The sequence below is a fragment of the Cupriavidus sp. 05N39 genome, from assembly GCF_056397325.1.
Genome location: NZ_JBFTNE010000060.1, coordinates 1 through 57234, shown reverse-complemented (window position 1 = coordinate 57234; position 57234 = coordinate 1). Strand labels below are relative to the sequence as shown.

The following is a 57234-nucleotide window of genomic DNA, read 5'->3' as shown; positions in this document are numbered from 1 at the left end:
GTCCAGGTCGATGCCGGGGTGGTTGCCCGCGATCAGGTCGGCGGCGATGCGGCCGGAGCCRCATGCCATGGCCCAGCCCGTGGAGCCGTGACCCAGGTTGAGAAAAAGGCCGGGCACGGCGGTGGCGCCAATCAGCGGCGGGCCGTCAGGCAGCATGGGGCGGGCGCCGGCCCATAGCGTGGCGTTGTCATAGTGGCCGGCGACGGGAAACCAGTCGCGCGCCACCTTGAGCAAGGTGTTGATGGCGGCGGGGCGCAGGTCGAGCTTGCGCGAGCCGAGTTCGGCGGTGCCGGCAATCCGCATGCGGTTGCCCATGCGCGTGACGGCCACCTTGTACGACTCGTCCATCAGCGCGGCCAGCGGCGCCTGCAGTTCGTCGCTGACCTGCACCGTGGCGGAGTAGCCTTTGACCGGGTAGAGCGGGATGCGCAGGCCAAGCGGGCGCAGCAAGGCGGCGCTGGCGACGCCGGCGCTCACCAGTACGCGATCGGCGGTGCGTGTTTCGCGCGTGGCGCCGGCAGCGCCGGCGCGCAGGTCCAGCGCGAGCTTGCCGCCCGGCAGCGGCCGCAGCGCACAGGCGTGGCTGTCCATGACGAAGCGCACGCCGGCGGCTTCCGCCAGCATGCGCAGCCGGCGCACGAACATCGGGCAGTTGCCGGATTCGTCCTCGGGCAGGTGCAGCCCGCCGGCCAGCGGCGTGTCGGTGGTGAGGCCGGGCTCGATGCCCCGGCAGCCAGCGGCATCGACCAGCCGGTGCGGCACCTTGTGCTCGCGCAGCAAGGCCAGCGCCGGTTCGGCCAGGCTCCGGTCGCGCTCGGTGCGGAACAGTTGCAGGTAGCCTTGCGACTGCTCGTAGTCGATCTCCAGCTGGCTGCGCAGCGTGTGCAGGCATTCCCGGCTGTAGAAGGCCAGGCGCTGCATGCGCAGCTTGTTGACACGGTAGCGCTCCAGCGTGCATTCGCCCAGCCAGCGCGCGATCCAGCGCCACATGGCCGGATCGGCGCTGGGCCGGAACAGCACGGGCGAGGTGCTGGCAAAGAGGTTGCGCAGCACCTTGCCCGGCATGCCGGGCGCGGCCCACGGGGTAACGTAGCCGGGCGCGATCACGCCGGCATTGCCGAAGCTGGATTCCTGCGCCGGCGCGGCGCGCCGTTCGACCACGGTCACTTCGAAGCCGGCTTCGCGCAGGTACCAGGCGGAGCAGACGCCGATCACGCCGGCGCCGATCACGATCACATGCATGGCACTCCGTTGAGGGCCGGACCGGCCCTCGCTGTCGATGGCTACTTCAACTCTTTTTGCATGACCACGTCGGGCAGCCAGGTGACGATTTCCGGCCACACGGTGACGATGGCGATCGCCACCACCATCATCATGAAGAATGGCAGCGACACCCGGGCTATGTAGTTGCTGTCCTTGCCTGTCATGCTCTGCAGCACGAACAGGTTGAACCCCACCGGCGGCGTCACTTCGGCGATTTCCACCAGCAGCACGATGAATATCCCGAACCATACCAGATCGAAACCCGCCGCCTGCACCATCGGCAGCACCGTGGCGGTGGTCAGCGCGATCATGGAAATGCCGTCGAGCGCGGTCCCCAGCAGGATATAGATCACCGTCAGCACGGCGATCAGCGCCCATGGCGACAGGTGCATCGCGGCCACCCATTCCGCCAGCGCGCGCGGGATGCCCGTGAAGCTCATGGTCACCGACAGGAAGGAGGTGGCGCCCAGGACGAACATGATCATCGCGGTCAGCCGGGTGGCCGACATCAGGCTCTCCCAGAAGGCCTTGCGCGTCAGCGATCCGCCCACCCACGCCAGCGCCAGCGAAGCCACCACGCCGTATGCCGCGGCTTCCGTGGCGGTGGAGTAGCCGGTGATCATGATCCAGGTGATAAAGGCGATGAGCACGATGCAGGGCATCAGCTGGCGGATCGAGGCGAGCCGCGAGCGCCAGTCGAAGCGTTCCGCCTGCGGCGTCTTGTCCGGGTTCGAGAGCGCCCACACCACGATATAGCCGGAGAACAGCAGCATCAGCAGCAGGCCGGGCAGGAAGCCGGCCAGGAACACGCGGATGATCGACACATCGGCCGAGACCGCATAGACCACCATGGTGATCGAAGGCGGAATCAGGATGCCGAGCGTGCCGGCGCACGACAGCGAGCCCAGCGTGACGCGCTCGTCGTAGCCGCGCCGTGTCAGTTCGGGCAGCGCGGATTTGGCGATGGTGGCGCAGGTGGCGGCCGACGAGCCCGACACGGAGCCGAAGATGCCGCACCCCAGGATGTTGACGTGCATCAGCCGCCCCGGCAGCCAGTTCAGCCAGGGCGACAGCCCGTTGAACATCTGCTCGGACAGCTTGGTGCGGAAGAGTATCTCGCCCATCCAGACAAAGAGCGGCAGCGATGCCAGCGTATAGGAAGCGCTGGACGACCACCAGGCATTGGCCAGATTGACCAGCGCATCGCGGTCGGCGAAGACCACCAGCCCCACCCAGGAGGTGACGGCGATGGCAACCGGAATCCACGCGCCGATGACCAGGAAGACGATCATCACCACCAGCAGGATCAGGGAAATCAGGACGGTGCTCATCAGACGGTCTCCCCGAAATCGCCGGCGGCCAGCTTGGCTTCCTGCGCCAGCTGGTAGCGCGGCTTTTGCCGGCGCGCCACGCGCTGCAGTTCGTCGAGCACTGCCAGCATGAAGCCGGCACAGCCCAGCACCGCGAAGCTCTGCGGAATCCACAGCGGCACCACGATCTGGCCCTGCGAGACATCGCCGATCTCCCAGCTCTGCCAGGCGAAGGAGAACAAGGCCCAGGTGGCATAGGCGGCGAACACCGCGCAGATGACCAGCGAGACCAGTTCGAGCCACCAGCGCATGCGCGGTTTGACGGCCTCCAGCAACATTTCCACGCGCACGATGCCGCCATGCTGGAAGGTCTGGCCAAGGACGAGGAAGGCGGAAGCGGCGCACAGCCACGCAACGATGTCGTCGCCGCCCTTGAAGATGATGGTGGTCTCGCGCGAGAACGACATCAGGATCATGATGATGCAGACCCCGAGAATGCATAGCGCGCCGAGCACGGCGAACAGGTCAAGCAGCCGGTCCAGCCAGCGCTTGTTGACGGAAGGAGCTTCCATGGCGAGAGGGGAGGGAGAATGCGGTGAAAAAAGGGCGCGGGATGCTGCGGCAGCAGTGGCCGTGGCGGCAGGCAGTGCCGCCGCGGCCGGATACGGATCGCTTGTTTCTCGCTACTTCGCTTACTTCTTGTAGGCGTCGAGAATGGCCTTGCCGTCGTCGCCGGCGCCCTTGGCCCATTCGTCCACCATCACCTGGCCAACTTTCTGCATGTCCTGCTTGAGCTGGGGCGAGGGCGGCTGCACCGTCATGCCGTTCTTGCCGAGCACGGCCAGGTACTCACGCGTTTTCTGCTCCGATACCTGCCAGCCGCGCTTCTCGGCCTCGGCAACGGTCTTGAGCAGGGCGTCCTGGGTCGGCTTGTCCAGCGCGGCGAAAGACTTCTTGCTGACCACCAGCATGTTCTTGGGCAGCCAGGCATCGACGGTGTAGAAGTACTTCACGCTCTCCCACACCTTGGTGTCGACGCCGGTGGCGCCCGAGGACATGAAGGAGTTCACAGTGCCCGTCGCCAGCGCCTGGGCGAGGTCGGCGGCCTGGATCGTCACCGGCTGCGCGCCCACGAGCTCGGCGATCTTGGAGGTGGCGGGGTTATAGGCGCGCCACTTCAGGCCCTTCATGTCGCCCGCGTTGTTGAGCGGCTTGTTGGCGTAGATGCCTTGCGGCGGCCAGGCCACCGCGTACAGCAGTTTCAGGCCTTGCTTGTCGAGCACCTTGTCGGTGACAGCGCGCGAGGCCTGCCACAGCTTGTAGGAGTCCTGGTAGCTGGTGGCCAGGAAGGGCACCGCATCCACGCCGAACACCGGGTTCTCGTTGGCCAGCAGCGACATCAGGATCTCGCCCATCTGGACCTGGCCGGTCTGCACGCCGCGCTTGATCTCGTTGGCCTTGAGCAGCGAACCGTTGGGGTGGATCACGATCTTCAGCTTGCCGCCGGTGGCCTTCTCCACGTCGCTGGCCATTTGCTGCAGGTTCTCGGTGTGCAGGTTGCTGACCGGGTAGCCGGTCGGCAGGTCCCATTTGGTCTCGGCTTGCGCGGCGGACATCATGACGGAGGAGGTGGCAAGCACCCCGCCCAGCAGCATGTACTTCAGTGTTGCCTTCCCTTGCATCGATCTCTCCTGGTTGATCGTTTTGGCTGATACGTCTTTGTCTGTCTTTGACTTTTGTTTCTTATCTTTGCTGCCCGTGCAACCTGGCTCATGGATTGCACGGCGGTGTGCGGCTTGGCCCGGCGCCTCAGGCGGCCGGCTTGACGATGGATTCCAATGCAATTGCCGTGCCCAGCAGTTGCGCGTCGCGCAGCGCACCGTGCGAGAGCATCAGGCCGACCGGCAATTCGTCGGGCTGGTGGCAGGGCAGCGAGATCGAACAGCCGTCAAGGAAGTTGAAGGCCGAGGTATTGCGCAGCAGCAGGGCATTGGTGCGGAAGAACAGGGCATCGTCCGCCACCAGCGGGGCGATCGGCGGCGCCACCATCGGCACGGTGGGGCAGGCCACGGCGTCGAAGCCGCCGATGCGCGCCGCAACCCGCGCGATCCAGTCGGCGCGGGCGCGCATAAGGTCGACATAGTCGGCTGCGCCCATGCTGGCGCCGCGGTCGATGCGCGAGGCTACGCGGGGGTCGTATTGCTCGCGCCGGGTGGCCAGCGCGTGGCGGTGGATGGCATAGGCCTCGGCGGCGGTGAAGCCGCCCGCGGCGTTGATGGCGGGCAGTTCGGTCAGTTCGGGCAGGTCGATGTGCTCGATCTGCACGCCGGCCGCGGACAACCGGCCCAGGGCACGGTCGAAGGCGCGCGCCACGACGGGGTCGAGGTCGTCCAGCAGGTACTGGCGCGGGATGGCCAGGCGAATGCCGGCCGCGGCCTTGATGGCCGGGATGACAGCCTCGTCGGCGATCACGCTGTCCACCAGGACGCAGTCATGCACCGTGCGCGCCATGGCGCAGGCGGTATCCAGGGTGTAAGACAGCGGGAAGGCGCCGTCCAGCGGCACGCGGCGGGCAGTGGGCTTGAAGCCGGCCAGGCCGCACAGGGCCGCAGGGATGCGGATGGAACCGCCGGTATCGCTGCCCAGCCCGGCCACTGCCAGGCCCAGCGCCACGGAGACGGCGGCGCCGGAGGACGACCCGCCGGGAATACGTGCCACCTGCGCATCCGCCGGGTTCACGGGCGTGCCGAAATGCGGGTTGATGCCCACGCCGGAGAAGGCGAACTCCGTCATGTTGGTGCGGCCCACCAGGGCCGCGCCGCTGTCGCGCAGCCGGCGCACCACCGTGGCATCGGCCGTGGCTGCCGCCGCGTCGCTGCGTACCGGTGAGCCGGCGTGCGTGGCTTCGCCGGCGATATTGAACAGGTCCTTGACCGAGACCGGCAGGCCCGCCAGGGGATGCAGGGGCTTGCCGGCCAGGCTGGCGGCGTCGGCCGCCCGCGCTACCTGCGCCGCGGCGTCGAAGGTGGTGCGCAGGAAGACGGCATTGGCCGCCGGCGCCTGCGCAAGCTGCTCCGCTTCAGCGATCACGTCGGCCCGCGAAGTCGCGCCATCGCGAAGTTTTGTCTGTAATGTATGGATATCCGTGGACATTGGGCTCGCGCTCAATCGCGCTCAGGAGGGTTCGGATCGAGTCTATCCAGTGCATTCGCACCGCGCAACCAGCCCGTTGCCGGGCGCGAGAAGGTCCCTGGGATAGTGCGTGAATCGCTTTCTCCGCCCTGTTTTCGTGCAGAATCCACGGTGACATCCCCGATGTTTTGCTTGGATTTATTTTGTGTTTATCCTCATAATTTGTTAATAAACTGTCAAGCCAAATATGGTGGCGGCGGCATCGGGGATATACCTAGTCATCCTTGTCATACCGTCCAGGCACCAACCCACGAAAGGAGTGAAGACATGGCGCGTAAGCCAGCATCCGAGCCAGCCCGGGCCGACGACGACGGCAGCGGGAACGAGGCGTCCGCGCGGTCCGCGGCCAGCGCGTTWGCGCGATCGTCCGGGCCGAATATCGTGTCGTCTTCGCACCTGGTGTCCGAGCGCAGCCCGGAACTGTCCGAGTTCGAGTTCGGCCTGAACACGGCCTACAACGCCTATAGCCGCTGGGTGGTGCGCTGCATGGGCGCCTCCGGCGTGCGCGACCTGACTTTCCTGGATGTGCTGGTGCTCCACCATGTCAACCACCGCGCGCGTCCCAAGCGGCTGGCCGATATCTGCTTTGTGCTCAATGTGGAGGACACCCACCTCGTCACCTACGCGCTCAAGAAGCTGCAGGGCCTGGCGCTGGTGGAGGGCGAGCGGGTCGGCAAGGAAGCCACCTACATCACCACGCCAGCCGGCACGGAAGCCTGCGCGCGCTACCGCGAGATCCGGGAGCAGTGCCTGACCAGCAATTTCTCCGCGGGCAGCGCGGAGAACGCCGAGATCGGCGAGCTGGCACGACTGCTGCGTGTGCTGACCGGCCTGTACGAGCAGGCCGCGCGCTCGGCCACGTCGCTGTAACCGCCCTTGCCGATGCAGCGGCGACTTCCGTAGCGGCCCGGGGCCGGGCTGCTACGGGAATCGCTTGCCTGACGTTCCAGGTTTTTCCCCGACATTGCCATCACACCGCTGCAAGGAATCTCCCATATGTCGCTGCCATTCTCCGCCGCCAATGTCTCGGATCGCCGCCGCTGGCAATTCTGGATCGACCGCGGCGGCACCTTTACCGATGTGGTCGGGCTCAGGCCGGACGGTACGGTGGTCACGCACAAGCTGCTGTCCGAGAATCCGGAGCAATACAGCGACGCCGCCGTGGCCGGCATCCGCCACCTGCTCGGGCTGGCGGCCGACGAGCCAGTCACGCCGGCGCAGGTGGAGGTGGTGAAGATGGGCACCACGGTGGCGACCAATGCCTTGCTGGAACGCAAGGGCGAGCCGGTGGCGCTGTTCATCACGCGCGGTTTCCGGGACGCGCTGCGCATCGCCTACCAGAACCGGCCCCGGCTGTTCGACCTGAATATCGTGCTGCCGGAGCTGCTCTACCGCGAAGTGGTGGAGGTGGGCGAACGCCTGGACGCGCGGGGCGAAACGGTGACGCCGCTCGACGAGGCATCGCTGCGCGCCGATATGCGGCGCGTGTTCGACAGCGGCATCCGCGCCATCGCCATCGTGTTCCTGCACGGCTACCGGCAAGCGGCGCACGAGCTGGCGGCGGCGCGGATCGCGCGGCAGACCGGCTTCACGCAGATTTCCGTGTCGCACCAGGTGTCGCCGCTGATGAAGCTGGTCTCGCGGGGCGATACCACGGTGGTGGATGCCTACCTGTCGCCGATCCTGCGCCGCTACGTGGAACAGGTGGAGCAGCAGATGCCGGGTGTGCGGCTGCAATTCATGCAGAGCAGCGGCGGCCTGACCGATGCGCACCGCTTCCAGGGCAAGGACGCCATCCTGTCCGGCCCGGCCGGCGGCATCGTCGGCATGGTGCGTTCGTCGCAGAGCGCCGGTTTCGGGCGCATCATCGGCTTCGACATGGGCGGCACGTCCACCGATGTCTCGCATTTCAACGGCAGCCATCCCAACGATTTCGAGCGCGTGTTCGAAACCAGCGTGGCGGGCGTGCGCATGCGCGCGCCCATGATGAGCATCCACACGGTGGCCGCGGGCGGGGGCTCCATCCTGCATTTCGACGGCAGCCGCTTCCGCGTCGGCCCGGATTCCGCCGGCGCCAATCCCGGGCCGGCGAGCTACCGGCGCGGCGGCCCGCTGGCGGTGACCGACTGCAACGTCATGCTCGGCAAGATCCAGCCGGGCCATTTCCCCGCGGTGTTCGGCCCGCGCGCCGATGCGGCGCTGGATCGCGATGTGGTGGTGGCGAAGTTCGATGCGCTGGCGCAAGCCGTGTCAGCCGCCACCGGCGATGCGCGCAGCGCCGAGCAGGTGGCCGAGGGCTTCATCGAGATCGCCGTGGGCAATATGGCCAATGCGATCAAGCAGATATCGGTGCAGCGCGGCCACGACGTGACGGGCTACACGCTGACCACCTTCGGCGGCGCGGGCGGCCAGCATGCGTGCCTGGTGGCGGACGCGCTTGGCATGCAGACCGTGTTCGTGCATCCGCTGGCCGGCGTGTTGTCGGCCTACGGCATGGGGCTGGCTGACCGCACCGCGATGCGCGAGCGGGCGGTGGAGGCGCGGCTCGACGCTGCGGCGCTGCCCGTGCTGCAGGCTGTGCTCGATACGCTGGCAGGCGAGGCGCGCCGGGAGTTGCTGGAGCAGGAGGTGGCCGAGGCGCAGATCGACGTGGTGCGCCGCGCGCACCTGCGCTATGAGGGCACGGATTCGGCGCTGGTGGTGCCATTCGGCAGTCAGGCTGCCATGCAGGCCGCGTTCGATGCGGCCTATCGGCAGCGCTATGCCTTCCTGATGCAAGGCAAGCCGCTGGTGGTGGAAGCCGTGTCGGTGGWAGCCATCGGCAGCAGCGAACCGCCCGAGGAAAAGCTGCCCGAGCCGCCGCCGCGCGCAGGCGGCCCGGTGCCGGCGGAGCAGGTGCGCATGTTCAGCGGCGGCAACTGGCACGATACCGGGCTGTTCCCGCGCGATGCGCTGCGACCCGGCGACGTGCTGCCGGGACCGGCCATCATCGCCGAGCGCAATGCCACCACGGTGGTGGAGCCCGGCTGGCAGGCCCAGCTGACCGCGCGCGACCACCTGGTGCTGACCCGCGCCGTGCCGCGTCCCCGGCGGCGCGCGATGGGCACCGACGCCGATCCGGTCATGCTGGAGRTCTTCAACAACCTSTTCATGTCGATCGCCGAGCAGATGGGCCAGCGCCTGCAGAACACGGCGTACTCGGTGAACATCAAGGAGCGGCTCGACTTCTCCTGCGCGATCTTCGATGCCGGCGGCAACCTGATCGCCAACGCCCCGCATATGCCGGTGCATCTTGGTTCGATGGGCGAGAGCATCAAGACCGTGATCGCGCGCAATGCCGGTCGCATGGCCGACGGCGATGTCTACGTGCTGAACGATCCGTACAACGGCGGCACGCACTTGCCCGACGTCACGGTGATCACGCCGGTCTTCGACGAGGCCGGCGCGGAGATTCTCTTCTACGTCGGCTCTCGCGGCCATCACGCCGATATCGGTGGCATCACGCCGGGCTCGATGCCGCCGGACTCCACGGTGGTCGAGGAGGAAGGCGTGATGATCGACAACTTCCCGCTGGTGAAGGCCGGCGTGCTTGACGATGCCGGCATGCGCGCGCTGCTGGCCGGCGCGCGCTACCCGGCCCGCAATATCGACCAGAACATGGCCGACCTGCGTGCCCAAGTGGCGGCCAACGCCAAGGGCGTGGAGGAATTGCGCAAGATGGTGGTGCAGTTCGGCCTGCCGGTGGTGCGTGCCTATATGGGGCACGTGCAGGACAACGCCGAGGAAGCCGTGCGCCGCGTCATCACCGCGCTCAAGGACGGCGCCTATCGCTATCCGCTGGACAACGGCGCCCAGATCCGGGTGCGCGTCACCGTGGACCAGGTCCGGCGCGAAGCGGTGGTGGACTTCACCGGCACGTCGGCGCAGTTGTCCAACAACTTCAATGCGCCGCGCGCGGTGTGCATGGCGGCCGTGCTCTATGTGTTCCGCACGCTGGTCAACGAGGATATCCCGCTCAATGCCGGCTGCCTCAAGCCGATCAGGGTGATCATTCCCGAGGGCTCGATGCTGAATCCGCGTTATCCGGCTTCGGTGGTATCGGGCAACGTGGAAACTTCCTCTTGCATCACCAACGCGCTTTACGGCGCGCTTGGCGTGGTGGCGGCCAGCCAGGGCACCATGAACAACTTCACCTTCGGCAACGATCGCTACCAGTATTACGAGACCATCTCGGGTGGCAGCGGCGCCGGGCAGGGCTTTAGCGGCTGCGACGTGGTGCAGACCAATATGACCAACTCGCGCCTGACCGATCCGGAGGTGCTGGAATGGCGGTTCCCGGTGCGGCTGGAAAGCTATGAGATCCGGCCGGGATCGGGTGGGGCCGGGCAGCGGCATGGCGGCAACGGTGGTATTCGCAAGGTCCGCTTCCTTGAGCCGATGACGGCGTCGATCCTGTCCAATAACCGCTTGCATGCGCCATTCGGCATGGCTGGCGGCGAGCCCGGCGCCATGGGGCGCAACTACGTTGTGCGCCATGATGGCAGCGAGGAGGCGCTGGGCCATGTCGGCCGCTGCGAGATGGAGGCGGGCGATATCTTCGTGGTGGAAACGCCGGGGGGCGGCGGCTTCGGGGCGGCGTAGGGACCGCGAACGTCCTCGATGTTTTCACGAGCCGAAGCGAGAGCGCTTCGGCTCGTTGCCATTCATGGCGCGCGAAGCAGAATTCAACGTCGAACAGATCCGTCTTTCGTCACTTGGTCTCAAGGCCGTCATCCGGATTTTCAGATCCACCATTTTCGGCAACTCCGGCACTCCTGGCGACGACGCTGAAATAACCGCGTTGCAGCAATTTCCTTGACTTATCCCCAGGTCATTCCTAGGTTTATCAAGACTCCGGGGTGCAAGGCCATAGCGCGATAAATGGCCGATTCTCTTGGGCAGGGAGGGGCGGCGGTGAATCCAGGCAGCAGAGCTATCGTTCTGGTTATTGCGTTGATTGGCTCGATCGCCGTGGGCGGGTGTTCGAAACCGGAACCGGGTCACGTCCTGGACGAGGCGCAGCAGGCGGGCCGCGGCGCGGAGTCGTTCCGGCACGCCGCGGAAGACTATTTTCACGATATGGATCGTGGTGTCGCCCTGACCAGGGAAGAGATCATGGGCCGCAATATGTGGCTCGTCTGGAGTGGCGGCAACGACAGGTTCTGGGACGGCATGACGAACTTCACGTTCGGCGCCTTCGACCTGCTCAAGTCCATCAGCTCGCATCCCGGCCAGGGCTATTCGCGCGACACCCGCTGGAGCTCCCTCGGCCTGGTCAACGAGCCTTGTTTCGAAAAGCCCCTCGCGCCCGATCCGCAACGCTTCGGGCTATGGCTCGACCAACGGGTGAAGGATTGCCCGGCCGATCCGTTCGAAAACGAACAGGCCTATCCAGGGGTCAGGACCGGCGCGCGCGGCACCACTTTCTCGAACGGCGCGAAGCTCCCGGTCGGCTCCTACTACGGCTATCCCACCGGCATCGTCGGGTTGCGCCTGTTTCCCAATCCGGCTTTTGACGAGAAGGCCGCAAAGGCGTGGGATCCGCAGCGCTATTACACCGATCCGGCCTACTACAACAGAGCCGACCTGGTGCGCCCCTATCGCGTGGGCATGGCCTGCGGCTTCTGCCACGCAGGCCCCAGCCCGGTCCATCCGCCCGCGGACCCGGCGCATCCGAAATGGGCCGACCTGAGCTCCACGGTGGGCGCGCAGTATATGTGGGTGGACCGGCTCTTCATCCACAATGCATCGACGCGCGAAGGCCAGCAGAATTTCATGTTCCAACTCGTGCATACGTTCCGGCCGGGCGCCATGGATACCTCGCTGGTCTCCACGGACAACATCAACAACCCCAGGACCATGAACGCGCTCTACGACCTGATGGCGCGCATGGGCGTGGCGAAGCGGATCGGGCAGGAGAAGCTGGCCGGCGGCGAGCTGAACAACCGGCAGATCAACGACTTCGTGAAAAGCGGCGCGCTGACGCAGTTCTACGCGCCGCCCGATACGGTATGGACGCCGCACGTCCTCAAGGATGGTGCCGACTCGGTCGGGGTGCTGGGCGCCCTGAACCGGGTGTACCTGAATATCGGGCTGTTCAGCGAGGAGTGGCTGCTGCACTTCAATCCTATCCTCGGCGGCAAGTCCATCACGCCCATCGAACTTTCCGTGGCGCAGAGGAACTCGAGCTATTGGAAGGCGACGGAAGCCGGCACCTTCAATACGGCGCTGTTCCTGCTGAAATCGACCCCGCCGGACCACCTGAGCGATGCGCCGGGCGGTGCGTCATTCCTGGCGGACGTGTCGTTGCCGGCCGGCGCCGCGCTGCTTGAACAGGGCAAGAACGTGTTTGCCGATACCTGCGCACGCTGTCATTCCAGCAAGGCGCCGCCGCCGCCGGCCAGCCTGAACCTGCAGAACTGCGCGGGGCCGAACTACCTCGCGTGCTTCATGCGGTACTGGAAATGGACGCAAACGGACGAATTCAAGGCGCAGATGCGCAAGGTCGTCAATGCGCCGGACTTCCTGGAGGGCAACTATCTTTCGTCCGATGCGCGCGTTCCCGTCACGCTGCTGCGCACGAATGCATGCAGTCCGCTGGCGACCAATGCGCTGCGGGGAAATATCTGGGACAACTTTTCGTCGGAGTCCTACAAGACGCTGCCATCGGTTGGCACCATCACGCTCAATGACCCGTTTACGGGTGAGCGCTGGCAGTACCGGATGCCAGCCGGCGGGCGTGGCTACACGCGTGTGCCCTCGCTGATCAGCGTGTGGTCGACCGCGCCGCTCTTCCTCAACAATGCGCTCGGGCCGTTTAGCGAGGATCCTTCGGTGGCAAGCCGGGTGAAGGTATTCGATGCTTCCATCGAGCAATTGCTCTGGCCGGAAAAACGCGCGCGCGACGAGGTCCTGGGGACCAAGGTGCCCGGCGTGATCGACCGCACCACGGAGCGCAGCCAGATCACTGTCCCGGCGGGCTTCGTGCCGGATGCGCTCAAGCCGCTGCAAGGCTTCATGCACCGCTTCGCGCCGTGGCTGGTGGGGGCCGGAGGCGATGTGACCATCGGTCCCGCGCCCAGGCAGATGCCGGTCAACCTGATCGCCAATATCCAGCCGCTGGCGGAAAGCAGCGAAACCGGTGCAAAGGCCGACCACGCGGCCAAGGTGGTGAGCCTTGCGGTCAAGCTGAAGTCCGACCTGGCTTCGGTACCGGAGGGCGCCACCGACGACGATCTGCGAAAGACCTACGCCAACCTCGTCAAGCCCATGCTGAGCCTGAGCAAATGCCCGGATTTCGTGGTGAATCGCGGCCACTACTTCGGCACGGCGGAGTTCAACAACCAGGCCGGCCTGAGCGCCGATGAGCAATCGTTCGGGCAGGAGCCGGTACTGAGCGACGAGGACAAGCGGGCCTTGATTGCCTTTCTCAAGACCTTCTGATGAAGACTGCGCGGCGGGGATATGTCTGCTCAAGGCGAGGAAGCTTGGGATTATGTGATCGTTGGCTCCGGCGCGGGCGGCGGCACGCTCGCCGCGCGGCTCGCTGAAGCAGGCATGCGCGTGTTCCTGATCGAGGCGGGTTGCGATGCGCGCGAGCATGGGGCGGCGTGCCTGCCGGAGGATTACGAAGTGCCGGCGTTTCACGCCTGCGCCTCCGAGAATCCCGCGATGAGCTGGAACTTCTTCGTGCGTCATTACGCGGACGATGCACAGCAACGGCGCGACCCCAAGTGCGGCAGCGAAGGCGTGCTCTATCCCCGGGCCGCGACCCTGGGCGGCTGCACCGCCCACAACGCGATGATCTTTCTCTACCCCCACGATGCCGACTGGGACGGCATTGCCGCGCTGACCGGCGACCGCTCGTGGAAGGCCAGCCACATGCGCCGCTATGCCAAGCGGCTGGAGCAATGCCGCCACCGTCCGCTGTGGGCGCTTGCCCGCCGCCTGGGTTTCGATCCCACTGCCCACGGCTGGGACGGCTGGCTCAGCACGGAGCGCGCGTTTCCCCTGCAGGCGCTCACCGATGACGCGCTGACGCGCCTGATTCTCGGCTCGATGGAGATGGCGGCGCGCAGCGTGCCGAGGCGGCTCCATGCCTTGCTGCGCTTCTTCCGGTGGCAGGGCRACCCGAACTCCAGGATCTGGGGAAGACGATGTTTCGATGGCGTGTGCTATACGCCGATGACGACCAGCGGSCATGCCCGCACCGGCACGCGCGAACGGGTGCTGGAAGTCGCCGGCCGTTTTCCCTCGCGGCTGCATATCGAACTGGACGCACTGGCGACCAGGGTGCTGATCGACGCGAACGGCACCGCGTTCGGGGTCGAATATCTCAAGGGGCGGCATCTCTACCAGGCGCACGTCTCGCCAAATCCGGCGCCCGGCGTGCGGCAGGAAGTGCGCGCTCGCCGCGAGGTGATCCTGGCGGGCGGCGCGTTCAATACGCCGCAATTGCTGATGCTCTCGGGGATTGGTCCCGCCGGGCACCTCCGCGAGCATGGCATACCCGTGCGGGTGGATCTGCCTGGGGTCGGCCGCAATCTCCAGGATCGCTATGAGGTGGGCGTCGTGAGCCGGATGGCGCGGCCCTGGCAGATACTGAACGGCGCCCGCTTCGAGAGGGACGACCCGGCCTATTGCAGCTGGCGCGACCTGCGCCACGGTGTCTACACTTCCAACGGCGTCGCGATCGCGGTGGCGAGGCGTTCGCGCAAAGGCCTTCCCGTGCCGGATATTTTCTGCATGGCGCTGGTCGAGCACTTTGCCGGCTATTTTCCGGGTTATTCCAAGGTGTTCGCCCAGAGCGACGATATCCTCACCTGGGCCATACTCAAGGCGCACACGCAGAATCGCGCGGGCACGGTCCTGCTGCGGTCCGCGAATCCGCTCGATACGCCCCTGATCAACTTCCACTATTTCGAGGAGGGCGATGCCGCCTCGGACGAGGATATGCGCGCGGTGATCGAAGCCATCCGCTACGTGCGCAAGCTGGCCGTACCGCTGGCCGAGCGCGGCGTGATCGCGCAGGAGCAGCTTCCCGGCGCCCACCTGCGCGATGATGCGGAACTGGCTGGCTATGTGCGCGACAACGCGTGGGGGCACCACGCATCGTGTACCTGCGCCATCGGCCCGCGCGAGGCGGGCGGTGTGCTCGACAGCGGTTTTTCCGTGCACGGAACGCGCCGGCTGCGTGTCGTCGACGCCTCCGTTTTTCCGAGGATTCCTGGCTTTTTCCCGGCTAGCGCAATTTGCATGGTTGCCGAGAAGGCGGCCGATGTCATCTTGAACGAGACGACAACGGGCGCATAGGCAGCCGATCGACAAGGGAGGTGGAAGATGGCCTACGACGTGAGCAAGCTGCTGGCGATGAGCCAGGAACAGCTGGACGAATTGTTCCGCAACAGCCCGGCCGGCGAGATTCCGGATGGCGAAGCCACGGGCACGGCGATCATCTCGCCCGGCACGGTGTTCAGCGAGAGCATCGCAAGGATGATCAATCTTTTCGCCTGGCAGGGCAAAGTCTTCGACGCCAGGCGCGGGGTGCTCAAGAACAAGATATCGCCTTTCGGGCTCGAGGCCATCCTGGCGAAGGTGTACAAGGGTGAAAGCTGGCTCGACCAGAAGGAGTGCATTGTCCTGGACTATGCCGAGACTTCGGTCGTGGCGCACTGGATACGGGACGAGATCCGCTGCATCGCGCCGGATGCCTATCTCGGCGTTGTGTACTGGGACAAGCATCGCCTGATCGACTTTTCCCTTGTGTTCTGACCATCATGAAGCGCAGGACCTTCCTGTTTGGCGGAGTCGGCGCCGCCGGTGCGCTGCTGGTGGGCTGGTCGTTGCTGCCGCCGCGCCAGCGCCTGACGACATCGGCCCCATTGCCGGCGGTCGGCACGCAGGTCGGGCTCAACGGCTGGGTCAAGATCGCCGCGGACAACAGCGTCACCATCATGATGTGCCGCACGGAGATGGGGCAGGGCGTGCACACCGGCCTGGCCATGGTACTGGCCGACGAACTGGACGCGGACTGGGCGCAGGTGAAGGTCGAGCATGCGCCCGTGGACAAGATCTACAACAACCTGGAAGTCGTTGTCGACGATCTCCCGTTCCGGGCGGACGACGATGGCGTGGTCAGGCAAGGGGCGGTCTGGTTCACCCGCAAGCTCATGCGCGAGATCGGCGAGATGGTGACAGGCGGCTCGTCGAGCGTCAACGACCTGTGGGAGCCGATGCGCGAGGCCGGCGCATCCGCCCGCGCGATGCTGATCGGCGCCGCCGCCGCGCGGTGGAACGTGCCTGTGGGCGAGTGCCGCGCGCAGGACGGCAAAGTGCTGCACGCCTCCGGCAAAACGGCCACCTTCGGCGAGCTGGCGGCGCAGGCCGCCAAACAGCCGATGCCGGCGAAGGTGGCGCTGAAGGCGCCATCCGAATTCAGGCTGATCGGCAAGAACATGCGGCGCATCGAGGCCGCGGCCAAGATCGATGGCACCGCGCGCTTTGGCATCGACGTGCTGCCCGAGGGACTGCTGTACGCCAGCGTGATGATGTGTCCGACGCTGGGTGGTACGGTGGCGAGCTTCGACGGCTCGGCCGCGGCCGCGTTGCCGGGCATCGTCAAGGTGTTCGCGGTCGATGGCTACAACGGCGGCACCGGCGGCGTGGCGGTGATCGCCGACAATGCGTACCGGGCCATGACCGCGCTGGATGCGGTCAAGATCGTGTGGAACCACGGCCCCGCCGCCGCGCTGTCCAGCGCGGACGTGAGCCGCCGTCTGGCGCAGGCGCTGGATGAATCCGACGGCCACGCCTATTACCGGCACGGCGACGTCGATGCCGCGTTGAAATCCGCCGCGAAAACCCTCAACGCGGAGTACAGCGTGCCCTACCTTGCGCATGGCGCGGTGGAGCCCATCAACTGCACGGTGCAGGTTCGCGACGGCGCGGCCAGGGTCTGGGTCTCGACGCAGTTGCCTGGCCTGGCGCGCAAAGCGGTCGCCAGGGTGCTCGCGCTCGATGCGGAACGGGTCGACGTGCAGCCGCAACTGGTCGGCGGCGCATTCGGGCGGCGGCTGGAGGTGGATTTCATCTCCCAGGCGGCGGCCATCGCGCGCGAGGGGGGCGGCAGGCCGGTCCAGACGATCTGGACGCGCATTCAGGACACCACGCACGACTTCTATCGGCCGGCTTGCGTCTCGCGCTTCAAGGCCGGGCTCGATGGCGCAGGCAACCTCATAGCCTGGCACAACACGTCGGCCAGCCAGGCGATCGTGCCGGGCGCGCTGTCGCGTCTGCTTGGCCTGCCTCGCCTCGGCATCGACAAGACCACGACGGAAGGGGCATTCGACCGGCCCTACGAATGGCCGAACGCGAGGGTCGGCCATGTGATTGTCGACCTGCCGGTGCCGGTGGGCTTCTGGCGCTCGGTCGGCCATTCGCACCAGGCCTTTTTTACCGAGAGCTTCATCGATGAGCTGGCGGCGGCGGCTGGCAAGGATCCCGTGGCGTTCCGCGCCGGCCTGTTGGCAAAGCACCCGCGCCACATGGCCGTGTTGCAGCGCGCCGCGGAACTGGCCGGCTGGGGGCGGGCGCCAGGGCAGGCTACCGACGGCGCCGCGCGCGCGCGCGGGGTGGCGCTGCACGAGGCCTACGGCAGCATCGTCGCGCAGGTGGCGGAGGTATCGCTGGCGCCGGACAAGCGGGTGCGTGTGCACCGGGTGGTCTGCGTGATCGATTGCGGTACGGCGGTGAACCCGAACCTGATCCGGCAGCAACTGGAAAGTGCGATCATTTTTGGCCTGTCGGCCGCGCTGTACGAAGAAATCACGATCGACCATGGCCAGGTGCACCAGCGGAATTTCAAGGAATTTCCTGTCATCCACATCAACGACTGCCCGGCGATCGAAACCGACATCATGCCGAGCCAGGAACATCCGCGGGGCGTGGGCGAAACCGGCACGCCGCCGATTGCGCCGGCGGTGGCGAATGCCCTGTTTGCGCTGACCGGGCAGCGCCTGCGCGCATTGCCCTTGAAGTTTGCATGAGCTGCGGGAGAGAACCATGTTATCCCTGAACATCAACGGCAAGGCGGTGACCGTGCGGTCCGATCCGGACACGCCGCTGTTGTGGGTGCTGCGCTGCGAACTGGGGTTGACCGGCACCAAGTATGGCTGCGGCGTGGGCATTTGCGGCGCCTGCACGGTACAGATGAACGACGACCGGGGCTTCGCCTGTCAGCGCAAGGTCTCGTCGCTGGAAAAGACCAGGATCGTCACCATCGAAGGCTTGCGCGGCGCGCAGGCGCAAGCCTTGAAGGCTGCCTGGATCGATCTCGATGTGGTGCAGTGCGGGTACTGCCAGAGCGCACAGCTCATGGCTGCCAGCGCACTGCTGAAAAAAATCCCGAAGCCCAGCGATGCCGACATCGATGCGTTCATGTCCGGCATTGTCTGCCGCTGCGGCACCTATCCGCGGATCAGGGCGGCCATCCATCGGGCAGCCGGGCAGCCGCGCGCCTGAGGCACTGCCGCCTTGCGAGGGTATTTCCGGATAACGTGAACACAAAGCGCGGCCAAGACTTCAGCAAGCACCGTGGCTTGTACGCCGCCGCCGTGCTGGAGCCGCGCCGCATGCCGCCCGCGGCCCGCGAGACCTCGCCCTCCTGGCCGCTGGCGCGCTCCCATATGGCGTCCTGATCAACGCGGTGCTGACCGACCCCGGGCCCTTGAAGCTGGACGCGCCTGCGCTGCAGGTGGAGTTGCTGGCGGCGCTGTCGGCCTATCTCAATGTAAAGGCCGAGGGGGAATGACGAACCGGCTGATGGAGAAGTTGCCCGGCGCGCTGGTGCTGCGCTGGCAGTAACCCGCATTAACCAACACGGAGACCCCATGACGGACAATCCAGGCTGTGCCCACGCGGCCACGGCTGACTTTCATCGCCTGCTGGCGCGCGAACTGCCGGAGCACGACGAACAGGACTGGGAGGACGCGCAGCGCGGCTTTCTCGGCACCATCCCCGATGCCAGGGTCGCGCGCGCCAACGGCCACGGCGTGTGGAACCTGGAGGCGTACGGTTTCCTCGATGCCGGGCAGGCGCCGGATACCGTCAACCCGAGCCTGTGGCGGCAGGCGCGGCTGAACCGTATCCACGGGCTGTTCCAGGTCACGCCGCGTATCTTCCAGGTGCGGGGATTCGATATCGCCAACATCACCTTTATCGAAGGCGACACCGGCGTGATCGCGCTGGACGCGCTGACCTGCCCGGAGACTGCCGCCGCGGCGCTTGCGCTGTACCGGCAGCATCGCGGCAATCGCACGCTGCACACCGTGATCTACAGCCACAGCCATGCCGACCACTTCGGCGGGGTGGCGGGACTGGTGGACGAAGCCGACGTGCGCGCCGGACGGGTGCAGGTGATAGCGCCATCCGGCTTCATGCACCACGCCATTGCCGAGAACGTGATCGGCGGCGTGGCAATGGCGCGCCGCGCGCAGTTCCAGTTTGGCCATACGCTGGCCAAGGGGCCGGCGGCGCAGGTGGATGCGGGGCTGGGCAAGACCTTGCCGTTGGGACGCTCCACGCTGATCGCGCCGACGCTGTCGATCGAGGCGGAACACGAAGTCCACGTGATCGCGAAGGCCCGCCCCAGGCCAATCCGCAGGGGCCGCCGGCCAACGCCCTGATGCACGCCATGAGCAACGAACTGTTGTTCGACGCGCTGGCGGTGCGCATCCATGGCCAGCGTGCCGAAGGCATGGCGTGCCAGCTCGGCTGGCATTTCACCGAGAGCGGCGAGCAGTGGGTGAGCACCTTGTCCAACTGCGCGCTGAGCAGCCTGCAGGTGGAGGCGGCGTCCTCGGCGGACGTGGTCATCGAAACCACCCGCGACACGCTCGACGGGCTGTTGACGCGGCGCTGGACCGTTGCCGAGGCCATGGCCGAAGGCCGCCTCTCGCTGAGCGGCGCCGTATCGCTGCTGCCGCGCTTCATGGGCCTGCTGGACCAGTTCAGCGGCAGCTTCCCGGTGGTGGATGCGGCGCCGTGGCCCGACCGCTGAGCCGGCCACGCCCGTAAAGCAGCGCCGGCGGTGACACCGGCGCTTCGCCGGCGCAGGGGTGCCGGCTGCGGCAGACGGATTGAAGTGCCGCTTGCGGCATGCTGTGCCGGGCGGGGCGCCTTCCGCGTGATGGCTGCGAGGCTCGTCCGCGGCACCCGTGCCTTTGTCCATCAAGCTGCCCGTGCTGCATCGCGGGAAACCCCCTTCGACAAGGTATAATGCCGGTTTCCCGCCAGCACGGCGCCCCAACCAGCGGCGCCGGCCGGTAGCAGCCCCTACCTCCTGCCCTCCCGACCGCTCAGACCATGGCGCATTTCTCGTGCTTCCCCGGTGCATTGGCGCTTTCCGCCTTCCGCCAGCAACGCCTGCTCACCGCCCTCAAGCAGATCGACGCCGACATCGAGTCGGTGCACGGCCAGTTCCTGCATTTCGTCGACACCGACGTGCCGCTGTCCCAGGACGACAGCGCCCGCATCGGCGCGCTGCTGACCTACGGTGCGCCTTTCGAGGCACAGACCGAAGGCGACCGTTTCGTGGTGATCCCGCGTTTCGGCACGATTTCGCCGTGGGCCAGCAAGGCCACCGATATTGCGCATAACTGCGGCTTCGAGCACGTCCACCGCATCGAGCGTGGCATCGAGATCACCGTGGTGTGCAAGAAGGGCCTGCTGCGCGGGCGCAAGTCGCTGGACGCCGGCACCCGTGCCGCCGTGGCCGCCCACCTGTTCGATCGCATGACCGAATCCGTGGTGGCCTCGCGCGAGGACGCCGCCGGCCTGTTCCAGGAACTGCCCGCCAAGCCGCTGCGCTTCATCGATATCTCCGGTGGCCGCGCCGCGCTGGCGCAGGCCAATACCGAGATGGGCCTGGCGCTGTCGGAAGACGAGATCGATTACCTGGTGGACGCCTACGCCAGGCTGGAGCGCAACCCGACCGACGTCGAGCTGATGATGTTCGCGCAGGCCAACAGCGAGCACTGCCGCCACAAGATCTTCAACGCCACCTGGACCATCGACGGCGTGCAGYAGGATAAATCCCTGTTCGCCATGATCCGCAATACCCACCAGCTCAACCCGCAAGGGTCGATCGTGGCGTACTCGGACAACTCCGCGGTGATGGAAGGCGACGTGGCCGAGCGCTGGTTCCCGCGCGGCACCGGGCACAAGTACGGCCGCCATGAGGCGCTGACCCACACGCTGATGAAGGTGGAGACGCACAACCACCCGACCGCCATCTCGCCGTTCCCCGGCGCCTCCACCGGTGCCGGCGGCGAGATCCGTGACGAGGGCGCCACCGGACGTGGCGGCAAGCCCAAGGCGGGCCTGACCGGTTTCACGGTTTCCAACCTGATGCTGCCCGATGCCGTCGAAGGCTGGGAAAACGCGCGCGACGCGGCCCAGCCGGTGGCGCACCGCAACCCCGCCGACAAGCCCGGCGTGACCGGCAAGCCGGATCGCATCGCCTCGCCGCTGCAGATCATGACCGACGGCCCGCTTGGCGGCGCCGCGTTCAACAACGAGTTCGGCCGCGCCATCCTGGGTGRCTACTTCCGCGTCTACGAGCAAAACGTCGGCGGCACCGTGCGCGGCTATCACAAGCCGATCATGATCGCCGGCGGCATCGGCAATATCGACGCCGGCCACACGCACAAGAAGGACCTGCCCGCCGGCTCGCTGCTGATCCAGCTGGGCGGCCCRGGCATGCGCATCGGCATGGGCGGCAGCGCCGCCAGCTCGATGGCGACCGGCACCAACACCGCCGACCTGGACTTCGATTCGGTCCAGCGCGGCAACCCCGAGATGGAGCGGCGCGCGCAGGAAGTGATCAACGCCTGCTGGCAACTCGGCGACGACAACCCCATCCTGTCGATCCATGACGTGGGCGCGGGCGGCATTTCCAATGCCTTCCCCGAACTGGTGGACGGCGCCGGCCGCGGCGCGCGTTTCGACCTGCGCCAGGTGCACCTGGAAGAGTCCGGCATGAGCCCGGCCGAGATCTGGTGCAACGAGTCGCAGGAACGCTATGTGATGGCGGTGGCGCCGGAATCCTTCCCGCTGTTCCAGGCCATGTGCCAGCGCGAGCGCTCGCCGTTCGCGGTGGTGGGCATCGCCACCGAGGAGAAGCAGCTGCAGCTGGTCGACGCCCATGTCGACGCCGCGCTCAAGGAACACCATGCCGTGAACATGCCGATGGACGTGCTGCTGGGCAAGCCGCCGCGCATGCACCGCGACGTCAGGCATGTGGAGCAAAGCCTGCCGCCGGTGGACGTGACCGGCATCGCGCTGGACAAGGCCGTGCGCGACGTGCTGCGCCACCCCACCGTGGCCAGCAAGTCCTTCCTGATCACCATCGGCGACCGTACCGTGGGCGGCATGAACGCGCGCGACCAGATGGTCGGCCCCTGGCAGGTGCCGGTGGCCGACGTGGCCGTGACCACGCTCGATTACAAGGGCCGCACCGGCGAAGCCATGACAATGGGCGAGCGCACGCCGCTGGCCGTGATCAACGCTCCGGCCTCCGGCCGCATGGCCATCGGCGAGGCACTGACCAACCTGGCCGCCGCGCCGGTCAAGGACCTGGGCAAGGTGAAGCTGTCGGCCAACTGGATGGCGGCCTGCGGCGTGGAAGGCGAGGACGCCAAGCTGTATGACACCGTGCACGCCGTCGGCATGGAGCTGTGCCCGGCGCTGGGCATCAGCATCCCGGTGGGCAAGGATTCGCTGTCCATGCGCACCAAGTGGCAGGACAACGGCGCCGACAAGGAAGTGGTCGCGCCAGTCTCGCTGATCATCTCGGCGTTTGCCGCCGTGGACGACACCGACCGGACCCTGACCCCGCAACTGCGCACCGATGCCGGCGACAGCGTGCTGATCGCCATCGACCTCGGCCGCGGCAAGAACCGCCTGGGCGGCAGCATCCTGGCCCAGGTGACGCAGCAGGTAGGCGACACCGCGCCGGACGTGGACAACGCCGAAGACCTGAAGAACTTCTTCAACGTGATCCAGCGCCTGAACCGCGAGGGCAAGCTGCTGGCCTACCACGACCGTTCCGACGGCGGCTTCCTGGCTGCCCTGGCGGAAATGGCCTTTGCCGGCCATTGCGGCCTGTCGCTCAACGTCGACATGCTGGCGCTGGACCCGGTCCAGGAGCAGGACTTCGGCGACGCCAAGAACTGGGCCCAGCAAATCTCCGGCCGCCGGGACGAGCAGACCCTGCGCGCGCTGTTCTCGGAGGAACTCGGCGCGGTGATCCAGGTACGCCAGGAAGAGCGCGATGCCGTGTTCGCCGTGCTGCGCGAGGTTGGCCTGTCGGCATGCAGCCACGTAGTGGGCAAGCCCAACACCACCGACCAGATCGAGATCTACCGCGACGCCAAGAAGGTGTTCGGCGCCGCGCGCGGCGAACTGCAGCGCACCTGGAGCGAAGTCAGCTGGCGCATCGCGCGCCTGCGCGACAACCCCGCCTGCGCCGATAGCGAATACGACCGCCTGCTCGACGCGGCGGACCCCGGCATCTCGCCGGTACTGACCTTCGATCCGGCGGAAGACATTGCTGCGCCGTTCGTGGCAACCGGTGCGCGTCCGCGCGTGGCGATCCTGCGCGAGCAGGGCGTCAACTCGCAGATCGAGATGGCCTACAGCATGGACCGCGCGGGCTTCGACACGCACGACGTGCATATGAGCGACCTGATCGCGGGCCGCGCCAACCTGGCCGAGTTCTCCGGCTTCGTGGCCTGCGGCGGCTTCAGCTACGGCGACGTGCTGGGCGCTGGCGAAGGCTGGGCCAAGACGATCCTGTTCAACGCGCAGATGGCCGAGCAGTTTGCAGCCTTCTTCAACCGCCAGGATACGTTCGCGCTGGGCGTGTGCAATGGCTGCCAGATGATGAGCAACCTCGCCCCGATCATCCCGGGCGCGGGCGCCTGGCCCAAGTTCACGCGTAATCAGTCGGAACAGTACGAAGCGCGCTACGTCACCGTGGAAGTGCAGTCCTCGCCGTCGATCTTCTTCGCCGGCATGGAAGGCAGCCGCATCCCCATCGTGGTGGCGCACGGCGAAGGCTTTGCCGACTTCTCGCAGCAAGGCGACAAGAGCCAGGCCCAGGTGGCGCTGCGTTTCGTGGACAACCTCGGCGCACCCACCCAGACCTATCCGCTGAACCCGAACGGCTCGCCGGACGGCATTACCTCGGTGACCACCACGGATGGCCGCTTCACCGTGCTGATGCCGCACCCGGAGCGCGTGTTCCGCACCGCCACCATGAGTTGGGCGCCGGATGCCTGGAAGCAGGTGGCGGATGGCGGCAGCCCGTGGATGCGCATGTTCCGCAACGCGCGGAAGTGGGTGGGTTGAGCGGCTTGCCGCTGGCTCGCTGGTAAAAGGGAAAAGCCCGCTTCAAGCGGGCTTTTTCTTTTGCTAACGGGCGTGCATGGCGAAGACGGGGGCAAAAGGAGCAGATTCCGGTCACGCCACCATCTGCGTACTCCAGGCCTGATACACGTAATACAACGGCCGCTGCGGATCCGATAGTTTTGCGCGAGCCGGTGCCGCGCCCCGGAGCTGCATGGTGACCAGCACCATGCGTGCCGCCTTGACGGCCGAATAGCGGTCGCGCAGCGGCAGCATCGGCAGCACGGACCGCCATTCCGGTGGCAGGCCATCGTGGCTGAAGGTGCCGAGCGCGCAGTAGCCCCAACCCTCGGAGGTGAGGTGCCAGAGTTGCCGGTAGGCGCTGCCTGAAGCCATGGACTCGCTCTTTCCCATGCCGTCGCCCGCGGCGGGAGATCACGCGGGTGAGGGCAATGCAGTGTGCGCGCCAGCCATGCGGCGGGCGGCGCATTCCCCCTGATCTTACTCAGGTGTCGGCATGGAGGGAATGCCCGTGGCCCGGGCTTGGTGGTATGCGGCACATGCGCGTTGCCGCGGGATCACATGGCAGGCAAGGGAATGACGCCTGGTGTGATCCCGGAGTACCGCATCATCCATGTGGCTCATCGGTGTCTGCGAGAGATTGGCAGTACATCACCTGCGGTACGTCGCATGAGCCAGGGCGCGTCTGGCGGCCGGCGTTTGCTGCCAGCTTGAATGCCGGCAGAAGCCGGCCGGACCGGCGATCCTGGTTTTTCAGGGCGGACGCTTTGGTCGCATTCGCCGATGGGCCCGGCCATTGTTAGTGCCAGCCGGCCACTACACCCACTACACCAGGCCATCCAGCAAATCCGGCCCGAACACTTCCCGATGCACCCGCTCAGCCTTCACTCCCCGCGCGTGCAACGCTGCCCGCTGCGCCTGCATGAACGGCAGCGGCCCACACAGGTAAAAGTCAGCATCCGCAAGATCGTCGTCCGCCAGGATCACGTCGATATCCATGCGGCCGGGCAGGGCGGGTTGCGCGAGGAATTCAGCGGGCTCCGCCGACTCCAGGAAGAAATGCGTCCGCAGCTTCGGCAGTTTCCGCGCCGCGTGCGTGACATCCTTCAGGTGGGCCACATGCGAGACCTTGCGCGCCGCATGGCCGAACACCACCTTGCGCGAAGGATTGCGTTTCGCCACGGCATTCAGCGCGGAGATCATGGGCGTGACACCGACGCCGGCGGAGAGCAGCACGATGGGCGTGGCCGGCTCAATGCGCGGCGCGAAGTCGCCGAAGGGCTGGCTGACCATCAGCACGTCGCCAGGGCGGGCGTTGTCATGGAGCCAGTTGGACACGGCGCCGGCGGGCAGGGTGTCGCCGTTGCCGCTGTCGCGCTTTACCGAGATGCGCCAGGTCTTTCCGTTGGGCGCGTCCGACAGGCTGTACTGACGTTGCTGGAAGGCGCCGGGTGCCAGTTCGACCACGACCGAGATGTACTGGCCCGGCAGGAAATCTGCCAGCGTGGTGCCGCCGACGGCTTCGAGCGTGAAGGCGGTGATGTCGGCGCTTTGTTCTTCGCGGGCAACGATCCGCACGGGCTGGCGGTGGTCCGGGCCGGTCTGCGCGCGCTCGTAGAGGCGCGTTTCCGCGGCGATCAGTTCGGCGGCCAGCAACCAGTAGGCTTCATCCCACGCGGCTACCAGTGCCGGGGTGGCGGCGTCGCCGAGCACTTCGCCGATGGCGCCGAGCAGGTGGCGGGCAACGATGGCGTAGTGGCTGGGCTTGATGCCGACCGAGGCGTGCTTGTGGACGATGCGGTTGACAACCGGGGCCAGGGCGCTGTTGTCGCCGTAGTTGGCGGCGTAGGCAAAGACTGCGGAGGCGAGCGATTGCTGCTGCGAACCGTTGGCTTGGTTGCCCATGTTGAACAGGTTGGTCAACTCGGGCCGATCGGCAAACATGTTGCGGTAGAAGGTCTGGGTGATGGCCAGGCCATGTTCCCGCAGGACGGGGACGCTTGCGTCGATCAGTGGTCTCGATTTTTCAGACAGCACGACAACCTCCAAAGATGTACGATAGATGCAACAAAACAGCGAAAAAATGCCGCGGCATTCCGCGGTGGCGGCGTGCGATGTGGTTGCGACGCCTTGGGAAGGATTTTATTAAACATGCATTTGTAATGCAACATAAAGTTTGTGGCGGTGCGGAAAGATGCATCCGGGGGCCATGTTAGACTGCGGCGGCGTTGCGCAAAGCAGCGCTGCGCCTGCCGCAGAGCCATCCTGGCTGCCACGCATACCATCACCGCCGCAAGCCGGACCCAAGCCATGAGACTGACTGACTACACCGACTACAGTCTGCGGACCCTGATCTATGTCGCGGTCCACCCAGGCGAGCTTGTGACCATCCAGCGCATCGCGGATGCGTTCGGCATTCCCAAGAACCACCTGATCAAGATTGTGCAGAAGCTTGGCCAGGCCGGCTTCCTGCACACGGTGCGCGGGCGCGCCGGCGGCATCGAGCTGGGCCGGCCGGCGGCGCAGATCAATGTGGGCGAGGTGATCCGCACCATGGAGTCGGATTTCCACCTGGTGGAGTGCTTCCTGGGGGATGACAACCATTGCGTGATCACGCGCGTGTGCGGCTTGCGGGGCGTGCTTGCCGCCGCGCTGCGGGCATATTTCGAGGTGCTGGATGCCTACAGCCTGCAGGATCTGGTGGAGAAGCCCGCGGCGCTGAGCCGCGCGCTTGGACAGGACGGGGCGGCCACCATGGTGGGGATTCCCGTGAAGAGCGTGATGCGCAAGGCCAGGCCTGCCCGGGCAGCGCCAGGCGATGCAGGTGAGCAGTAAGTAGCCGGGACCCCGAAGCGGAGGCCTGCACTGGTTACCCGAAATGGCGCCGTAGTGGCTATTGTCTGCGCCCGCTGGCGGCTCTAGTCTGCCGTATGCGGCCAGCCGTCCGGCAGGGCCGGCAGGGGAGATCGGGATGACATTGCGGCTCGACAGCCACCGGGCCAACCGGCTCAGCACCGAACTATTGATTCGCCTGGACAGGCGCAACCAGCGCTACCGGCTTGAGCATTCGCTGGTGGATCTGGTGCGCCTGCGTGTGTCGCAGGTCAACGGCTGTCCATATTGCATCGACCTGCATTCGGCGCGGGCGCGCAAGGACGGCGAAATGGCGGCGCGGATCGATATGCTGGAAGTCTGGCGTGAGACGCCGCTGTACACCGACCGTGAGCGGGCGGCGCTGGCGTGGGCCGAGGCGGTGACGGACATCGCCGGCACGCATGTGCCGGATGCCGTCTGGGAGGCGGTACGGCCGTATTTTTCGGAGCGGGAGATCGTGGACCTGACCTTGCTGGTCACGGCGGTCAATAGTCTTAACCGCTTCGGCATCGCGTTTCGCCGGTCTCCCGTCTAGGAGCCGGGAGCCGGGACACTGCCATGCGCGGGGTCTGGAACGGGCATGCCGGCAGGCCCACGCCCGCAGGTCCTGGCCGCCAGCTTATCGGGGCAGCGGCTGCTTGATTGGATCGCCTTCGGCGGCGATGCCAAACACCAGTAGTCTGGCCGGCTTGGTCTTGCTGGCGTTGCGGGTGACGAGATGCCGCGCGCCGGGCGCTTCGTACCAGCTCTGGCCCTTGCCATAGGTCCTTTCGGGCTCGCCGCCGAGTTGCGATACCACGGTACCTTCCAGTACATAGGCAAAGATCGATCCGGGGTGGACATGGGGCTCGGACTCCTGGCCGGGTGCGAATGTCACTGTTGCCAGCAGGACGTTCTTGCCCGCGGCCTCAGGGATCGGCTGTTTCATCAGCGGCTGCACGCTTTCCTCTGACTTACCGGGTTGTCCGTCAGGCGTATGGGCAAGGGCACTGCCCGCGCCCGGCAACGCCAGCACGGCCGACACTACTGTCGCAATCGCCAGGCGGGACACGGCCCGTCCAATCTGCAATCGGCTCATCGTCATTGTCTCCCCTGGCTCAGGCCGGCGTCTTGCGGAACGAGATGGCGAAGCGGTTCCAGCTATTGATCGCGGAGATCAGCAGCGTCAGGTCGACCAGCTCGGCGTCGCTGAAGTGCGGGCGGACGGCTTCCCAGGCGGCGTCGGGCACGTGGTCCTGCGCGACCAACGTGACTGCCTCGGTCCAGGCCAGCGCGGCTTGCTCGCGCGCGGAGAAGAAGGGCGTTTCGCGCCAGACCGACAGGGTGGCCAGGCGGCGGTCGTCTTCGCCGCCCTTGCGCGCGTCGGTGGTGTGCAAGTCGATGCAATAGGCGCAGCCGTTGATTTGCGAAGCCCGCAGGCGCACCAGTTCCACCAGCGGCTGTTCCAGTCCGCTCTTGCCGATGCGTTCCTCCAGCCCGATCAGCGCCTTGATGGTGGCGGGGCTGGCTTTGTAGAAGTCGAGACGTTGTTCCATGGTTTGCTCCTGGTTTGCGCCGCCGGGTTGGCTGCGCGACAGGAACAAGATTAGGACGGCAACTGGTTATAAAAAATAGCCACTTTTTTGTAATTTAAGGTAGCCAGTGATGGCCATCCATCGCCCCGGCCAGTTTTTCCATGCCGGCGTGAATGTCGGCCACGCCGATGCCGCCATAGCCAAACAGGATCCCGGGTGTTGGCCGTTGCCCTGCGTACATGCCGGAGATGCCGTACAGGCCGATGGATGCGGCGGCGGCACGTGCGATCAGCGCCTGCTCATCCTGCTCCGTCTTCAGCCGGGCAACCAGGTGGATGCCGGCGGCCGGCGCGAGCGCCGTGAACCAGCGGCTCAGCGGGCCGTCCAGGTGCGCAAGCAGCGCGGTCCGGCGCGCGGCATATTCCTTGTGCATGCGCCGCAGATGCTTGCCGAAATAGCCGTCGAGCATGAACTTGGCGAGGGCGGTCTGCGTCATGGTGCAGCTATGCCAGTCGCCGACCTGCTTGGCGCGGCGTACCGCTGTGGCCAACGGTGCCGGGGGGATCACGTAGCCAATGCGCAGTTCGGGAAAGATCGTCTTGGAGAAGGTGCCCACGTACGCCACCACGCCGGTCTTGTCCAGGCTCTTGAGCGACTCCATCGGGCGGCCCATGAAGCGGAATTCACCGTCGTAGTCGTCTTCCAGCAGCAGCGCACCGCGGCGTTGCGCCCATTCCAGCAGCGCGACGCGGCGCTCAATGCTCATGGCCATGCCCAGCGGGAACTGGTGCGAGGGCGTGACGTAGACAATGCGTGCGTTGCCGGGCAGGGCGTCCACCACCAGCCCCTCGGCATCGACCGGGACGTGCGCCACCTGCGCGCCGAGCGCGGAAAATGCGATGCGCGCGGGCGGGTAGCCGGGATCTTCCACCGCCACCACATCGCCTGGGCGGATCACGACCCGTGCCATCAGGTCGATCGCCTGCTGCGCGCCTTGCGTCACGATGACGTCCTGCCAGTTGCTGGCCACGGCGCGGCTGAAAGCCAGGTAGCGCGAGACCGCCAGGCGCAGCTCCTGCTCCCCGGCGGGATCCCGGTAGGTGCCGCGTCCGCGGGCCTGCATGCGCAGCGCGTGGCTCACGCAACTGCGCCATTTATCGAAGGGAAACAAGGCCTTGTCTGTGATGCCGCCCACGAAGTCGAACGCGGGCGCCGCGCCGGGCGCCGTCATCGGCAAGGCGTCCGGCAACGTCTCCCAGATCGAGCCGGAGCCGGGACTCGGGGAGACCGGTGCCGGCGCCGGTGCCAGGCGGGTCATCTCGTGCGCCACGAAGGTGCCGTCGCCGGCGCGCGAGCGCAGGTAGCCCTCGGCAATCAACCGCTCGAACACATCGAGCGTGGTCTTGCGCGAGATGCCGAGCTGCGTGGCGAGGTCGCGGGTAGACGGCAGTCTCTCGCCCGGCGCCAGCCGTCCGTCGACGATACCCGCGCGCAACTGGCGATAAAGCTGGCCGGCCAGGCCCTGCCGGCCGTGAATAGTCAAATGGACGTCCATTTGCTGGCTACCTGAGACGGAGAAAAGTTCATTGATTTTAGTAGCCGCTCATGCCATCGGTGAAGGGGCGCTGGAGGGGGGCTTGGCCCGGGCCCTGGCCGCTCAGCCGTCCCGCCCGTCGGCGCGTGGCCTGGTCAGGTAGGGCGTGTATTTCACCAGGTAAAGCAAGAACGCCGCCATCCACAGCGCAGCGGCCCCGGCTATCCAGAACGGCTTGTATTGCGGCAGCAATAGCGGCCCCAGGACGCGGAAGAGGGCAGCCGTGCCGATGCACGCATAAGCCGCTTTCTCCATCTGGCCGGCCTCCAGCTTGCGGCCCGTATGGCCCAGCGCGGTGCGCGTGATCATCCCCAGGATGGCGCAACCGATCGCGCCCACGGTGAGCGCGTGCAAGGCCGTCGAGCGGTCGGCCCAGCCAAGTGCGGCGGCCGCCAGCAAGAGCAGGCCCAGCGGCAGGCAGCCGTAGGCGAGGTGCAGGATGGCGATCAGGGGCTTGCCTGCCGTGCGCCGCGAGCTCCAGCCGCCCAGTCGCACGGCTTGCGCCAGCGCGGCCAGCAGCGCGATCGCGGCGGTGGCCATGCCGCGCGGCGCCAGCGTGCAGGCGGTCATCGCGGCCAGCGTCAGCGCCACAACGCTGCGCTCGATAGCCGCCGAGCGCCGGATGCGTACCCCTGGGACCGTGTTGGCGGTGAACATCGGGATCACGCGCCCGCCGATCACGGTAATGAAGATGACGATCAGCCCGATCCCCGCATCGGCGCTTTGCAGCGCGAGCAGCACGGCGCCGTTGGCCAGCGCCACATGGAACACCGCATTCAGCGCCCACAGCAGGAACAACGCGGCGGCAAGCCCGTAGTTGCGCGTACTGCCGGCGCGAACCAGYACGCGCAGGAAGCTGGCCGCGCAAAGCAGCAGGAAGGCCAGGTCCAGCCCCGCCGCAACGGCTGCCGGCCCGGTCCACATCAGCACGCGCGCCGCTAGCCAGACGGCAGCGAGGCAGGCCAGCAAGCCGCCCTGCGGTGTTTGCAGGCCTGTCCAGTTCTTGCCGGCAGTGAACAGGAAGCCGACCACGATCGCGGCGGCAAAGCCGAACACCATCTCGTGCGCGTGCCACAGCATGCCGCCCATGGCCGGCTGCGCACCGGCATGGGGCCACCAGCCCAGGTAGATCGCGGTCCAGACGCCAACGGCCACCACGGCAAAGGCGGCCGCCAGCAGGTAGAACGGCCGGAACGCCAGCGCAAGGACGGGATGGCCGTGATAGCGCGTGGTGGCGTGGCTTGCCGGTGGCTGGTTTTGCGCAAGGGGCAGCATGGTTCGGCTCTCAATGTGTCGGGTGGAATTCGGGATGCGGCAGCCGCCAAGGCGGTGTCGCAGCGGCCTCGCTTGCCAACCGGCGTTACCGGTGTTACCGGCGCTTCATATCGTGCGGCGCAGCAACCTGATAACGATTCTATAAAACAAGCATTTTAAATGCAACATAAAGACCGATGGCGAGGCTCGGATCCGGCATGACAATTTGCCGCTATGCCGATAGCGACCGGGCGCTGGCGGAGCCCGTGCTTGGCAATCTGGAACGTATGCGCGCGCTGCGCTCTGATCCTGTGTCCTTCGATCCCGCGGCGGCAGAGCGGACCTTCAGCTTTTTCATCATCGCTGCGGGCGTGGCGCAGATGTTGCCGCCCATCATCTACCACCTGGCGGGCGCGGTCGGAATGCCTTGCCGCAACGYGGGCGGCACCAGCGTCAAGGTGTCCACGGTGGTGGTGTAGCCCGAGCGAATGAAGAACACCACTGCAAAACCGGCGAAGGCCAGGGTAGCAGCACGCGCATCGGGGCACGGCATGATTTTGCCCGGCACCGGCGCAAGGAAATTGTCGCGCGCTTTTAAATAATTAAAAATGATGCGCTCAGGCGGCCGAGAATTTGCCGAGCAGGCGGATGAACTCGTCGAACTCGCTCTTGGTGAAATCCTTCAGGCGCGCATTCAGCACCTCGGGGGCGATCTCCGGGATCTGTTCGGCAACGCCATGGCCCTTGGCGGTCAGCTCCAGGTTGACCACGCGGCGGTCGTCCACGCTGCGCGAGCGGGTCAGCAGGCCCTTGTGCTCCAGCTTGTCGAGCATGCGGGTCATCAGGCCGGTGTCGATCACCAGCAGCTTGCTGAGTTCGAACGGGGTGGTGGCGACGCCTCGGGACAGCGACAGCAGGATGCCCATCTGCTGGGCGGTGATATCCAGTTCCTTGAGGGCGGCGTCCATTTCCATCAGCACAAGGTTGCGGGCCTTGTTGAGGAAGAACCCCACGCTCTGCGTGAGGCGAAAGTTCTCTCTGGTGTAGTGCTTCATGGGCGCCTCCTGTTTGCTGGATGGATGTTATTTGATAAGTCAGATAAATTCAAGGTCAGAATCTACGGATTTTCAGTGAGCCGCCGGGGCGGGAGTGAGGGCGAGGAACGGGCCGCTTCCGGTAGCTAGCCACCCAGTCCGCGGTTCRCAAAATACCGGGCCGGCGAGTCGCCAAAAGCACGGCGGAACATGGCGATGAAGTTGCTCGGCGTGGCGTAGCCCAGGGTCTCGGCCACAGCGGCCACGGCTTCGCCGCGTGCGAGCCGTTCCAGCGCCAGGGTCAGGCGAGCCTGCTGGCGCCAATGGGCAAAGCTCAGGCCAGTCTCTCCAAGGAACAGGCGGGATAGCGTACGCGGCGACATGCCCGCCCAGTCTGCCCACTCCACCAGGCTGCGATGGTCATCCGGGCATCCCAGGATGGYATTGCTGATCCGCAGCGCGCGCCGGTCGGTTGGCAAGGGCAGATGCAGGGGCTCGCGCGGCGCCTGCCGGATCTCGTCGAGCAGTACCGCGGCAATGCGCTCCTGCGCAGGATCCGGCGCGAAAGGCGAGGGCCAGGACGCAGCACGGCTGATCAGCGCGCGCATCAGTTCGCTGGTTCCCAATACGCAAGGCAGGCGCGGCAGGTCCTGCGCCGCGGAGGGGGCAATCCACACGTTCCAGCCGCCCAGCACGCCGCTGATGGTGACGCGATGCGTCTCGCCCGGCGGCATCCAGCCAGCGCGCTGGGCGGGCAGCAGCCAGGAGCCGTGGCGGGTGCGGACATGCACCAGGCCGTTGTCGATGCAGAACAACTGGCCGCGCACGTGGCTATGCCAGTCCAGCTCACGCGTGCCAAGCCGGAATTCGTTGTCGGTCCTGTCGGCACCGCGCATGGCGATCAGGGCAGGGCCGCCCGCTTGCTCGCTCGAGTCGGCAAAGGAGGCGAGCAGGGTCTGGGTTTCCGCCTGCAGGGACGCGTCGTCAGCGTTAGGGACCGCAGGATGGGCTGGGCGGGAAGGCATGGCCGGAATTCAATATTTTTAGGCGTGATAACGTTATCGAGTCTACCCGCTTCCACTGGATACTGCATGCGAGGCGCCTTATTCAACGCGTCAACTTTTACCCGCAGCGCAGGAGAGCGACATGCAAGCACAGGCTTCCAGCTTCCACATCTACGACGTATCGAACTTCCCCCTCGTGGTCGGCCGCGCCGAAGCCATGCTGCCAGGCTACGCCGCCCGGTGGCGCGACGAGATGACGGCCCTGGTCGGGCAGGACCGGGTCTTTGTGCTGATCCATGCCGCGCGGGGCGAAGAAGCGCACGAGGACCGCAAGCAACGCGCGCTATGGCTCAAACAGCACAAGGCGCCACTCGGGAGAAGCTGCAGGGCGCTGATCCATATCGAACCCGACCCGGACAAGCGGGCGGCAATGGCCGAGCAGGCGCAGATGGCGGTCAAGGCCTTTGGCGTGCCCGTGGCGATGGCCGCCACCATGGCGGAAGCGCTGGCGCTGGGCAACGATGCCCTGGCTGCCACGACCACGGCGAATGCGGTTGCCGGAGTGCAAGATGGCCCCGCGCGCTGAACGCCGGGCGGGCGCTGTGGCGGCGCAGCGCGCCTTGATGGCGAGGCCCATGCACATCACCATCGTCGGCGCCGGCCTGGGCGGCTTGTGCCTGGCGCAAGGGCTCAGGAGGCATGGCATCGCCTTCGATGTCTACGAGCGCGATGCGGCACTGGCCAGCCGCACGCAGGGCTACCGCATCCGCATCGATCATCGGGGCCAGCAAGCCTTGAAGGCCTGCTTGCCGGCAGACCTTTTCGCCTTGTTCAAGGCAACCGGCGCGATGCCCGTGGAGGGCGTCAATGTGGTTGACACAGGGCTCGATGCCGTGACCGGAATGTGGGTGGAGTCGTGGCGGCGGGCCGGGAACGAAGGCGCTGGAAATGTTGAAGAGGACGACCTGAGCGTGAACCGCCAGACGCTGCGCGAAGTCCTGCTGTGCGGCATCGAGGACCGTGTGCATTTCGGCAAGGCGTGCGTGCGTTACCGGGAGTGCGAAGACGGGCGCGTGGCCGCCGTGTTTGCGGATGGTTCATCCGCCGTCTCGGACGTGCTGGTGGCGGCGGATGGCGTCAATTCCCAGGTGCGCCGGCGCCGTTTGCCGGGCGCCACCCCGGCGGATACCGGGTGCGCCTGCCTCTATGGCAAGACTTGCCCGACGCCTGCCGCGCTGGCGCGGATCTCCGGCGTGCTGCGGGACAGGACTTCTATCGTCTTCGGCGATGGCCTCGCGGTCATCATCGATCCGATGCGGTTCCGGCCGCAGTCCACGGGCTACCGCCTGGGCGAGTGCGAGGACTATCTCTACTGGGCCATCGTCGGCGCCCGCGAGAGCCTTGGCATCGGCTGGGAGGGTGGCGATGCGTTGCGCCAGGACGAACTCGCCGCGCGCATCGAGCGCGTCACGGCAGACTGGCACAGCGGGCTGCGGGCGCTGTTCCAGCTGGGCGATCGCGCCTCGCTGGCCATGCTGCCCGTCAGGACGGCAGACGTGCCGCCGGCCTGGCCGACCAATGCGGTCACGGTGCTGGGGGATGCCATCCATGCGATGAGTCCCGCAGGTGGCCTGGGGGCGAATGCGGCGCTGCACGATGCCTACCTGCTGGCGCGGCAACTGGGCGAGGCCGCCGCCGGCCACTGTTCGCTGCGCGCGGCCATCGGCAGTTACGAAACCGCCATGCGGGAACACAGTTCGCACGCCATCCTGGCTTCGCAGCGCGGTACGGAAATCTTGCTTGGCTACGGGGGCCGGCCCCATGCGCCCAAGCGCGTCCTGGCTGGCTAGGCGCCACGGCTTGCGGGGCGGCAATCGGAATCGTGCCGACGCCGTTCCTGCATGGTGACGCCGACCAGATCGTGCCGATCGGGGCGGCGGCCATGCTGGCCTCCAGGCTGGTCAGAAACGCGACGCTGAAGGTCTGCCCGGGCGCATCGCATGGGATGTGCGCGGTCAACGCAGAGCAGGTCAATGCAGACTTGCTTGCCTTTTTGCAGGGGTTGCACGGATGAAGCCGCGACAGGCATAAGTGCAGGCCGCGCGGCTAGGGGAGGAGGCCGCGCGGGTTCGCTGCGGTAGGCGCGCCATGGTGGATATGCGTTGCCGCTTGCGGAGCGGCAACGCGGATGCCAATTACTTGGAAGACTTCGCGCCGTCCGTATAGGGGTCGGCCTTGCCGGCCTTCGCGCCGTCCGTATAGGGATCGGCCTTGCCAGCCTTGGCACCGTCGGTGTACGGGTCGGGCTTGGCCTGGTTGGCATTCAGGTCCATCTGGGTGGATTGCTTGGCGCCATCCGTGTATGGATCGAACTTGCCGGATTTCGCGCCGTCCGTATAGGGGTCGGCCTTGCCTGCCTTGGCGCCGTCGGTGTACGGGTCGAACTTCTTTTGCTGGGCATAGCTCAAGCCTGAAGCCGTCGCGGCGGCGATAAGTAACGTCATCGTGAGGACTTTGCGCATCTCTTGCTCCGGTGGTAGCGAGGACCCTGTACTGCATCCCGCAAATATCATCGTAGGAGTGATTTCATGCTGCCTGAAGTAAAACGTTGTAAATCCTTGTTGCTGGCATTTCGGCGATTCCCTTTTGGGCCGGAGGGTGCGGGCACACGTTGATGGACGTGCAAATCCTGCTCGACCAGAAAGAACGAAGGCTTCCAAAGCGTACCGATTCGATTCCGCCCCAGCGCGGATCCTCAAAGTGAATGGAGAACATCATGACCTCGAACCTCTTCGCCAAGACCCTGATCACCGCCGCCGCCCTTGCCGCCGCCTTCGTTGCCGGCACCGCGCAGGCCTCGGGCCCGAAGGACAGCAGCTTCGCCGGCGACAAGTACGGCTATGTGTTCCGCAGCGCCACGCCCGACGCGTTCACCGACGGCGCGCGTAGCGGCAAGGCCGACCCGTTCACCGACGGCGCCCGCGTAGGCAAGGCTGACCCGTACACCGACGGCGCCCGTATCGTCGCCGGCCTGGACCGCACCGGTGTGTCGGCTTCCCCGGCCCGCAGCGTGGATGGCTATACCGATGGCGCCCGCAGCGGCAAGTTCGACCCGTTCACCGAAGGTGCCCGCGTCGGCAAGGCTGATCCGTACACCGACGGCGCCCGTATCGTCGCCGGCCTGGACCGTACCGGCGTGTCGGCTTCCCCGGCCCGCAGCGTGGATGCCTATACCGATGGCGCCCGTAGCGGCAAGTTCGACCCGTTCACCGAAGGTGCCCGTGTCGGCAAGTTCGACCCGTACACCGACGGCGCCCGCATCGTCGCTGGCCTGGACCGTACCGGCGTGTCGGCTTCCCCGGCCCGTAGCGTCGATGCCTACACGGATGGCGCCCGTACCGGCAAGTTCGATGTATTCACCGAAGGCGCCAACGCCTGAACGCGATGCCGTGAAGTGAATCAACCTGTCAGCCAATGAGTCTGGTGGTGCATGCAAAGAGCCGGTAGCACCGGCTTTTTGCCATTGATACCGGGAACAACCTCCGGCCAGGGCACCGCCAACGCTTCCCGAGGGTCCGCCGAAAGGTGGATGTATGCCATATGACCACCCAATCCGTACGCGAACAACTGCTTGAGCACACCCTGGTGCTGGTGCGGCAGCGGGGCTTCAATGGCTTCAGCTATCGGGACCTCGCCGAGAAGGTGGGGGTCAAGACCTCCAGCATCCATTACTACTTCCCCTCCAAGGAGGACCTGCTGACGGCGGCGGTGACGGAATACAGCGCGCGCATCTCCGGGTATGTGCGCGACATCGACACCAGCCTGCCCGTGGCCGAACAGGCTCGCGCGTATCTGAGGCCCTGGCAAGCTACGGCGGGCGGTGACGCGATCTGCCTGGTCGGCATGCTTTCCACGGAAACCTTGCTGCTGCCCGAGGCGGTGCATCGCATCCTCAAGGATTTCTATCGGCTGAATGAAAGCTGGCTCACCCGCTTGCTCGAAAGCGTGCCGCGGAACGGGCGGGCTACGCAGAGCCATGCCATGCCATTGCCTCCTCAGTCGATGGCGCAAGCGGTCTTCGGCGCCCTGCAGAACGGGCTGGTGGTGGCGCGCCTGTTCGGCGCCCCCCAGCGTATCGAAGCCGCGTCGGATCTGCTGATGGCGTCCGTTGCCGCCTAAGCGGTCAGTTGGCGCCGCCGGTTCAGCCAGAGCGGCACGGCACCGGCGGCGATGCCGCCCAGGGCAACCACGCGCGTGGCCAGGTCGAAACTCGGGATGCTGTAAAGCGCGATAAACCACAGGAACGCTGCGCTGCCGGCCGGCCAGAGCACCCGCAACAACAGCCTGGCCGGCGTGCGTGCGGCATGGTGCAGGGAGTGCCAGGCGCAGGCGAATCCTGCCAGTCCGTAATAGAATGCCACCTGGAAGCCGATGGCGTTGACCGAGTCCTGGATGATCTGGCCCACGCTGCTGAAGCCCGCGGACAGGGCCAGCAACAGCAAGCCGAACGATGCAATCGCGGTTGTCGCCACCCACGGCGTGCGCCAGGTGCGATGCAATGCGGCATAGCGCGGGTGCAGCAAGCCATCGCGGCCTTTGGCGTAAAGGGTGCGGGTGAACTGCAGGATCGAGGTTTCCAGCGTACCCACGGTGCTGAGCATGACGGCCAGTACGGCCAGGTAGTCCCACGGGCGCGGCAAGAGCCGGGCGGCGAGGGCGAACACGGTATTGGTGCCGGCACGGCGAATCTCCTCGTCGCTCAGCACCGCCAGGCTGGCGACGACGAAGGCCAGGAACAGCGCAAGGACGATGAGCATGGAAAGCACGGCCCCGTGTCCGGGCGCGTGTTCGGGATCGCGTGTTTCCTCTGTCAGGTTGGCCGTCACGTCCCAGCCCCAGAAGAAGAACAGCGCCACCAGCGCGCCGTTGGCAAACAGTTGCGGCGTAAAGCCGGTTGGCGATAACCATGACAGCGAGATCGGATGCGCAAGCGGCAACGGCGCCCGCAGCAGGGCTGCGAGCACGATTGCCGCCAGCACACCCACCTCGGCCAGCGTCATCGCCACCTGGGTATAGCTGGTCAGCTTGATGCCCTTGATCACGACGGCGCTTACCGCCAGCAGCCAGCCCGCTGCGACCAGCGTGACCACGGGCGGACGTTCGGCCAGCGCCGGATCGAACAGCAGCAAGGTGGCGGTCGCGGCGGGAATGGTGCCCGACACCATGAATACCGCCGAGGCCACCAGCAGCGTCCAGCCCGCGAAGAAACCCAGCACGGGATGAAAGATCTCGGACACCCAGGTATAGCAGGCGCCAGCGTTGGGATGCAGCTTGTTCAGTTGCTGGTAGGACAGCGTCACGCCGAACATGATCAGCCCGCAGTACAGCAAGCTGGCCGGCGCCAGGACCCCCACCGTGGCGACCAGGGTGGCCGTGGTTGCCGCCAGGCTGAAGGCGGGTGCCGTGCCCGCCACGCCCATCACCACGGATTCGCCCAGCCCGAGCGCGCCTGCATCCAGCTTTGCCGGTGAGTCCCGGTCCATGGTGGTGCTCCCGGTGCGGCCGGCTTGCCGGGGGCGGCAGGCCGGCTGGCCAATCATCGCAATGAGCGCGCTACCCGCGCCACGGCGCGTGCCGGCGTGCATTAGCCAACTATACTGCCTGCCCCCGCGCTTTCAACGGATTCCGCCGCCACGGGCGGCATCGGCCAGCGTCCAGGTTGCAAGGTTCAAGGACATTGCCGCAACTCCCCGGCCAGCCAGTCGATGACCGGCCGGAACCGTGAAGCGCCGCGAAATTCCTGCGGATAGGCCAGCCAGATCTCCCGCACCACCTCCGGCACCTCGCGCACCATCGTGAGCCGCGCATCGTCGCGCGCCAGATAATGCGGCAGCAGGCCGATACCTAGGCCGGTGCGGATTGCCTCATGCACCGCCAGCAGATTGTTCGACTGGAAACCCTTGCGCGCTGCCAGCGCCCGCGTCCATTCGGCTTCCGGCAGGGCCAGGCCTTCGTCCAGCAGGCCGCACAGCGGCGCGGCAGCGAGATCCTGCTCGCTCCAGGCGCCGGCACCGGCTGGCCGTGCCGGGGCATAGAGGCCGAAGCTCATGCTGCCGGCGCGCTGCGCGATCACGTCGCTTTCCTGCGGCCGCGCCAGACGCACCGCGATGTGGGCGCGGCGCCGGGCCAGGCTGGCGATACGATTGTCCGTTTCCAGCCGGACTTCCAGTTGCGGGTGCGCGCAATAGAGCGCGAACATGCGCGGCGTCAGGAAGTTGCTGCCGAGCGTCGCGGTGCAGGCAATGCCGACTACGCCGGAAACGCCGCCGCCGGCGTCCTCCACTTCGCGTAGCAGGCGTTCGGCCGAGTTCTCCATCTGCTGCGCCGCGGCCAGTGCCGCGCGGCCGGCGGCGGACAGCGCGAAGGCGCCATCGGTGCGCGTCGCCACGGGCTTGCCGAGCGCGGTCTCCAGCCGGCGGATGCGGCGGATGGCGGTGGCGTGCGTGACCTCCAGTTCGCGGGCGCAGGCCGAATAATTGCCAGTCCGGATCAGCGTGGACAGGGTCAGCAGGTCATCCCAGTGCAGTGAGCGTTTTTGCACAATGGTTGTGAGGCAATTGAGAATTGGCGAACAGGATAGCGCGGCTTATCATCGCTTGCATGGTTGCCGCCACCGTGGCGCCTGCCTGTACCCGATCCATACCCGTTCAGTACCGGCTCACATACCGACTTCGAAAGGAATCACGATGGCCGCACCCTTCACCTTGCTCGACCTCGCCGGCGCCAGCCGCGCTCCTTCGGCCTGGGAGGCAGCCACCCTGGTCTTGATCGACCACCAGCGCGAATACGTGGACGGCAAGCTGCCGCTGACAGGCATGCCGGCGGCCATCGCGGCGTGCGGCGAACTGCTGGCGCTGGCGCGCCGCCACGGCAGCCCGGTGGTGCACGTGGTGCATCACGGCCGGGCCGGCGGCGGCGCCTTCGATCCGGAAGGACCCTACGCGGCCATCGTCGCGGGGCTGGAGCCGCAGGCCGGTGAACATACCGTGGTCAAGGGCCTGCCAAATAGTTTTGCCGGTACGACCCTGGCGGTGTTGCTGGAAAAACTTGGCCGCAAGGAGCTGATCGTGGCGGGGTTCCAGACCCATATGTGCGTGAGCGCAACGGTGCGGTCCGCACTCGATCATGGTTATCGCAGCACCGTGGTGGCCTCGGCCTGCGCCACGCGGGACCTGCCGGACCCGCTGGGCGGAGCGCCCCTCGCGGCGGCGGAAATCCACCGTGGCTCGCTGGCCGCGCTGCATGACCGCTTTGCCACGGTCGTGGCCAGCGCCGCTGCCTGGCGTTGAGCGGTGGGGCGGGCTGCGCGTTAGCGGAAGTCGAAGGAAAAGATGGCATGGCGCGGGCGCGTGGCGAGTGCCGCGCAGACCCCATTACAGGCGGGTGCACATCGGGTAATGCGTGCGCGGGCTATGGCCCTGGTGCATACTACGGCCTCGCCGCAAGCCGGCGAAGCCTGTCCGCAACCCGATCCCCGCCTTATCCATGAAACGCATCCTCCTCATCAAGATCACCTCGCTTGGCGATATGGTGCACACCTTGCCGTTGGTGTCCGACCTGCGCCGCGCTTATCCCGAGGCCAAGATCGACTGGGTGGCCGATGCTTCCTGCGCCGATATTCCCCGCTGGGCCGTGGGCGTCGACCGCGTGATCGCGCCGCCGCTGCGCGGCTTCAAGAAGTCCCGTAGCTGGGCTGACCTGCGTGCCATCTTTGGCGCACTGTGGGCATTGCGTCGCGAAAAGTACGATGTGGTGGTGGATGTGCACGGCGTGTATAAAAGCGCCATCGTGGCCTGGCTGGCGCGCTCGAGCCGGCGTCTGGGCTACGCCGCCGAGTATCTGGGCGAGGCGCGTGCCGTGTTCGCCTATACGCAGATCTTCGGGCCGCACGGAGACGCCACCGCGCGCCACAAGATGCGCATGGTGGTCGCCAACGCGCTCGGCTACGCACTGGATCCCGTTGAGCATTACGCACTGCGCGTGCCTGCGCCCGCCGCACCGCTCAATGCCGACGGCGTGCCACGCGCCATGCTGTTCCACGCTACCTCGGTCGAGGCCAAGAAATGGCCCTCGCAGCGGTGGATCTCGGTCGGCAGGACGCTGGCTGGTCGGGGCTACAAGATTCAGTTGCCCTGGGGCTCGCCCGCCGAGCGCGAGCAATCGGAGGCGCTGGCTGCCGAGATTCCCGGCGCCGAGGTGTTGCCGCGCATGACCATTACCGAATGCGCGCAGCGGGTGGATGCCGCCGCGCTGGTGGTCGGCACCGACACCGGCTTCGTCCACCTGGCCGATGCGCTGGGCAAGCCGTCGGTGATGCTGTTCACGGTGACCGACAGCCAGCATTTCGGGATCGACACGCCGGGCCAGTCTGTCTCCGTGGGCGCCCGCGGCGTGGTGCCCGAAGTTGATGAGGTGCTTGCCGCGATCGACCGGGTCACCGGCGGTCAGGCCAGGCCACAAGTGGCGGCCGCCAGCCTGGGCTGAACCGGTGCCCGATCCGCGGCTGCCCGCGTTGCGGACTGGGGTGATCAGCCAGCCGCCGCGGGCGCTTCAACACGTCACGCGTTGATCGCTTGCCCGCCCCGCGCGCCGGACGCCGGATGTGCCGGGCGGGTACCCCGCCTGGGCGATGGCTTGCCGTCGCACCGGCGCTGCCGCTAAAACTTCATCTAGCCGCCCATCAGCCGAAGCGCGTTCAATTGGTGTTCCAGGCATTCCTGGCATCACCTTCCCGTTGTCCACGTAGATCCCACGATGGCTGTAGCTGCGGCGCTGCGCGCGCAGCGGCGGTTCGCTGTCTGTCTCGACATCATATGCCCGTCCGGGTGGCTTTCACGACGCAATAGCCTGCCACGGCTTCGCACATGTGCCGATACCGCTATCTGGCCGCATTCCATCTTGATCATTTGATGAACGTTCCCCTGGTCCTCTAACGGTCATTTGCATTCACCTTGCGTTCTATATCGTCCGATATATAATCGCTTTTGTATCGTGCGATACAAAACGTATCCATCCAGATCCACCTTAGTCAGCCAAGCCGGAGCAGCAACCATGGCACGACCCCGCGAATTCGACGAACAACAGGTGCTGGAAGCAGCCGGAGATGCCTTCTGGGCGAACGGTTTCGAAGCCACCTCCACGCGCGATCTCGTCAAGTGCACGGGTTTGACGCAGCCCAGCCTCTACAACGCCTTTGGTGACAAGCGCGGGCTGTTCCTGCGCGCGTTGGAGCACTACCTGGAGCGCACGCTGCACGAGCGGATTGCGCGGCTGGAATCGTCGCAAACGCCCGGCCATGCCATCGCGTCCTTTTTCGGCGAGATCGTCGATCGTTCCGTTGCGGACGCGCGGCACCGCGGCTGCATGCTGGTCAATGCCGCGGTGGAGTCGACGCCCGGCGACGCCGCATGCCGCCAGGGCATCGCCGGCGAACTTGCCCAGATCCAGGCTTTCTTCCAGCGCTGCATGGAGGCGGGGCAGGCAAGCGGCGAGGTGCCGACGGTCCTCCCGGCAGCGGACGCGGGCGCGCACCTGCTGGCGGTCCTGCTGGGGGTGCGAGTGCTCGCCCGGGTCAGGCCGGAACGCGCGCTGCTCACCGGCGCCGTCAGTCCGGCGCTGAGCCTGCTCGGCCTGCCGCCGCTGCCCGTCGCGGCCAGCACGGCATGAGCCGCACGCCGGCACAGCGAACCACATATCGAATCCGCAGGAATGCATCATGTCTGAAAACACAGCCACGATCCCAAGCTCCATGGCGTCGACACTCGATGCCCGCGCACTGTTCGCCACCCTCGCCGGGTTGTGCGGCAGCCTGGTAGCCATCGGCCTCGCGCGCTTCGCCTACACGCCGCTGATTCCGCCGCTGATCCAGGCGCATTGGTTCACGTCGTCGCAGGCGGTGACGCTCGGCGCGGCGAATTTCGCCGGCTACCTGGCCGGGGCGCTGCTGGGTCGTCCCATTGCCAATGCGCTATCCAACCGCCATGCTTCCCAGGTTGTTACAGCTGGGTCTGAAGGACACTTGGATCGGTCTCGGCGTGTTCGCGGCCATCCTGACCGCCGTGAGCTGGTTTGGCTGGCCGGGCTCGGCCCCCGCGGCGCCGGCACCGGCTGCCGGTAGGCAGCCGGTCGGGCGTGGGAACACGGCGTTGCGCGTGTTGTACRCCCAGTACGCCGCGAACGCGCTCGGGCTTGTGCCCGCCATGGTGCTGCTGGTGGATTATGTGGCGCGCGGGCTGGGCCGGGGTGCGGAGACCGGTGCCGGGTACTGGGTCTTGTACGGTGTCGCGGCCATCGCGGGACCTGTCCTGAGCGGCAATGTGGCCGATCGCATCGGCTTTGGCGCGGCTTATCGCATCGCGTTGCTGTTGCAGGCGATTGCCGTAGCCACGCTTGCCTTGTCCGGCAACCCGATTCTCATTGGCGTCGCCACCGTGGCCCTGGGCATTTTCACGCCCGGCATCGTGCCGCTGGTGCTCGGGCGTATCCAGGAAATGGTGCCGCACGACCATCTCGAGCAGCGCGCAGCGTGGAGCCGCGCCACCACGGCCTTTGCCTTGTTCCAGGCCCTCGCCGGCTACGGCTACTCCTACCTGTTCACGCTTTCGCACAACAACTATGCGCTGATCTTCCTGTGCGGCGCGGTGGCGCTGGCCCTGGCGCTGACCGCCGACATCCTCACGGGGCGCAAGCCGCAGCCAGTTGCCGCGTCCTGATGAAAACAGGAAGGCGTCCTAGAATGGACGGGCGCCACGCACGCCACAGACAAACGCCACAGACAAGTGCCAGGAAACAGCAAGGAGTCGTTCCCATGAGTCAAAGCCGGTTATTCCAACCCTTATCCATTGGCAATCTGCGGTTGGAAAACCGCATCGTGATTGCGCCAATGTGCCAGTACTCCGCCGAGGAGGGCTCGGCCGGCGACTGGCACATGATTCATCTCGGCCAGCTTGCGCTGTCCGGCGCCGGAATGATGATCATCGAGGCATCTGCCGTGTCGCCGGAAGGGCGCATCACGCCGGGGGATCTTGGCCTCTATTCGGATGCGAATGAGGCGGCCCTTGGCAAAGTGATCGGCGCAGCCAGGGCACACGCGCCGATTGCGCTTGCGATACAGCTTGCCCATGCGGGGCGCAAGGCATCCAGCCATGCCCCCTGGGACGGCGGCAGCCAGATACGGCCCGAACAGCCGCTGGGCTGGAAGACGGTGGCGCCATCCGCTGTGCCGCACGCGGAGGGCGAGGATGCGCCGCTGGCCCTGGATCGCGCAGGCATGGACAAGGTGCGCGACGATTTCGTCGCCGCCGCCGTTCGCGCGGCGCGTCTCGGGCTCGACGGCATCGAACTGCATTTCGCGCATGGCTACCTGCTGCATCAGTTTCTGTCGCCGCTGGCTAACAAGCGCGAGGACGAGTATGGCGGCAGCCTGGAGAACCGCATGCGTTTCCCCATCGAGGTGTTCGACGCGGTGCGTGCGGCATTTCCCGCCGACAAGCCGGTGTGGGCGCGCATCTCGGCCACCGACTGGGTGCCTGGCGGATGGGATATCGAAGGCACGGTGGCGCTGTCGAAGGCGCTCAAGGCGCGTGGCTGCGCGGCGATCCACGTGACTACCGGCGGCGTCTCGCCGGCGCAGGCCATCAAGCTGGGGCCCGGCTACCAGGTGCCCTATGCGCAGCGGGTCAAGGCTGAGGTCGGCTTGCCGACCATCGCGGTGGGGCTCATCACCGAGCCCGAGCAGGCCGAAGCCATCATCGCCAACGGGGAAGCGGATGCGGTTTCGCTGGCGCGCGCCATGCTCTACGATCCGCGCTGGCCGTGGCACGCCGCGGCCAGGCTTGGCGCGCAGGTCCATGCGCCGAAGCAGTACTGGCGTTCGCAGCCGCGCGAGTACAAGGATCTGTTTTTCGATGCCAGCTTCGGGCAACGCTAGTCACGGTGTCAGCGAAAAATCAACGAAAAACGGCCCGCCGGAAGGGGCGGGCCGTCATCACCTGTTCGCGTCAGTCAGCCTGGATGCCGAACTCCTTGACGATCTTTGCATAGCGCGTCGAATCGGACGCGATCAGCTTGCCCAGCGTGCCGGGTTCGCCGCCAATTGGCGTAACCGCGATGGTGGCCATGCGCGCGACCACGTCGGGCATCTTCAGGATGTCGTTGACGTGCGCGTTCAGCGTCTTCACCAGTTCCGGCGAAAGCCCCTTCGGCGCCAGCAGCGCCTGCCAGGCGCCGACGTCCACATCCTTGTAGCCCAGTTCGAGCAGCGTCGGCACGTTCGGTGCGAACGGCGAGCGCTTCAGGTCGGCCACGGCCAGCGGCACGATGCTGCCGGCCGTAATGTACTGGCCCACCGCGCCGAGCGTGGAGTAGGTCATCGGCACCTGGCCGCCCAGCACGTCGACCACCGCCGGCGCCGTGCCGCGATACGGCACCTGCGAGATCTTCACGCCAGCCGCCTTGTTGAACAGTTCGCCAAGAATGTGCATGGGCGAACCGTTGCCCGGGCTGGCATAGGTTTGCAGGCTGCCGGATTTGGCGCGTGCGACCAGATCGGGCAGCTTGGTGATCCCGGAGTTCTTATTGACGACCACGAAGAGCGACTGGATGCCGATCTGCGCAATGGGCGTGAAATCGTTGCGCACGTCGTAGGCGCCCCCGGTGCCGCTCTTGAGCACCAGCGGCGCGATGGCGACCGTGTTGGGCGCGACCAGCAAGGTATAGCCATCGGGCGCGGCCTTGGCGACGTAGGCGCTGCCGATCGTGCCGGCCGCGCCGGTGCGGTTTTCGACCACGACGGACTGGTGCAGGCGCGCTGAGAGCTTTTCCGCGAGCAGGCGAGCCAGCACGTCGGTATCGCCGCCGGCGGGGTAGGCCACGACCAGCGTAACGGGTTTGTTGGGATAGGCCTGCGCGCAGGCGGTGCCTGCCGCCATCACGGCGGCCGTGGCTGCGAGGGCAGCAAACAGGTTGCGGGTTGCAAACTTCATGATGAGACGCCTCTAGGTAGACTTCGCGCCGGATGGGACGATTCGTGCCATCCGGCTTGCGCCGCATGGCGGCGCGCGGGCTTTAGAACGTGTGCTTGATGCCGATCATCGTGCCCAGCTGGTTGCCGCCGGGCTTGGGGTTGGAGCCCGTCTGGGCGCCGCTGACCGACTGGGCGAGCTGGCCGCCGTTGTCGATGAAGCCGGCCGTGGCATACACGGAGGTGCGCTTGGAGAAGGCGTAGGTACCACGCAGCGCGTACAGCATCGCTTTGTTGTCGCTGTTGTGAAACTTGAGGTAGTAGACCTGGCCGGCCAGCGTGAACGCGGGCGTGATGTCATACGCCAGGCCGGCGTACCAGAGGTCGCTGCGCGGCGTCGGGCTGCCATCGTTGTCGCGGCGGATCACGCCCAGGCCCATCTTGGTCTTGGACAGCAGCACATAGCCGTTGAGCGAGAGCCGGTCGTCCGACTGGTTGCTCCTGGACAGGCCGCCGAATGCTCCGGGTCCGCCGCGCAGCGAGTCATAGGCCGCTGCCACGCCCCACCACTTGTTGTCGTATTGGAGCAATGCCGACCATTCGCGGCAAGCCTTTGAGTCGGCCGGGTTTTCGCCTGCGCAATTGGTGCCGGCCGGGCTCGGGCCCGCATTCACCGTATCGCGGCCAAAGCTGTAGGTGGCGCCCAGCGTGAAACCGCCAAACGTGCCCTTGTAGGAAACGGCGTTGTCGGCGCGCGCGTTCGGCAGATAGCTGTCGAGGGAGCCCGAGCCGTACACGTTGGGGCCGAGGATGTCCGGGTCCAATGTGGCCCAGAACAGCATGGTGTACTGGCGGCCCAGGGCCACCTGGCCCCAGGGGCCGGAGAGGCCCACCAAGGCTTGCCTGCCGAACAGCCGGCCGCCCTGGTTGGACGTGCCAGAGTCAGGCGCGAAACCGGATTCGAGCACGAACAGGCTCTTGAGGCCGCCGCCCAGGTCCTCCGTGCCGCGGATGCCCCAACGTGACGGCACCGTCCCGGTCAGGGTGTTCATGCGGAACACGTTGTCCTTTGCTGCGCCAATATTGTTCACGTACTCGACGCCGGTATCGACCACGCCGTACAGCGTCACCGTCGATTGGGCCGAGGCCAGCAGGGGTACCGTGGCTGCAAGCGCAGCCAGCGCAATCCGTCCAAGTTTCATTGATCGATTCCTCTTCCTTGTCCACCGTATTGTTTCGTTGGCGTCGCCATGCTTCGCCAGACCATTACCCGGTCCGGATGGGTGCATCTCTGGTTGTGCACGTTCCGGCTTTTTGTTTTATATGTGAAACATCAGATTACATAAGAAACAACGAGCAAAATATAGCCGTTCGTTTCCGGAAAAACATGGGCGGGAAATCCCTAGTGATGTGGAGACGCGACGAGATAGCGCCGCATAAGCGGCATCCGCGGCACAGCGGTGCACAAGAACGGTGCGATGGTTCGGTAGGGCAAGACTCCGCCGCGCGCCACGAACCGCACGGCCGCTGGGACCGGCGATAGCCGGCGTGCCGGGGCATGTCCGCCTGCACCAAAACGTGACAGCGCCTCGGTTTACGGAAGTTTTTTTGCGAGGGGTTAACCCTGATCAATTTCCGGCAGCAGGCGGTCTATATTTCCTAGGTTTTATTCGCAAACTACGGTTTCATATATGGAACAAAATGACCCATCCCGGGCAATCCAGCCTGCGGCAGCGCTGCTGCGGGCGCTCGACACCGGCTTTACGGAGCGGCGAGTGGCTACCGGCAGCGACGGCGCGCAAATCGCTTACCGTCGCGGCGGAAGCCACGGGCCGGTCGTGGTGCTGTTGCATGGCATCAGTTCCGGCGCGGCTTCCTGGTTGCCATGCGCGAGCCTGCTGGCGGCCGATGCCCGTGTGATTGCGTGGGATGCACCCGGTTATGGCAATTCGCAAGCGTTGCAAACCGCTGCGCCCACGGCAGCCGACTACGCCCGGAGCCTGGCGGGGCTGCTGCGCGCACTGGACGTGCGGCCCGATGTGATCGTCGGCCATTCGCTCGGCGCGTTGATGGCGGCCGCCTACGTGGCGCAAGCCGGCCCGGCGCAGCTTCCCGGACAACTGCTGCTGCTCAGCCCGGCCCAGGGCTACGGCGGCCCCGGCAAGGCTGAAAAGGCAAAAGAGGTGGCCCGCCAGCGGCTCGACGCACTTGCGGCAGTTGGGGTGGAGGGCCTGGCCGAGCGTGGTCCGGGCCGCCTGCTGAGCGCCGCGGCCGACGCCGATGCGCAGGCCTGGGTGCGCTGGAATATGCGCCGCCTGGACCCGGACGGCTACCGGCAAGCCGTGGCGATGCTGTGCGGAGACGATATCGGCGACTACCTTGCGCGCCGGGACCCGGGCGTCAGTGCGCGGGTCGGCTGTGGTGCACTGGATATCGTGACGCCGCCGCCAGGATGCGCGGCGCTGGCGGAACGCTTCGCCCTGCCGTTCGAACTGGTGCCCGATGCCGGTCATGCCTGCTATGTGGAGCAGGCAGGCTCTGTCGCCCGCTGGATTCGCAGCGCGCTCGCCTGACACGTCCACCGGGCGCGGAAACGGCTGCGCGCAGCCGCGCCGCGYCCTTCCGCACCGTTTTTCCCAGCCCGCTTCCGGCGTRCTTCCGGCCGGTCCCCGGCCCCGTGCCCAGTCCCAAGTGGCATCGGCTTATCTCCAGGGTAAACCCCACTCTATTTTTAAAGTTTCGTTGCCTATAGTGGTGTCTGTGTTCAATATTTAAATCAGCGTTTTATAGGTGGAACAAAACGCTAGATCAGCGGACTGGCAACAAGGTCAAAGGAGCAGCGCAATGGAGAACCTCGCATACAACCCGAACCTGGCGCCCTGGGAGCGTCCGGCGCCGAACAATGTCGCCGGCAAGGGCCACATCGAGCAGCCCGGCAAGGTGGCCAATATCGTGTGGCAGACCCGCGCCGCCGCCCCCACCGCTTATGAAGACGCGCTCGGCGATGCCTTGGAGGCCGCATTCGAGGGCGGTGCCAGGAGCCCGGCGGACATCGTGCGAGCGTTCAACGACGCTGGCCTGCTGGGCGCGGATGGCCTGGCCTGGACCGAAGAGCGCTTCCTCGCCGAAATGCGCCGTCTGGGCGCCTGAGAGGCTGAAGCCAAGAGGCAGTTCAAGAACATCAACGCGATTGCGTCATGACGGGCGGCGAAACAAGGCATGCCCTTCCGAGATAGCGATCCGATCCGGTACCCGCAAGAGAGCAAACAATGGAATCGAACAAGCAAGCGCGTGCTGAGGCGCGCCTGAACGCCGGCCTGCATAACTACTGGTATCCGGTATCGGCCGCGTGGGCGGTCACGCATGCACCGATCGGCATTACGCGCCTGGGCCAGGACATCGTGCTGTGGCGCGACGGCGCCGGCCAAGTGCACGCGCTGGAAGACCGCTGCCCGCACCGCGGCGCGCGCCTGTCGATGGGCTGGAACCTCGGCGACCGCGTGGCCTGCTGGTACCACGGCGTGGAAGTCGGCGGCGACGGCCAGGTCAAGAGCGTGCCGGCCGTGGACAACTGCCCGCTCGAAGGCAAGACCTGCGTGCGCAGCTACCCCGTGCGGGAAAAGGCCGGCGCCATCTTCCTGTGGTTCGGCGAGCGCGCTCCGGTGGAAGGCGAGGGCGGTGCCGATGCGCTGCGCCTGCCGGAAGAACTGGAGAGCGACGAGCACAGCAACTTCCTGTGCGTGGCGCACTGGGACTGCAACTACCGCTACGCCATCGACAACGTCATGGACCCGATGCACGGCGCCTACCTGCATGCGGTGTCGCACTCGATGGCCTCGGGTGAAAAGCAGGCCGTGATGGCCGTGCGCGAAACCGATACCGGCCTGGTATTCGAGAAGACCGGCCAGCGCGGCGTGAACTTCGACTGGGTGGAATTCGGCGAGACCGGCACCCTGTGGCTGCGCCTGGCGATTCCCTACCGCGCCAAGGTGGGCCCCGGCGGCCCGTTCGGCATCGTCGGCATCGCCACGCCGGTCGACGAGGAGCACTGCATGGTGTTCTTCTGGCGTACCCGCCACGTGCAGGGCTGGGAGCGCGATGTCTGGCGCTTCCTGTACCGCAACCGCCTGGAAGGCTTGCACTGGGACGTGCTGGAGCAGGACCGCGTGGTGCTGGAGATGATGGCGCCGAACGCGCGCGAACATGAAACGCTGTACCAGCATGATGTGGGCATCACGCGCGTGCGCCGCCTGCTGCGCCGCCGTGCCGACCAGGAAGTCGCCGACGAGCCGGTCGCCATGCTGAAGCCCGTGGGCGGGGTGGCGAGCCATGCCTGAGATCGACCGCAACAACCTGCTGGCCGGCCGCCGCGTGCTGGTGACCGGCGCGGCGCGCGGGCTGGGCCTGGCCTTTGCCACCGCGATCGCCGAAGCCGGCGCCGCCGTCGCGATGGCCGACATCCTCGCCGATCGCTTGCACGAGGAAGCCGCCGCGTTGCAGGCCCGTGGCCTGACGGCGCTGCCGCTCGCGCTTGACCTCGGCAACCCCGAATCGGTGACGGCCTGCGCCGCCGCCGCCGTGGCCGGGCTTGGCGGCCTGGACGGGCTCGTCAACAACGCCGCGGTCACCGACTCCGGCGGCCGCGACGCCAGTGCCATCGACATCGCCACCTGGGACCGCGTGATGAACATCAACGTGCGCGGCACCTGGTTGATGACCACGGCCTGCCTGCCGGCACTGCGCGCCTCGCGCCGCGGCGCCATCGTCAACCTCGCGTCGGACACGCCGCTGTGGGGCGCGCCCAACCTGCTGGCTTACGTGGCCAGCAAGAGCGCCATCATCGGCATGACCCGTTCGCTGGCGCGCGAGCTGGGCGACGCCCAGGTCACTGTCAATGCCATCGCACCGGGGCTGACCATGGTGGAGGCGACGGAATACGTGCCCCAGAAGAGGCGCGACCTGTATCGCGAGCAACGCGCGATTTCCCGCGAGCAGCTACCCGAGGATGTTTCCGGGGCCGTGCTGTTCGCACTATCCGATCTGTCCCGCTTCGTGACGGGCCAGACGCTGGCCGTCAACGGCGGCTTCGTCATGCACTGAGTCAACAAGGAATCCAAATGAGCGATCTTTCCCAACAAGACAACATCAAGCGTTCCTGGGAGCAGCCGTCCGGCGCTTCCTTCGACCAGTGGATGGAGACCCGCGTCGCGCGCTTCTCCACCCGCCGCTACGACTGGGACGCTCTCAAGTTCCAGGCTGACTACGATCCCAAGTACCGCCGTGCGCAGATGCGTTACCTCGGCACCGGCGGCACCGGCGTGGCCACCGACACCAATACCGTGCCGTCCGAGAATTTCACCTTCTCGACCATGATCATCCCGGCCGGCCACGAAGGCCCGTCGCACCTGCACACGGATGTGGAAGAAGTCTTCTTCGTCATGCGCGGCAAGATCAAGCTGATCCTGGAAAAGGACGGCGAGCGTTACGAAACCATCCTGACCGACCGCGATCTGGTCTCGGTGCCCCCCGGCGTGTACCGCGAGGAAATCAACATCGGCGAGGAAGACGCGCTGATGTGCGTGATGCTCGGCGCCAAGAAGCCGATCACGCCGACGTACCCGCCCGAGCATCCGCTCACCAAGGTCAAGCGCTGAAAAGCGAAAAACCGGCGCGCCAAAGCAACCGCGGCCGTGCGCCGGACCCAGTGGAACACGAACCTCTCATGACTCAAGAACGCCTTCCGGAAGACAGCCAGGACAAGTACATCGTGCCCGGACTGGAACGCGGCCTGCGCCTGCTGGCCGAGTTCAGCCGCCGCGACCGTACCTTGTCGGCGGCCGACCTGGCGCGCCGGCTCAAGGTGCCCCGCTCCACGGTGTTCCGGCTGCTGGCCACGCTGGAGATGATGGGTTTTGTCGAACGCACCGACGGCGGCCGCGACTACCGCCTCGGCATGGCGGTGCTGCGCCTGGGCTTCGAGTACCTGGCTTCGCTGGAACTCACCGAGCTGGGACGCCCGCTGCTGGATCGCCTGCGCGACGACATCCGTTACCCGTGCAACCTGGTGGTGCGCGACGGCCGCTCGATTGTCTATGTGGCCAAGTCGGTGGCGCCCACGCCGTTCAGCAGTTCCGTCACCGTGGGGACCCGCCTGCCGGCGCACGCCACCGTGCTCGGACGCGTGCTGCTCGAAGACCTGACGCTGGCTGAGCTGCGCCAGCTCTATCCGGAGCCGCGCCTGGAAGCGTTCTCGCCCAGCACGCCGGCCACGGTCGAGGAACTGTTCGAGATGGTGCAGCGCGACCGCGAGCGTGGCGTGGTGCTGCAGGAAGCGTTCTTCGAGGCCAGCATCTCGACCATCGCGGCACCGGTGCGGGATCGTACCTGCAAGGTGGTGGCGGCGCTGGGCGTGACCATCCCGGCCTCGCGCATCGATCCGGAGCAACTGGACATGATGGAAGACAAAGTCAGAGACACCGCGGGCGAGCTGTCCCGCCTGCTGGACTACCGGCCGCGTGAGCACGGCAAGGTGGTCAACCTGTATCGGGAGTGAGGACGATGTCCATGATTGAACTCGACGGCAAGGTTGCCGTCGTCACGGGTGGATCCTCGGGCATCGGCCTGGCCACCGTCGAACAACTGCTGGAAGCGCGCGCCGCCGTGGCGCTGTGCGGTCGCAACGAAGCGCGGCTGCGCGAAGCGGAAAGCCAACTGCGCGCACGCTTCCCCGATGCCCGCCTGTACGCCGCCGCCTGCGACGTGCTGGATCCCGCGCAGGTAGCCGCCTTTGCCGCCGCCAGCGAGGCCGCGCTCGGCCCGGCCGACATGCTGGTCAATAACGCAGGGCAAGGCCGCGTTTCCACGTTCGCGAACACCGAGGACGCTGCATGGCTCGAAGAGCTGCAACTCAAGTTCTTCTCGGTGATCCATGCCACGCGCGCGTTCCTTGCCCAGCTGGAGCGCTCGGACAGCGCGGCCATCGTCTGCGTGAACTCGCTGCTGGCCGTGCAGCCGGAGCCGCATATGGTGGCGACGTCCGCGGCGCGTGCCGGCGTGCATAACCTGGTGCGCTCGCTGGCAACCGAATTCGCCCCCAAGGGCATCCGCGTCAACGGCATCCTGCTCGGCCTGGTCGAGTCGGGCCAGTGGCGCCGGCGCTTCGAAGCGCGCCCGGAATCCGAGCGCGATCTCGACTGGGCCGCGTGGACCGCGCGCCTGGCGCAGCAAAAGCATATTCAACTTGGCCGTCTTGGCCTGCCGCAGGAAGCTGCGCGCGCGATCCTGTTCCTTGCCTCGCCGTTGTCTTCGTACACCACGGGCAGCCACATCGATATTTCCGGAGGACTTTCCCGTCATGCGTAACGAACAGCAACAAGTCACGGTGGGCTACGCCATCGCCGCCTTCCTCGAACAATGCGGCGTCAAGGCTGCGTTCGGCGTCATCTCGATCCACAACATGCCCATCCTCGACGCGATGGGCGAGCGCGGCAAGATCCGCTTCGTCCCCGCGCGCGGCGAAGCGGGCGGCACCAATATGGCCGACGCCTGTGCCCGCACCACGGGTGGCCTGGGTGTGTGCCTGACCAGCACCGGCACCGCTGCCGGCAATGCCGCCGGCGCCATGGTGGAAGCGCTCACAGCCGGCACGCCGCTGCTGCACCTGACCGGCCAGATCGAAACGCCGTACTTGGACCAGAGCCTGGCTTACATCCACGAAGCACCGGACCAGCTCACCATGCTGAAGGCCATCTCGAAGGCCGCGTTCCGCATCCGCAGCGCGGATACCGCGCTCAGCACGATCAAGCTCGCCGTGCAGACCGCGCTGACCGCGCCGAGCGGTCCCGTCAGCGTGGAAATCCCCATCGACATCCAGGCCGCGCTGATCCCGATGCCGACCGACCTGCGCCCGCTGGCCGTGCCCACGCATGTGCCCTCGGCCCATGCGCTGGACGAACTGGCCGAGCGCCTGTCCCAGGCCAAGCGCCCGCTGCTGTGGCTGGGCGGCGGCGCGCGCCACGCCGGCGCGCAGGTCAAGCGCCTGCTGGCGCTGGGCTTCGGTGTGGTCACGAGCACGCAGGGTCGCGGCATCGTGGCGGAAGACGATCCGCGTTCGCTTGGCGCCTTCAACCTGCACAAGCCGGTGGAGCAGTTCTATCAAAGCTGCGACGCCATGCTGGTGGTGGGCTCGCGCCTGCGCGGCAATGAAACGCTGAAGTACGAACTGAAGCTGCCGCGCCCGCTGTTCCGCGTGGACGCCGATGCCTCCGCCGAAGGCCGCTGCTACCAGAGCGACTACTTCGCCAGCGGCGATGCGGCGCTGGCGCTCGACGGACTGGCCGACCGCCTGGAAGGCAAGCTGAAGGTCGATCCGAATTTCGCCGCCGACCTGCGCGCTGCGCATGAGGCCGCCATGAACGGCCTGATCGACGGCCTGGGCCCGTACTCGGCACTGGTGGAGGCGCTACAGGGCGCGGTAGGCCGCAACTTCAACTGGGTGCGCGACGTTACCGTCTCCAACAGCACCTGGGGCAACCGCCAGCTGCGCATCTTCGACTCCCGCGCCGGCGTGCATGCGCTGGGCGGCGGCATCGGCCAGGGCCTGGCGATGGGCATCGGCGCGGCAGTGGGCGCGGCGGTGACTTCATCGGGCAAGAAGACCTTCTGCCTGGCCGGCGACGGCGGCTTCATCCTGAACCTGGGCGAACTCGCCACCGCGGTGCAGGAACGCGCCGATGTGGTCTTCGTGCTGATGAACGACAAAGGCTACGGCGTGATCAAGAACATCCAGGACGCGCAGTACGGCGGCCGCCGCCACTACGTGGACCTGCATACGCCTGATTACGCGCAACTGTCGCAATCGCTGGCGCTGCGCCATCGCCGCGTCAGCAACCTGGCGGATGTCGGCGCCGCCCTGGACGAGGCGACCGCCGAACAAGGTCCGTTCCTGCTGGAGATCGACATGCTGTCCATCGGTACCTTCAAGACCGCATTCGCCGGCCCGCCGGTCAACAAGGAAGCCGACGCCGAGAAGACCGCGCGCGCGGCCGAACACAGCACCGTGACTGTCTGAGGGAGACGCAACATGCTGCACGTGTCGATGGTGGGGTGCGGAGCGATCGGGCTCGGCGTGCTCGAACTGCTCAAGAGCGATCCGGATGTCGTGTTCGACGTGGTGGTGGTGCCGGAAGCCCAGATGGACCAGGCCCGCCACGCCGTCTCCGCGCTGGCGCCGCGGGCGCGCGTCGCCACCAGCCTGAGCCAGGCCGACGGACGGCCCGACCTGCTGGTGGAATGCGCCGGTCACCATGCGCTGGAAGAGCACATCGTGCCGGCGCTGGAGCGCGGCATCGCCTGCATGGTGGTGTCGGTGGGCGCGCTGTCGGCGCCGGGCCTGGCGGAACGGCTGGAAGCGGCGGCACGGCGCGGCGGCACCCAGGTGCAGCTGCTGTCCGGCGCGATCGGCGCCATCGATGCGCTGGCGGCAGCGCGCGTGGGCGGCCTCGATGCGGTGGTCTATACCGGGCGCAAGCCGCCTGGCGCGTGGAAGGATACGCCGGCGGAAGCGCTGTTCGATCTCGATGCGCTGACCGAAGCCACGGTGATCTTCGAAGGCACCGCCCGCGAAGCGGCGCGCCTCTATCCCAAGAACGCCAATGTGGCCGCCACGCTGTCGATGGCCGGGCTCGGGCTGGATCACACGCAGGTGAGGCTGCTGGCCGATCCGGGCGTGGACGAGAACGTGCACCATGTGGAAGCGCGCGGCGCTTTCGGCGGTTTCGAGCTGACCATGCGCGGCAAGCCGCTGGCGGCCAATCCCAAGACCTCGGCGCTGACGGTGTTCAGCGTGGTGCGTGCGCTGGGCAACCGTGCCCACGCCATGTCGATTTAAGCAGCGCAGCAAGGCAATCATCATGAAGCAAGAGATTCTCCCCATCTGTATCGCAGGCCAGTGGCGCCTGGGCGGCGGCGAGCGCTACGCCACGCGCTACCCGGCCACCGGCGAAGTCGTCGCGGAACTGAACGCGGCCAGCCTGGACGACGTGGAAGAGGCCGTGCAGGGTGCGCATCGCGCGTTCCTCACCAGCGGCTGGGCCCAGCGCAAGCCGCACGAGCGCGCAGCCGTGCTGCATCGCGTGGCCGACCTGATCCGCGCGCGCGCCGAGCCCCTCGCCCAGCGCCAGCGCCTGGACAACGGCAAGCCCATCAGCGAGACGCGTGCGCTGGTCGCCAGCGCCGCGGGCACCTTCCAGTTCTTCGCCGCGGCTTGCGAGACGCTGGAGGAGACGCTCACGCCCGCGCGTGGTGACTTTCTCACCATGAGCGTGCATGAAGCCATGGGCGTGGTGGCGGCGATCACACCGTGGAACTCGCCCATCGCCAGCGAGGCGCAGAAGCTGGCGCCGGCGCTGGCAGCCGGCAACGCGGTGGTGATCAAGCCCGCCGAGATCACGCCGCTGATGGCGCTCGAACTGGCGGCCATCTGCGAAGAAGCCGGCGTGCCCAAGGGCCTCATCAGCGTGCTGCCCGGCAAGGGCTCGGTGATCGGCGACGCCATTACCAAGCACCCGCTGGTGCGCCGCGTGTCATTCACGGGCGGCACCACCACGGGACGCCATATCGCGCATATCGCCGCCGACAAGATGRTGCCGGTGTCGCTGGAACTGGGCGGCAAGTCGCCGACGATGGTGTTCGAGGACGCGGACCTGGAT

Annotated in this window: 51 protein-coding genes and 2 pseudogenes (1 of these 53 only partly in view); 35 read left to right on the top strand and 18 right to left on the bottom strand. The window is 66.6% G+C overall.

What is annotated here, in order from left to right:
• The 5 genes from AC1DN0_RS25890 to AC1DN0_RS25870 form a co-directional block, all read right to left on the bottom strand.
• Positions 1–1242, bottom strand: partial view of a D-amino acid dehydrogenase gene (locus AC1DN0_RS25890; RefSeq protein WP_477111191.1) — the 5' portion only. The gene continues 39 nt to the left of window position 1, outside the view; only the first 1242 of its 1281 coding nucleotides appear in the window; the start codon lies at positions 1240–1242; the stop codon falls past the left edge of the window.
• A 41-nt stretch (positions 1243–1283) separates the two neighbouring features.
• Entirely contained in the window at positions 1284–2594 is a 1311-nt protein-coding gene (locus AC1DN0_RS25885; RefSeq protein WP_035870958.1) for a TRAP transporter large permease, read from the bottom strand.
• Positions 2594–3145 carry a TRAP transporter small permease subunit gene (locus tag AC1DN0_RS25880; RefSeq protein ID WP_276291272.1) on the bottom strand — a complete coding sequence of 184 codons (552 nt, stop codon included), beginning with the start codon at positions 3143–3145 and terminating at the stop codon, positions 2594–2596. The genes AC1DN0_RS25885 and AC1DN0_RS25880 overlap by 1 nt, the downstream gene beginning before the upstream one ends.
• Before the next feature lie 120 nt (positions 3146–3265).
• Positions 3266–4228, bottom strand: a complete 963-nt coding sequence (locus AC1DN0_RS25875; RefSeq protein ID WP_441634113.1) for a TRAP transporter substrate-binding protein — start codon at positions 4226–4228, stop codon at positions 3266–3268.
• A 154-nt stretch (positions 4229–4382) separates the two neighbouring features.
• A complete protein-coding gene (locus AC1DN0_RS25870) occupies positions 4383–5726 on the bottom strand; it encodes an amidase (RefSeq protein ID WP_477111192.1) in 1344 nt (447 codons plus the stop codon).
• 306 nt (positions 5727–6032) lie between these two features.
• Here AC1DN0_RS25870 and AC1DN0_RS25865 point away from each other — a divergent pair, with 306 nt between their 5' ends.
• The 12 genes from AC1DN0_RS25865 (at position 6033) to purL (ending at position 24212) form a co-directional block, all read left to right on the top strand.
• On the top strand, positions 6033–6635 hold the full coding sequence (locus tag AC1DN0_RS25865; RefSeq protein ID WP_477146111.1) for a winged helix DNA-binding protein: 603 nt from the start codon (positions 6033–6035) through the stop codon (positions 6633–6635).
• Between the two features lie 126 nt (positions 6636–6761).
• The gene (locus tag AC1DN0_RS25860) at positions 6762–10406 is read left to right on the top strand and encodes a hydantoinase B/oxoprolinase family protein (RefSeq protein ID WP_477146110.1); all 3645 of its coding nucleotides are present in this window, start codon (positions 6762–6764) and stop codon (positions 10404–10406) included.
• Between the two features lie 64 nt (positions 10407–10470).
• Positions 10471–10623 carry a hypothetical protein gene (locus tag AC1DN0_RS25855; RefSeq protein WP_441634100.1) on the top strand — a complete coding sequence of 51 codons (153 nt, stop codon included), beginning with the start codon at positions 10471–10473 and terminating at the stop codon, positions 10621–10623.
• A gap of 134 nt (positions 10624–10757) precedes the next feature.
• Positions 10758–13247, top strand: a complete 2490-nt coding sequence (locus AC1DN0_RS25850) for a hypothetical protein (RefSeq protein WP_477111194.1) — start codon at positions 10758–10760, stop codon at positions 13245–13247.
• A gap of 21 nt (positions 13248–13268) precedes the next feature.
• Positions 13269–15116, top strand: a complete 1848-nt coding sequence (locus AC1DN0_RS25845; protein WP_477146109.1) for a GMC family oxidoreductase — start codon at positions 13269–13271, stop codon at positions 15114–15116.
• A gap of 27 nt (positions 15117–15143) precedes the next feature.
• Entirely contained in the window at positions 15144–15575 is a 432-nt protein-coding gene (locus tag AC1DN0_RS25840) for a hypothetical protein (protein WP_441634094.1), read from the top strand.
• Between the two features lie 5 nt (positions 15576–15580).
• On the top strand, positions 15581–17848 hold the full coding sequence (locus tag AC1DN0_RS25835) for a xanthine dehydrogenase family protein molybdopterin-binding subunit (RefSeq protein WP_477111195.1): 2268 nt from the start codon (positions 15581–15583) through the stop codon (positions 17846–17848).
• Between the two features lie 16 nt (positions 17849–17864).
• Positions 17865–18323, top strand: a complete 459-nt coding sequence (locus tag AC1DN0_RS25830) for a (2Fe-2S)-binding protein (protein ID WP_441634090.1) — start codon at positions 17865–17867, stop codon at positions 18321–18323.
• Between the two features lie 35 nt (positions 18324–18358).
• Positions 18359–18499 carry a hypothetical protein gene (locus AC1DN0_RS25825; RefSeq protein ID WP_441634088.1) on the top strand — a complete coding sequence of 47 codons (141 nt, stop codon included), beginning with the start codon at positions 18359–18361 and terminating at the stop codon, positions 18497–18499.
• A 192-nt stretch (positions 18500–18691) separates the two neighbouring features.
• Positions 18692–19486, top strand: coding sequence for an MBL fold metallo-hydrolase (locus tag AC1DN0_RS25820; RefSeq protein ID WP_477111196.1), 795 nt, complete (start codon positions 18692–18694; stop codon positions 19484–19486).
• An 8-nt stretch (positions 19487–19494) separates the two neighbouring features.
• A complete protein-coding gene (locus tag AC1DN0_RS25815) occupies positions 19495–19860 on the top strand; it encodes an alkyl sulfatase C-terminal domain-containing protein (protein ID WP_441634084.1) in 366 nt (121 codons plus the stop codon).
• 305 nt (positions 19861–20165) lie between these two features.
• A complete protein-coding gene (gene purL, locus AC1DN0_RS25810) occupies positions 20166–24212 on the top strand; it encodes a phosphoribosylformylglycinamidine synthase (RefSeq protein WP_477146108.1) in 4047 nt (1348 codons plus the stop codon).
• Between the two features lie 111 nt (positions 24213–24323).
• Here the strand turns inward: purL and AC1DN0_RS25805 are convergent, their stop codons facing one another.
• Together AC1DN0_RS25805 and AC1DN0_RS25800 are read right to left on the bottom strand one after the other, a co-directional pair.
• Entirely contained in the window at positions 24324–24605 is a 282-nt protein-coding gene (locus tag AC1DN0_RS25805) for a hypothetical protein (RefSeq protein WP_477111197.1), read from the bottom strand.
• Between the two features lie 450 nt (positions 24606–25055).
• Positions 25056–26267 (bottom strand): globin domain-containing protein, encoded by a 1212-nt coding sequence (locus AC1DN0_RS25800; RefSeq protein WP_441634078.1) that lies wholly within the window; start codon positions 26265–26267, stop codon positions 25056–25058.
• Between the two features lie 273 nt (positions 26268–26540).
• On the opposite strand from AC1DN0_RS25800, the gene AC1DN0_RS25795 reads away from it, so the two are divergent.
• A complete protein-coding gene (locus AC1DN0_RS25795) occupies positions 26541–27065 on the top strand; it encodes an RrF2 family transcriptional regulator (protein ID WP_477111198.1) in 525 nt (174 codons plus the stop codon).
• A gap of 136 nt (positions 27066–27201) precedes the next feature.
• Positions 27202–27639 carry a carboxymuconolactone decarboxylase family protein gene (locus tag AC1DN0_RS25790; RefSeq protein WP_441634074.1) on the top strand — a complete coding sequence of 146 codons (438 nt, stop codon included), beginning with the start codon at positions 27202–27204 and terminating at the stop codon, positions 27637–27639.
• A gap of 84 nt (positions 27640–27723) precedes the next feature.
• Here AC1DN0_RS25790 and AC1DN0_RS25785 read toward each other — a convergent pair whose 3' ends face one another.
• The 4 genes from AC1DN0_RS25785 to AC1DN0_RS25770 form a co-directional block, all read right to left on the bottom strand.
• Positions 27724–28182, bottom strand: coding sequence for a cupin domain-containing protein (locus AC1DN0_RS25785; RefSeq protein WP_477111199.1), 459 nt, complete (start codon positions 28180–28182; stop codon positions 27724–27726).
• Between the two features lie 19 nt (positions 28183–28201).
• A complete protein-coding gene (locus AC1DN0_RS25780; protein WP_035871037.1) occupies positions 28202–28639 on the bottom strand; it encodes a carboxymuconolactone decarboxylase family protein in 438 nt (145 codons plus the stop codon).
• Positions 28640–28733: 94 nt separating this feature from the next.
• Complete coding sequence (pdxR, locus tag AC1DN0_RS25775) at positions 28734–30173, bottom strand: MocR-like pyridoxine biosynthesis transcription factor PdxR (protein ID WP_477111200.1); 1440 nt, start codon at positions 30171–30173, stop codon at positions 28734–28736.
• A gap of 102 nt (positions 30174–30275) precedes the next feature.
• Positions 30276–31487, bottom strand: a complete 1212-nt coding sequence (locus AC1DN0_RS25770) for an NnrS family protein (RefSeq protein WP_477111201.1) — start codon at positions 31485–31487, stop codon at positions 30276–30278.
• A gap of 197 nt (positions 31488–31684) precedes the next feature.
• Here AC1DN0_RS25770 and AC1DN0_RS25765 point away from each other — a divergent pair, with 197 nt between their 5' ends.
• The gene (locus AC1DN0_RS25765) at positions 31685–31945 is read left to right on the top strand and encodes a hypothetical protein (protein WP_477146107.1); all 261 of its coding nucleotides are present in this window, start codon (positions 31685–31687) and stop codon (positions 31943–31945) included.
• A 138-nt stretch (positions 31946–32083) separates the two neighbouring features.
• Here AC1DN0_RS25765 and AC1DN0_RS25760 read toward each other — a convergent pair whose 3' ends face one another.
• Together AC1DN0_RS25760 and AC1DN0_RS25755 are read right to left on the bottom strand one after the other, a co-directional pair.
• On the bottom strand, positions 32084–32521 hold the full coding sequence (locus AC1DN0_RS25760) for a MarR family winged helix-turn-helix transcriptional regulator (RefSeq protein WP_441634063.1): 438 nt from the start codon (positions 32519–32521) through the stop codon (positions 32084–32086).
• A 125-nt stretch (positions 32522–32646) separates the two neighbouring features.
• Complete coding sequence (locus AC1DN0_RS25755; RefSeq protein ID WP_477146106.1) at positions 32647–33525, bottom strand: AraC family transcriptional regulator; 879 nt, start codon at positions 33523–33525, stop codon at positions 32647–32649.
• A gap of 121 nt (positions 33526–33646) precedes the next feature.
• On the opposite strand from AC1DN0_RS25755, the gene AC1DN0_RS25750 reads away from it, so the two are divergent.
• From AC1DN0_RS25750 to AC1DN0_RS25740, 3 genes and pseudogenes are all read left to right on the top strand, one after another.
• Positions 33647–34090, top strand: a complete 444-nt coding sequence (locus AC1DN0_RS25750) for a hypothetical protein (protein ID WP_477111204.1) — start codon at positions 33647–33649, stop codon at positions 34088–34090.
• Positions 34091–34139: 49 nt separating this feature from the next.
• Complete coding sequence (locus AC1DN0_RS25745; protein WP_477111205.1) at positions 34140–35354, top strand: FAD-dependent oxidoreductase; 1215 nt, start codon at positions 34140–34142, stop codon at positions 35352–35354.
• Between the two features lie 32 nt (positions 35355–35386).
• Positions 35387–35578 (top strand): annotated as a pseudogene (locus AC1DN0_RS25740) (alpha/beta fold hydrolase); the annotation flags it as partial.
• Between the two features lie 121 nt (positions 35579–35699).
• Here AC1DN0_RS25740 and AC1DN0_RS25735 read toward each other — a convergent pair.
• On the bottom strand, positions 35700–36026 hold the full coding sequence (locus tag AC1DN0_RS25735; protein WP_441634055.1) for a hypothetical protein: 327 nt from the start codon (positions 36024–36026) through the stop codon (positions 35700–35702).
• A 254-nt stretch (positions 36027–36280) separates the two neighbouring features.
• On the opposite strand from AC1DN0_RS25735, the gene AC1DN0_RS25730 reads away from it, so the two are divergent.
• Positions 36281–36943: a copper resistance protein CopQ gene (locus AC1DN0_RS25730; protein ID WP_477146105.1), complete on the top strand. Its 663-nt coding sequence runs from the start codon at positions 36281–36283 to the stop codon at positions 36941–36943.
• A 161-nt stretch (positions 36944–37104) separates the two neighbouring features.
• Positions 37105–37683: a TetR/AcrR family transcriptional regulator gene (locus AC1DN0_RS25725; protein ID WP_441627534.1), complete on the top strand. Its 579-nt coding sequence runs from the start codon at positions 37105–37107 to the stop codon at positions 37681–37683.
• Here AC1DN0_RS25725 and AC1DN0_RS25720 read toward each other — a convergent pair.
• Together AC1DN0_RS25720 and AC1DN0_RS25715 are read right to left on the bottom strand one after the other, a co-directional pair.
• Positions 37680–39047 (bottom strand): APC family permease, encoded by a 1368-nt coding sequence (locus AC1DN0_RS25720; protein WP_441627532.1) that lies wholly within the window; start codon positions 39045–39047, stop codon positions 37680–37682. The genes AC1DN0_RS25725 and AC1DN0_RS25720 overlap by 4 nt on opposite strands.
• Before the next feature lie 185 nt (positions 39048–39232).
• Positions 39233–40105, bottom strand: coding sequence for a LysR family transcriptional regulator (locus tag AC1DN0_RS25715; protein ID WP_441627530.1), 873 nt, complete (start codon positions 40103–40105; stop codon positions 39233–39235).
• A 145-nt stretch (positions 40106–40250) separates the two neighbouring features.
• Between AC1DN0_RS25715 and AC1DN0_RS25710 the strand changes: the two genes are divergently transcribed.
• The 5 genes and pseudogenes from AC1DN0_RS25710 to AC1DN0_RS25690 all read left to right on the top strand — a co-directional run bounded on the left by AC1DN0_RS25710 (position 40251) and on the right by AC1DN0_RS25690 (position 45493).
• Complete coding sequence (locus tag AC1DN0_RS25710) at positions 40251–40853, top strand: cysteine hydrolase family protein (RefSeq protein WP_441627528.1); 603 nt, start codon at positions 40251–40253, stop codon at positions 40851–40853.
• Positions 40854–41049: 196 nt separating this feature from the next.
• Complete coding sequence (gene waaC / locus AC1DN0_RS25705; RefSeq protein WP_441627526.1) at positions 41050–42048, top strand: lipopolysaccharide heptosyltransferase I; 999 nt, start codon at positions 41050–41052, stop codon at positions 42046–42048.
• 567 nt (positions 42049–42615) lie between these two features.
• Positions 42616–43230 (top strand): TetR/AcrR family transcriptional regulator, encoded by a 615-nt coding sequence (locus tag AC1DN0_RS25700; protein WP_441627524.1) that lies wholly within the window; start codon positions 42616–42618, stop codon positions 43228–43230.
• A 49-nt stretch (positions 43231–43279) separates the two neighbouring features.
• Positions 43280–44276, top strand: a pseudogene (locus tag AC1DN0_RS25695) (YbfB/YjiJ family MFS transporter).
• A 95-nt stretch (positions 44277–44371) separates the two neighbouring features.
• Positions 44372–45493, top strand: coding sequence for an NADH:flavin oxidoreductase/NADH oxidase (locus AC1DN0_RS25690; RefSeq protein WP_441627520.1), 1122 nt, complete (start codon positions 44372–44374; stop codon positions 45491–45493).
• Positions 45494–45563: 70 nt separating this feature from the next.
• Here the strand turns inward: AC1DN0_RS25690 and AC1DN0_RS25685 are convergent, their stop codons facing one another.
• Both AC1DN0_RS25685 and AC1DN0_RS25680 read right to left on the bottom strand, forming a co-directional pair.
• On the bottom strand, positions 45564–46547 hold the full coding sequence (locus tag AC1DN0_RS25685) for a Bug family tripartite tricarboxylate transporter substrate binding protein (protein WP_441627518.1): 984 nt from the start codon (positions 46545–46547) through the stop codon (positions 45564–45566).
• 82 nt (positions 46548–46629) lie between these two features.
• The gene (locus tag AC1DN0_RS25680; protein ID WP_441627516.1) at positions 46630–47727 is read right to left on the bottom strand and encodes a porin; all 1098 of its coding nucleotides are present in this window, start codon (positions 47725–47727) and stop codon (positions 46630–46632) included.
• A gap of 489 nt (positions 47728–48216) precedes the next feature.
• Here AC1DN0_RS25680 and AC1DN0_RS25675 point away from each other — a divergent pair, with 489 nt between their 5' ends.
• The 10 genes from AC1DN0_RS25675 to AC1DN0_RS25630 form a co-directional block, all read left to right on the top strand.
• Complete coding sequence (locus AC1DN0_RS25675) at positions 48217–49098, top strand: alpha/beta fold hydrolase (RefSeq protein ID WP_441627514.1); 882 nt, start codon at positions 48217–48219, stop codon at positions 49096–49098.
• A gap of 271 nt (positions 49099–49369) precedes the next feature.
• A complete protein-coding gene (locus AC1DN0_RS25670; protein ID WP_441627512.1) occupies positions 49370–49675 on the top strand; it encodes a recombinase-like helix-turn-helix domain-containing protein in 306 nt (101 codons plus the stop codon).
• Positions 49676–49794: 119 nt separating this feature from the next.
• Positions 49795–50862, top strand: a complete 1068-nt coding sequence (locus tag AC1DN0_RS25665; protein WP_441627510.1) for a Rieske 2Fe-2S domain-containing protein — start codon at positions 49795–49797, stop codon at positions 50860–50862.
• Positions 50855–51625, top strand: coding sequence for an SDR family oxidoreductase (locus tag AC1DN0_RS25660; protein ID WP_441627508.1), 771 nt, complete (start codon positions 50855–50857; stop codon positions 51623–51625). Before AC1DN0_RS25665 ends, AC1DN0_RS25660 begins: the two co-directional genes overlap by 8 nt.
• Positions 51626–51642: 17 nt before the next feature.
• Positions 51643–52179 carry a cupin domain-containing protein gene (locus tag AC1DN0_RS25655; RefSeq protein WP_035860623.1) on the top strand — a complete coding sequence of 179 codons (537 nt, stop codon included), beginning with the start codon at positions 51643–51645 and terminating at the stop codon, positions 52177–52179.
• Between the two features lie 68 nt (positions 52180–52247).
• The gene (locus tag AC1DN0_RS25650; protein ID WP_441627505.1) at positions 52248–53078 is read left to right on the top strand and encodes an IclR family transcriptional regulator; all 831 of its coding nucleotides are present in this window, start codon (positions 52248–52250) and stop codon (positions 53076–53078) included.
• 5 nt (positions 53079–53083) lie between these two features.
• Positions 53084–53887 carry an SDR family oxidoreductase gene (locus AC1DN0_RS25645; protein WP_045238404.1) on the top strand — a complete coding sequence of 268 codons (804 nt, stop codon included), beginning with the start codon at positions 53084–53086 and terminating at the stop codon, positions 53885–53887.
• A complete protein-coding gene (locus AC1DN0_RS25640) occupies positions 53880–55595 on the top strand; it encodes a thiamine pyrophosphate-binding protein (protein ID WP_477103533.1) in 1716 nt (571 codons plus the stop codon). Before AC1DN0_RS25645 ends, AC1DN0_RS25640 begins: the two co-directional genes overlap by 8 nt.
• A gap of 12 nt (positions 55596–55607) precedes the next feature.
• The gene (locus AC1DN0_RS25635; RefSeq protein ID WP_441627501.1) at positions 55608–56414 is read left to right on the top strand and encodes an aspartate dehydrogenase; all 807 of its coding nucleotides are present in this window, start codon (positions 55608–55610) and stop codon (positions 56412–56414) included.
• A gap of 22 nt (positions 56415–56436) precedes the next feature.
• Positions 56437–57234, top strand: a 798-nt coding sequence (locus tag AC1DN0_RS25630) for an aldehyde dehydrogenase family protein (RefSeq protein ID WP_477146104.1), incomplete at its 3' end; no start/stop codon positions are given.

What these genes read in the sequence shown, in the direction of transcription:
- AC1DN0_RS25875 (WP_441634113.1), bottom strand. Translation starts at nt 4,228, where the DNA reads ATGCTGCTGGGCGGGGTGCTTGCCACCTCCTCCGTCATGATGTCCGCC.
- AC1DN0_RS25635 (WP_441627501.1), top strand. Translation starts at nt 55,608, where the DNA reads ATGCTGCACGTGTCGATGGTGGGGTGCGGAGCGATCGGGCTCGGCGTG.
- AC1DN0_RS25670 (WP_441627512.1), top strand. Translation starts at nt 49,370, where the DNA reads ATGGAGAACCTCGCATACAACCCGAACCTGGCGCCCTGGGAGCGTCCG.
- AC1DN0_RS25675 (WP_441627514.1), top strand. Translation starts at nt 48,217, where the DNA reads ATGGAACAAAATGACCCATCCCGGGCAATCCAGCCTGCGGCAGCGCTG.
- AC1DN0_RS25880 (WP_276291272.1), bottom strand. Translation starts at nt 3,145, where the DNA reads ATGGAAGCTCCTTCCGTCAACAAGCGCTGGCTGGACCGGCTGCTTGAC.
- AC1DN0_RS25725 (WP_441627534.1), top strand. Translation starts at nt 37,105, where the DNA reads ATGACCACCCAATCCGTACGCGAACAACTGCTTGAGCACACCCTGGTG.
- AC1DN0_RS25665 (WP_441627510.1), top strand. Translation starts at nt 49,795, where the DNA reads ATGGAATCGAACAAGCAAGCGCGTGCTGAGGCGCGCCTGAACGCCGGC.
- AC1DN0_RS25720 (WP_441627532.1), bottom strand. Translation starts at nt 39,047, where the DNA reads ATGGACCGGGACTCACCGGCAAAGCTGGATGCAGGCGCGCTCGGGCTG.
- AC1DN0_RS25790 (WP_441634074.1), top strand. Translation starts at nt 27,202, where the DNA reads ATGACATTGCGGCTCGACAGCCACCGGGCCAACCGGCTCAGCACCGAA.
- AC1DN0_RS25805 (WP_477111197.1), bottom strand. Translation starts at nt 24,605, where the DNA reads ATGGCTTCAGGCAGCGCCTACCGGCAACTCTGGCACCTCACCTCCGAG.
- AC1DN0_RS25640 (WP_477103533.1), top strand. Translation starts at nt 53,880, where the DNA reads ATGCGTAACGAACAGCAACAAGTCACGGTGGGCTACGCCATCGCCGCC.
- AC1DN0_RS25840 (WP_441634094.1), top strand. Translation starts at nt 15,144, where the DNA reads ATGGCCTACGACGTGAGCAAGCTGCTGGCGATGAGCCAGGAACAGCTG.
- AC1DN0_RS25785 (WP_477111199.1), bottom strand. Translation starts at nt 28,182, where the DNA reads ATGAGCCGATTGCAGATTGGACGGGCCGTGTCCCGCCTGGCGATTGCG.
- AC1DN0_RS25780 (WP_035871037.1), bottom strand. Translation starts at nt 28,639, where the DNA reads ATGGAACAACGTCTCGACTTCTACAAAGCCAGCCCCGCCACCATCAAG.
- AC1DN0_RS25735 (WP_441634055.1), bottom strand. Translation starts at nt 36,026, where the DNA reads ATGCGCAAAGTCCTCACGATGACGTTACTTATCGCCGCCGCGACGGCT.
- AC1DN0_RS25815 (WP_441634084.1), top strand. Translation starts at nt 19,495, where the DNA reads ATGAGCAACGAACTGTTGTTCGACGCGCTGGCGGTGCGCATCCATGGC.
- pdxR (WP_477111200.1), bottom strand. Translation starts at nt 30,173, where the DNA reads ATGGACGTCCATTTGACTATTCACGGCCGGCAGGGCCTGGCCGGCCAG.
- AC1DN0_RS25645 (WP_045238404.1), top strand. Translation starts at nt 53,084, where the DNA reads ATGTCCATGATTGAACTCGACGGCAAGGTTGCCGTCGTCACGGGTGGA.
- AC1DN0_RS25830 (WP_441634090.1), top strand. Translation starts at nt 17,865, where the DNA reads ATGTTATCCCTGAACATCAACGGCAAGGCGGTGACCGTGCGGTCCGAT.
- AC1DN0_RS25730 (WP_477146105.1), top strand. Translation starts at nt 36,281, where the DNA reads ATGACCTCGAACCTCTTCGCCAAGACCCTGATCACCGCCGCCGCCCTT.
- AC1DN0_RS25870 (WP_477111192.1), bottom strand. Translation starts at nt 5,726, where the DNA reads ATGTCCACGGATATCCATACATTACAGACAAAACTTCGCGATGGCGCG.
- AC1DN0_RS25795 (WP_477111198.1), top strand. Translation starts at nt 26,541, where the DNA reads ATGAGACTGACTGACTACACCGACTACAGTCTGCGGACCCTGATCTAT.
- AC1DN0_RS25885 (WP_035870958.1), bottom strand. Translation starts at nt 2,594, where the DNA reads ATGAGCACCGTCCTGATTTCCCTGATCCTGCTGGTGGTGATGATCGTC.
- AC1DN0_RS25750 (WP_477111204.1), top strand. Translation starts at nt 33,647, where the DNA reads ATGCAAGCACAGGCTTCCAGCTTCCACATCTACGACGTATCGAACTTC.
- AC1DN0_RS25760 (WP_441634063.1), bottom strand. Translation starts at nt 32,521, where the DNA reads ATGAAGCACTACACCAGAGAGAACTTTCGCCTCACGCAGAGCGTGGGG.
- AC1DN0_RS25650 (WP_441627505.1), top strand. Translation starts at nt 52,248, where the DNA reads ATGACTCAAGAACGCCTTCCGGAAGACAGCCAGGACAAGTACATCGTG.
- AC1DN0_RS25745 (WP_477111205.1), top strand. Translation starts at nt 34,140, where the DNA reads ATGCACATCACCATCGTCGGCGCCGGCCTGGGCGGCTTGTGCCTGGCG.
- AC1DN0_RS25700 (WP_441627524.1), top strand. Translation starts at nt 42,616, where the DNA reads ATGGCACGACCCCGCGAATTCGACGAACAACAGGTGCTGGAAGCAGCC.
- AC1DN0_RS25680 (WP_441627516.1), bottom strand. Translation starts at nt 47,727, where the DNA reads ATGAAACTTGGACGGATTGCGCTGGCTGCGCTTGCAGCCACGGTACCC.
- AC1DN0_RS25685 (WP_441627518.1), bottom strand. Translation starts at nt 46,547, where the DNA reads ATGAAGTTTGCAACCCGCAACCTGTTTGCTGCCCTCGCAGCCACGGCC.
- AC1DN0_RS25820 (WP_477111196.1), top strand. Translation starts at nt 18,692, where the DNA reads ATGACGGACAATCCAGGCTGTGCCCACGCGGCCACGGCTGACTTTCAT.
- AC1DN0_RS25655 (WP_035860623.1), top strand. Translation starts at nt 51,643, where the DNA reads ATGAGCGATCTTTCCCAACAAGACAACATCAAGCGTTCCTGGGAGCAG.
- AC1DN0_RS25710 (WP_441627528.1), top strand. Translation starts at nt 40,251, where the DNA reads ATGGCCGCACCCTTCACCTTGCTCGACCTCGCCGGCGCCAGCCGCGCT.
- waaC (WP_441627526.1), top strand. Translation starts at nt 41,050, where the DNA reads ATGAAACGCATCCTCCTCATCAAGATCACCTCGCTTGGCGATATGGTG.
- AC1DN0_RS25855 (WP_441634100.1), top strand. Translation starts at nt 10,471, where the DNA reads ATGGCGCGCGAAGCAGAATTCAACGTCGAACAGATCCGTCTTTCGTCA.
- AC1DN0_RS25690 (WP_441627520.1), top strand. Translation starts at nt 44,372, where the DNA reads ATGAGTCAAAGCCGGTTATTCCAACCCTTATCCATTGGCAATCTGCGG.
- AC1DN0_RS25660 (WP_441627508.1), top strand. Translation starts at nt 50,855, where the DNA reads ATGCCTGAGATCGACCGCAACAACCTGCTGGCCGGCCGCCGCGTGCTG.
- AC1DN0_RS25835 (WP_477111195.1), top strand. Translation starts at nt 15,581, where the DNA reads ATGAAGCGCAGGACCTTCCTGTTTGGCGGAGTCGGCGCCGCCGGTGCG.